Genomic DNA, 57,671 nt, shown 5'->3' on the forward strand with positions numbered 1-57,671 from the left:
TTTTCTTCAAATTCAATTGATTTAGGAGATTTTTTCGATAATTTTAATGATGGAGAAATAACTTTTGAAAATGTATCCATGTCATTAAATTTTAAAAATGATTATGGCTTACCAATCGGATTAGACCTATCACCTATTAAAGGAACTAATGCTAATTCTTCAGTAAATTTAACTTACACAGGAGATCTATCTATGCCAAACACAATAATTATAGATGGTGTAGAAAATTTTGGAGATAATGAAAAAGTAACCAATAGAGTTTTAGATAAAAATAATTCTAATATTGGGGCTTTATTAGAAGCTAAACCAACTTCTATTGAATTTGGTGTTTCTGGTAAAGCAAACCCTATCGCATCAGTAACTCCGAATAAAAATTTCTATGCAGCAACAAATACAGGATTTAATGCAGAAATATCAATTGGATTTGATAAAATAAGCCTAAACAAAACTATAGAGTTTGATGCAGGTGATGATATAAAGGATTTTAATTTTTTAAAATTAGCTGCTGCTGTTGAAAATAAAATCCCACTAGGTGGTGATTTAATTTTAAACTTTAAAGATAGCGCAAATCAAATTGTACACACAGAAACTCTTACTGCTTTTAAAGCTGCAAATGTAAATCAATCAGGTGAATCAGACGGAGTAGCCGTTTCTTCTAGCTTTGCAATTGAATTAACGGAAGATGAAATTAATAATATCTCAAATGCTAAAAACATCGATGTAAATATTACACTTCAACTTCCTGGTCAAGAAAAAGCTGTTATGGTTAAAGGTAGCGATGAATTAAATATTACCATCAATTTAGAAGTTGGTGCTAACATTACTTCTAATAACAATTAAAACAAAAGCAATGAAAAAAATTATATATACAACAAGCCTATTGTTTTTTGTTTTAACAGGAAGTGTAAAGGCACAAGAATATTTATCTTTTTACAACTTAAAAGATTACGTAATACAAACACAAAATGTTTCACCAGTATTTCTTCCAAAATATAAAATAACATTTGGAACACCTATTAACTTAGGTTTAGATATCAATTCTGGCATTAAATTGAATGATTTATTAGTAGAAAGTGGAAATAAGACAAAATGGGATTTTGATAGTCTAAATTCTGTTGCAGAAGATAAAAATATTTTATCGACAGACATAGCTTTGAACCTTTTTACTCTAGGTATAAAAACAAAAAAAGGTTCTATTTCATTTTTTGCAAATGCAAAAGCAAATTTAACTTGGCAAATTAGTAAGGATTTCACAAATATACTTGCTACTGGGTTTAACAACAACTTTTCTTTATCAAACGAAAGAATGGGGCTTATGGCTTACAGTGAAATCGGTATTGGATATACAAGAAAGTTTCTTAAAGACAAACTTGCTATTGGTATAAGATTAAAATCTTTAAGTGGAATTGCTAATGGCGAAATAGCTAACAACGCACAATTTTCACTTGATATAGATCCAACATCGTCTCACTGGACCTTTAAATCTGCTAATTCTACAGTAAATACTGCAGGACTAGCTGATACGGATAACATATCATTTTTAGGTAAAAATAAAGGCTTTGGAATGGATTTAGGTTTTAGCTATCAACTAAACGAAAAACTTACCTTAGAATTAGCAATAAATGACATGGGATCAATCGAATGGACAGAAAATGTAAAAAATTATAATATTAATGACACAACAGGTGCTGTTTTTACTGGTGTAGATTTACAAGCTGGTGGAGACATCTTAGATGAAGTAGAAAGTACTATTGGAAATGTATTAGGAACTACCGAAACTAGTAAAAACTATAAAACTAAAATTGGAACCAAAACATTTCTTTCTGCAAAGTATAAATTATCTGAAAAGAACATTTTACAAGTAACTTATTTCAGCAATAACAATCCTTATATTGATGTAAAGCCTAGTTATGCTTTAGGATACAATAGAGCTTTAAATAAATCAACTTATGGTGTTACATTAGGCTCTAGAGGTTTTGGTGCTAACTTTGCGCTACAGTTAGGGTTTTTACAACTTTATGCAGCAGTTGATGATATTTCTAATATTTCTGGTAAAATTGAAGAAACTACAGCTAGTAATGCACGTTTAGGGCTAAATTTCCTTTTTGGTTATAGAGGTAAAGGAAAAGTAATAAAAGATGAAAGTGAGGTTCTTGCTGAAAAAGAAGCAGAAAAATTAGAAAAAGAAAATAAAAAGATAGAAAAAGCAGCTAAAAAGGAAGCTAGAAAACTTAAAAAGGAAAATAAGAAAAAAGAAAAAGCCTTAAAAAAAGCCGCTAAACAAAAACTAAAAGAAAGTAAAAAAGCAGTATCTAAACAATAAGATTTTAATATTGTATTAATTAAGAGGAAGAAAAGATTAATTTCTTTTCTTCCTCTTTTTCTTCTTTTTTCTCAATTTAGCAAACATCAATTTATATTCTTCAACATTTATTGCACCCTTTCTTTGCGATGAGATTTTTGGGAAATCAAACTCTAACTTTGATTGTTGCGATTCTAATATTTCTTCTAAAAAAGCTCGCTGCAAAACATCTTCAATTAAATAATCCTCATTAACTTTTTCTGGATGATACTCATCTTTAAGTGATAATTTAAAAATATTTGCTGTAGAATTATACCAAAAAGCTCTCCAACCACTTCTCAGCTGTTTTATATTAGTAAATGCTGTTTTACCTGTTTGACGATGAATTAACTTAATTAAAATCCGACCTTCCGTTCTGGTCATTTTTTTTATTTGATCTGTAAACTCACCTTCAACATACTTTTGAATTCGTTTAGTATATTTTCTTTTTTTAGACTTAGATTTAATTCTACCTAATCGCACACTCAAAGAATCTAATCTTTGTGAAGCTAGTTTTGCGAATGGATATGCTTTAAAAACCTTTCTTTTAAACCATAAGTAATAGCGAATATCTTCTTTATAAACAAACTTATGTTTAGGTAGAATAGAAAACTCTTCTAGATTAATAGTTAACGTATCTCCTTTTTCAACCAAATAATAACCATCAAGAAAGTTAGGCAGCGTATCTTTTACTTGTCCGTAAGTTATAAACGAAATAAGTAATATATATATGTATAGAATTCTTTTCAAATGTGTTTTTTAAAGTTTGTAAAGGTAAATTAAATTGAAGAACTCAAAAAGAATACCAAAAACTTTACTGAAACTAAAAATCCTGCTATTTTTACAGAAAACAAAACGAGATTATGGCAAAATCAATTTTAAATAAAAAATCGCTTACATTTTTAGAAAAATACCTAAATAATGCTGCTCCGACAGGATATGAATGGGAAGGACAGAAAATTTGGATGGAATATCTTAAACCTTATGTTGATGATTTTATTACAGACACATACGGAACCGCTGTTGGAGTAATCAATCCAAAGGCAAAATATAAAGTAGTTATTGAAGGACATGCTGATGAAATTTCTTGGTATGTAAACTATATTTCTGACAACGGATTGATTTACGTGATTAGAAACGGGGGTTCAGATCATCAGATTGCACCAAGTAAAGTGGTTAATATTCATACTAAAAACGGAATTGTAAAAGGTGTATTTGGTTGGCCAGCAATCCATACAAGAAATAGAGCAAAAGAGGAACCACCAAAACCAGATAATATTTTTATCGATACTGGATGTTCAACAAAAGAAGAAGTCGAAAAATTAGGCGTTCATGTAGGTTGTGTCATTACCTATCCAGATGAATTTCATATTTTAAATGGAGATAAGTTTGTTTGTAGAGCATTAGATAATAGAATGGGCGGATTTATGATTGCTGAAGTTGCTCGTTTATTAAAAGAGAATAAGAAAAAATTACCTTTCGGATTATACATTACAAACTCCGTACAAGAAGAAATTGGTTTACGAGGTGCAGAAATGATAACAAATACAATTCAACCAGATGTTGCAATTGTTACTGATGTTACTCATGACACTACTACACCTATGATTGATAAAAAGAAAGCTGGTCATTTAGAAATTGGTAAAGGACCAGTTGTTGCCTATGCTCCTGCTGTGCAACAAAAACTCCGTGATTTAATTACAGAAACTGCTGAGGCAAAAAAGATTCCATTTCAACGTTCTGCACTTTCTAGAGCTACAGGAACTGACACAGATGCTTTTGCATATAGCAATGGTGGTGTAGCTTCTGCATTAATCTCTTTACCGCTACGTTATATGCATACAACGGTAGAAATGGTTCATAGAGATGATGTAGAGAATGTTATTAAAATGATTTACGAAACACTTCTAAATATTAAAGAAGGAGAAACGTTTTCATATTTTAAATAAAATTATTGAATCCCGCTTCTGCGGGATTTTTCTTTTCTATGGATGAATTCTTAGACATTTTAACTCCCGAAGGAAAATCAACAGGAAAAACAGCTTTAAAATCTGAAGCACATAAAAAAGGTTTATTTCATGCAACCATCCATGTTTGGTTTTATACTGATGATAAAAAAGTATTATTACAAAAAAGAGCTTCAGTAAAAAAGGTTTTTCCAAATCTTTGGGATGTTTCCGTAGCTGGTCATATTGGTGCTGGAGAATCTATAATAAATACAGCAATAAGAGAAACTAAAGAAGAAATTGGACTAGATATTATAGAGAATCAACTTATAAAAATAGGTTACAGAAAAGATGAGATTATTCATCCTAACGGAATTTTAGATAACGAGTTTAAAAATATATTTATTTGTAAACTAACTGAACCTATTTCCAATTTAACAATGCAGGCTGGTGAAGTTGATGATTTACAATTATTTGATATTTCAATATTAAAAAACACCATAAAACATGGTAATTTCATGGTGTCAAATATTAATAATTATTATGATTTTATTTACGATAAAATTTATTCCATTGGTTTTTCGAAAAAAGAATCAGATAATTGCCCTTGACTTACCAATGGCAAGGTAAAATCGACTGGTTTACCTGAAGTTTCTGTCGGTTGCCCATTCTCATCTTTTTTATACCAAGTAATTGCTTTTGGCAGTAAAAAACCATTTACATTTTCCCAAGAGTTATATCGTATTAAATTTGCTTTTGTAGTTGCCTTCTTAGAAAAATAGGTTACTGTATACCCTAACCATTCCATTTGAAAAGTTTCTGTATTATAATAGACAAAGTAATTGTCATCCGGTGAAGTTCCAACATTAGCTTTATAAGAAATCTTATACCCTGGATATTCTTTTCCTTCAAATGTTATTGGAGTAACTTCTTCATAAATGATTCCGTCATCTGCTAAAACAAAAGGCATCGCATAAAAATAAAAGTATAAATTATAATAAAATCCTTTATTCCCTTTAAATGAAGTAGAATCTTTCTGCATTAACCATACTTCTTTTCCATTATATCCCAAAGAATACTCAGGCGAATGAATCGTTGTCTTTCTAGAATTTAAATCTACTGTATGAGCTTCTTCTCCTTTATTAAAAGAAATAACCTTTTGATTTCTCCAATTATCTAAACCACCATGTTTTGTAAATACTTTAGACAGTACTTCTGGAAAATTTTCTTTTTTAACCTCTTTCTTAGTATCATTCTTACAAGAAAAAAGAACAGTAACTAAAAGCAATACGAATAACCTCTTCATTTGACTTAATTTAGGTTTATGTCATAAAACATATTACAACCTTACAAAAATAAAAGAAAGAACACCTTAAACAAATTTTCTTGGTACCAGTTTTAATAATTATGGGTTCCATTAATGCATGTTAGTTTCTCCTACTCCACTAGGAATTCTAATATTTTCTACAATATCTTGAATTTCTCTACTAGGATTTGGTGTAAATTTTGACACGACTATTGACAGTAAAAAGTTAACCATCATTGCTACTGTACCAAAACCTTCTGGTGAAATTCCAAACCACCAATCTTCTTTTGTTCCACCACCAAACCAATCAAATTTGAATTTAGTCATATAAAACAGCATTAGTAAAATACCTACTACCATTCCTGAGATCGCACCTTCTTTATTCATACGCTTGCTAAAAATTCCTAATACAATCGCAGGAAAAAATGAGGCTGCTGCTAAACCAAATGCTAATGCTACTGTTGCCGCTACAAAATCTGGTGGATTAATTCCAAAATATCCTGCAACACAAACCGCAACTACTGCAGACAACCGTGCAGCTATTAGTTCACCTTTTTCGGAGATTTTAGGGTTTATCATTTTCTTAATTAAATCATGAGAAACTGACGAAGAGATTACCAATAACAAACCAGCTGCTGTAGATAATGCTGCTGCTAAACCACCAGCAGCAACTAAAGCAATTACCCAATTTGGTAATCTTGCTATTTCTGGATTTGCTAATACCATAATATCTCTATCTACAGTTAATTCGTTTTTAGATGTATCTGCGAGGTATTGTACTTTTCCGTCCTTATTTTTATCATCAAACTTAATTAAACCTGTTGTTTCCCAATTATTAAACCATTCTGGTAATGTTGCATATTCTTTGTTACTTACTGTTTCTATTAAATTAGTTCTAGAAAAAACCGCTATTGCAGGTGCTGTAGTATATAATATTGCAATAAATAAGAGCGCCCAACCTGCTGATTTACGTGCATCAGCAACTTTTTTTACCGTAAAAAATCTTACAATTACATGTGGTAACCCTGCTGTACCAACCATTAAGGCTGCAGTAATAAAAAAGACATCTAATGTAGATTTACTACCTGATGTATATTCATGAAACCCTAGTTCTTTTTGTAATCCGTCTAATTTATCAAGTAAATAAATTCCGTTTTCATCAACACCTCCAAAACCTAATTGCGGAATTGGATTTCCTGTCATTTGAATAGAAATAAAAATTGCTGGCACCATAAACGCAAAAATCAACACGCAATATTGTGCAACTTGTGTATAGGTGATTCCTTTCATTCCGCCAAGTACAGCATAAAACAAAACGATAATCATTCCAATAATTACACCTGTATTTATATCAACCTCTAAAAAACGAGAAAATACCAAACCTACTCCTCGCATTTGTCCAGCTACGTATGTAAATGACACTAGCAATGCACAAAATACAGCAACACTTCTTGCAGTATTAGAATAATATCGGTCTCCAATAAAATCGGGTACTGTAAATTTTCCAAACTTTCTTAAATATGGCGCTAACAATAATGCTAATAAAACATAGCCGCCTGTCCACCCCATTAAATATACAGATCCATCATATCCATCAAAAGAAATAATACCCGCCATAGAAATAAAGGAAGCTGCTGACATCCAGTCAGCTGCAGTTGCTAACCCGTTGGCTAATGGAGAGACTCCACCACCAGCAACATAAAATTCTTTTGTAGAGCCTGCTCTAGACCAAATTGCAATTCCAATATACAATGCAAAGGTGATACCAACTAAAATCCATGTCCAAGTTTGAATACTCATATTTTTAAATTTTATTCGTTAAAACCATGTTTTTTATCCAAACGATTCATTAATCTGATATACACAAATATCAATATTACAAATACATAAATAGAGCCTTGCTGAGCAAACCAAAACCCAAGCTTAAATCCTCCAATTCTAATGGTATTTAATTGTTCAACAAGTAAAATTCCGAAAACAAAAGAGACTAAAAACCAAATACTTAAAAGTATGGCTAAATATTTTAAATTTCGCTTCCAATAAGTAGCACTATTTTTAGTAGACATTTTAAATTGGTTAAAGTTGAACTGCAAGATAAAGATTTATTTGTCTATTTTTAAATTCTAAAAAACCATCTAATTGGAGATCCATTTATTATTAGAATCACTCATAAATTATTGGCACATTATTGCCTTATTTTTTATTGTAGCAATATTATATTCTTCTGTTGGTTTTGGTGGCGGCTCTAGTTACCTAGCTATTTTAGCTTTGACAACCATTGCATTTACTCAAATTAGAGCAACTGCTCTTCTGTGTAATATTGCTGTAGTTTCTGGCAATGTTTTTTTATTTCATCAACAGAAAAAAATTAATTTAAAAAAAACAATTCCTTTAGTAGCTTTTAGTATTCCGTTTGCTTTTTTAGGCGGATATCTAAAGATTAGTCAATCTTTCTTTTTTATTCTTTTAGGGTTTACGCTTTTATTTGCAGCAGTTTCTATGTGGATTTCTAAGCGCTTTGTTTCATCCAAAGAAAAAAAAACAACTACTAACTCAGTAAAAAACATATCTTATGGTGGAATCATAGGATTTATTTCTGGAATGGTTGGTATTGGTGGAGGAATTTTCTTAGCTCCAATTCTTCATTTAACAAATTGGGATACTCCAAAAAAAATAGCAGCTACGGCTAGTTTTTTTATTCTGGTAAATTCTATTGCTGGATTAATTGGACAGTATAATAATGCAGATTTTTATATTGATTGGAATCTAACAACAATTTTGCTAGTTACCGTTTTTATTGGTGGACAAATTGGTAATAAATTAAGTAATAATTACTTAAGTCCAATTCAACTAAAAAAAGCAACAGCTATTCTAATTGCTTTGGTTAGTTTAAAAATACTGTTAAAAAGTATCTTTTAGATTTTTGTTTTCAACTTTTTATCATTAAGTTTGATTTATAATAGATGTAATTCTATGTTCCCTACAAATGAATATACAAAAAAATTACATTTTATTAGATGTTTTGGTTGACTATAAAACCGCTGTTTACGGCGGTTTTTTATTTTTACACACTTAAAAGCACCAATTTTATACTCTTAAAATCAAAAGGAATTAGTTTAAAAAAAATAGATACATTTAATTTCTTTAAATATATTTGGCATTGAAATAAAATAATCAACAACAAATCATGTTAACAAATATTTTCACTCTTTTAATGTTAGTGCTTTTACAAGCCGTTTTAGGTTTCGATAATCTATTATACATTTCTTTAGAATCTAAAAAAGCACCAGAAAAAGATCAAAAAAGAGTTAGAAAAGTAGGAATTCTAATTGCTATCATTTTAAGAATTGTTTTGTTATTTGTTTTAGTTTCCATCATTGAGTTTTTTCAAGAACCTTTTGCTTTATTATCTGGTGGTATAGAAAATATCATTCATTTTGCTTTTAACGGTCATAGTATAATTGTTCTTTTAGGTGGTGGATTTATTATTTACACTGCTATTAAAGAGATTTGGCACATGATTTCTACTCACGATTTAAATGATGATATAGAAGGAAATTCTAAACGTTCTAAATCTTCAAATGCAGTGATTACCAGTATTGTTATCATGAATTTAGTTTTTTCTTTTGATTCTATTTTAGCAGCAATCGGTTTAACTAGTGATATAGAAAACTCTACAACTGCTTTTATTATCATGGCAATTGCTATTGTTGTAAGTGGATTACTAATGTTGATTTTAGCTGATAAAATTTCTACTTTCTTAGCTAAAAATAGAATGTATGAAGTTCTAGGTTTATTTATTCTTTTTATCGTTGGAATTATGTTAGTTACCGAGGGCGGGCATTTAGCGCATATAAAACTTTTTGGAAACGAAATAGTACCAATGAGTAAAACTACGTTCTATTTTGTACTAGCAGTCTTAGTAATTGTAGATGTTGTACAAGGTAAATATCAAAAGAAATTATTAGCACAGAATAAAGCTGCTTCTAAAAAAGAATAAAACAACTAAGTTTCTAGCAGGTTTTCTATCTCTAATTGATAATCGTATTGCAAATCTTCATGCAATGTTGAGATTGCTTTTTTGATTAAAATAATTTGCCTATCAAATGTATTTTGTAACCTTGGACTTCTTTTTATTGAAGGTTTAAATTCTTTTAATTTTGCACAAAAATGAAGTAACAATTCAACTTCTGTTTCCTTCTTTTTAGAATATCGAATGTACTTTTTAGTAAGTGTTAATATTTTACGTACACTTTTCCTGATATAGAAATAACTCTTTGTATTAATTTCTGTGAATAACACGTCAACATGTTCTTTTACAGATAAAATATACCGCTCTTCATCATGAGATTCGAACAATAAATAGGTAAGTAATTCTTTATTCTCTTTTTTGAATTTTGATAAATGCAAACACAACTCTTTTAACTCAGCTGCAGATTTATGAGTTAATTCGTCCTTAAGTTGTTTTAAAGAAACTGCTTTCATTTATTTTATGAATATTTTTCTTCATAACTGTCATTCCTTCGAAAGTAGGAATCTCTTAAGTTATAACACTATAAAAAGATTACCACTTTCGCAGGAATGACAAAGTCACTATTGTTCACTTGCAATTAAAACCATTTCATCTACCTCAGCATTATAATCAACTCCATCGACTTTAAATCCAAAAAGATTAAAGAAATCGTCACTATATCCTTTTAAATCCCCTATTTCAGATAAATTTTCTGTAGACGCGGTTTCCCATAACTTGGCAACTTCAGCTTGTACATCATCTCTCATTTCCCAATCATCAATTCTAATTCTTCCTTTATCATCTAAAGATAAATCTCCACCAAATAAACGCTCACTATACAAACGTTGAATTTGCTCTATACAACCTTCGTGAATTCCTTTGGCTTTCATTATTTTGTATAATAAAGAAATATATAAAGGAATTACAGGTATTGCAGAACTGGCTTGAGTTACTAAAGCTTTATTTACTGAAACATATGCCTTTCCTCCTATCGATTTTAAATCATCAGTAATTGTAAAAGCAGTTGCTTCTAAATGATCTTTTGCTGCGCCAATTGTACCTTTTCTATAAACTGCTTCTGTTAAAGAAGGGCCAATATATGAATACGCCACAGTTGTTGCTCCTTCTGATAATAAGTTTTCTGATTGTAAAGCATCCATCCACATTTTCCAATCTTCGCCCCCCATTACAGCAACAGTGTTAGATATATCGTCGTCTTCAGCAGGATTAATAGAAATTTCAGATACATTTCCTGTATGAAAATCTACCGTTTTATTTGAAAAAACGCCTCCAATTGGTTTTAAAACTGATTTATAACGAACACCACTTTCTGGATGCGTTCTTACTGGTGATGCTAAACTATAAATTACTAAATCGATTTGCCCTAAATCTTCTTTTATCAGATCTAACGTTTTGCGTTTTATCTCATTCGAAAATGCATCTCCATTAATACTTTTTGCATACAGTCCAGATTTATGAGCATGTTTTTCGAAAGCTGCAGTATTATAATACCCTGCTGAACCTGTTCTTCCTGGCGAAGAAGGTTTGTCAAAAAAGACACCAATTGTTGCTGCTTCTGAACCAAATGCACTAGAAATTCTTGATGCTAAACCAAATCCTGTAGAAGAACCAATTACTAGCACTTTTTTTGCGCCATTAATAGCTCCTTTAGATTTTACATATTCTATTTGATTAATCACATTTTGCTCACAACCTGTTGGGTGTGCTGTTAAACAAATAAATCCTCTTGTTCTTGGTTCTATAATCATTGTTGTTTGTTTTTCTTTAAAAGTTTTATTAAAACTTTTACTTGTATACTTTATTTAAGATAGTTGTTATTTAATTTTTGACAAAAACCGATAAAATACTTTCTTTGATCGATTTACTTGTTTCTGGTGAGTCTTTTAAGTTTATGCCTGTAATCATAGTAGTTTTTGATGTATTTCCAAAAATTAAGATTGTTTTAGAAAATGTTAATTCGCTTACTTTTTGTTCTAAGTTATATAGATACCCCTTTAAATCATTTACAATAACTTCTTTTTTTAAAACAGTCTTTAATCCACTTTCAACTAAGTTTCTTGCGTTTAAACCACTATAAGTATTACTAAGCGATTCGGGTATAGCTGTTAAAAAAATCTTTGAATTATTTTTATTCTCATGTTGAAAACCGCTAAAATCTTTACTTTGTGAAAAATTATTTGGTGGTATTAAAGCAATTTTTGACCCACTTATTTTAACATGCTTTTCAGTTATATTTTTATAACTATTAATTAATTGACTACTAACTGGTATAATCGTAAAAATGAATAGTAATAAAAATATTTTTTTCAGCATTTTTTTAGGTTAAAAATGAATTTACATTTTTTTCAATACGTTCTAATACATTTTCTGTTGAAGCTTTAACAAATGTTTCACCAGTAATTTGTTCATATAATTCTATATATCTATTAGAGATTTCTATAATTTTATCATCAGACATTTCAGGGATTTGTTGTCCGTCTTTTCCTTGAAAACCATTCTCTATTAACCATTGACGCACAAACTCTTTAGATAATTGCTTTTGTGCTTCACCTTTTTCTTGTCTTTCTTCATATCCATCTGCATAAAAATAACGAGAAGAATCTGGCGTATGTATTTCATCAATCAATACAATTTTACCGTCTTTGGTTTTACCAAATTCATATTTTGTATCTACTAAAATTAATCCTCTTTTTGCTGCAATTTCAGTTCCTCTAGTAAATAATTTTCTTGTATAATCTTCTAAAATTACATAATCTTCTTCAGAAACAATACCTTTTTTAAGAATATCTTCTCTAGAAATATCTTCATCATGCTCTCCGTTATCAGCTTTAGTTGAAGGTGTAATGATTGGATTTGGAAATTGGTCATTCTCTTTTAAGCTTTCTGCCATTGCAACGCCGCATAAAACTCTTTTACCAACTTTATATTCACGTGCTGCATGTCCAGACATGTAACCACGAATAACCATTTCTACTTTAAAAGGTTCACATAAATGACCAACAGCTACATTTTCATCAGGATTCGCAATTAACCAATTAGGAACAATATCAGAAGTTTCATTCATCATTTTAGTAGCAATCTGATTTAAAATCTGTCCTTTAAACGGAATTTGACGTGGTAAAATCACATCAAAAGCAGACAATCTATCAGAAGCAATCATCACCAATAATTCATCATTGATGTTGTAAACCTCTCTTACTTTCCCTTTGTAAACAGATTTTTGCTTTGGAAACTGAAAATTAGTTTCGTTAATTATATTCATTTTTTATTGTGTTGTTGTTGATGCAAAAATAATTAATTACTTTCCTTTTTTATTCTTTTTATATAAAGAATAAAAAAAAGAAAAAGAAGAACCAATAATAGCAATAAGTAAACCCTTTCCTTTTAAAATATCTGGTAATAAATTTGAGTCATTAGAATCTAGAAAATATATTAAAACTCCAAGTATTGATATTAATAATCCTATAATTGCAAATTTTTTTTTTGTCATTTTTATTTCTTTTGTATAACTTTTATTTGCTTTAAATTGTCAGAAATTGGTGTAGCAGTAATCACTTTTTCTCCAGGAATAAAATAAAAGAAATATGCTGAATTCTGACCTATTTTTCTAACATCTAACTTTGTATTATCTTTAAAAATCAAGGAATAATTTGGTTTAATTTCTTCCTGTGCAAGCTTTTGCATCATCCCTATTCCCATACCTGTTCTCATAGAAACAAATAGTAAAAAAAAGATAAACATTAACCCTGGAATTTGATTTTTTCTCTTTTTTAAAGCTTCATACTTCTTATCCCATTTTTCAATATTATATATTTTTTGATACCATTTCTTGACTCTTAAATATGCATAAAATTTAAACATCCATTTAGAAAAATACATATGCATCAACCAAAACATTAAAGCTAAAAATATAGAAATTTTCCAATTATTAGTTAACAAACTTATTGGAGAAATTAATGCATCTAAAATAGTAGTATAGTTTAAATAAGAAACTCCAAAAATGCCATAAAAGATAGCATCACTTACAATACCTAAAATGATTAAGTATAAATAACCGATATAAAAATAATCTTGTAATCCTAGTTTGTCTTCTTCAATTTTTATCATTCCGTTTCTATGCTTTTATATGCACTAATTATTTTCTTAACTAATCGATGTCTAACAACATCTTTATCATCTAAATATACTTGAGCAATTCCATCAATGTTTTTTAATGCTAATAACGATTCTTTTAAACCAGAAACTTGTTTCCTAGGTAAATCGATCTGTCCAGGATCTCCATTAATAATAAACTTTGCGCTTTTCCCCATTCTTGTCAAAAACATTTTCATCTGACTATGGGTAGTATTTTGTGCTTCGTCTAAAATTACAAAAGCATTATCTAACGTTCTACCACGCATAAAAGCCAACGGTGCAATTTGTATAACTCCTTTTTCTAAATGAGATTCTAATCTTTCATGCGGAATCATATCTCGTAATGCATCATATAACGGCTGCATATAAGGATCTAATTTATCTTTTAAATCACCAGGAAGAAAACCCAGATTTTCACCAGACTCAACTGCTGGTCTTGTTAAAATAATTCTTCTCACATCCTTTTCTTTTAATGCTTTTACTGCTAAGGCAACAGCTGTATACGTTTTTCCTGTTCCTGCAGGACCTACAGCAAATAACATATCATTCTTACTCATCAAAGAAACCATTTTACGCTGATTTTCGGTCTGAGGTTTTATTAATTTTCCACTAACACCATGTACTAATACATCTTTAGCATTTTTTGTAGCAATCGTTTTTTCTTCTTTTCCGTTGGATGTTAAGATACGTTCAATACTATTTTCATCTAACTTATTATATCGATTAAAATACTTTATCAATCGTTCTAAACGAGTTTCAAATTCATCTAAAAGATCAGATTCTCCATAAATTTTAAGTTTAGATCCTCGAGCAACAATTTTTATTTTTGGAAAGTATCTTTTTAATTGCTCAATGGTACTGTTTTGGGCGCCAAAGAAATCTTTAGGATTGATTTCTGTTAACTCAATAATGCGTTCGTTCAAATGTTTATATGTATTAGATTCTTATTCAAATAATTCAAACTAAAAATAGCGAATAAATTTTCTAAAATGTGTAGATTTGCTTAAAATAGTTAAGAACTTTTACACATTTAATTAACAGCCTTCCTTAATGTCTTTTATTACATTAACTACTGATTTTGGAACTAAAGACCACTTTGTGGGTGCTGTAAAAGGTGCAATTTATTCTGAATTGCCCGAAGCAAAAGTTGTTGATATCACCCATCATATTTCCCCTTTTAACATTACTGAAACTGCTTATATTTTAAAGAATTCATATAAAAGTTTTCCTGAAGGAACGATACATATCGTTGGTGTAGATTCAGAAATTAGTGAAGACAATAAACATATTGCTATAGAACTTGACGGACATTATTTTGTTTGTCCTGATAATGGATTAATCTCCATGATTGCATCAGAAATTAATCCAACAAAAATTGTGGAAATTAATATTCATGATAGAATTGAATCTAGTTTTCCTGTTTTAGATGTTTTTGTGCAAGTTGCTTGTTTTATTGCTCGTGGCGGAAGCTTGGATGTGATTGGTAAAGAAATTCCTTCGTATAAAAAAATGGTTGAGATTCAGCCAAAAGTAAATCAAACTCAAAATCAGATTATTGGAGGTGTTATTTATATTGATAATTACGGAAATGTGATAAGTAACATTAGTAAGAAAATGTTTCAAGAAATTGGTAAAGGTCGTAATTATAAAGTAACAGCTCGAAGTTATTCTTTTTCAAAAATTCATGGAAAATACAACGAAATTGTTGCTGTAGATGCTAAAGATTTACGTCAATATGATGGAAATAAATTGGCTATTTTTAATTCTGCTGGATTTTTAGAAATTGCTATTTATAGAAGTAATTTAAAAACAGTTGGTGGCGCTTCTTCTTTATTAGGATTGGATTATAGAGATACTATTGCAGTTGAGTTTTTAAACACAAAAACTCCAGAATTCACAACAATAAGTTAGAATATGTTTGTACGAATTGTAAAAATGAGTTTTCATTCAAAACATATAGAAAAGTTTCGTGCAATCTTTAATGAGAAAAAAGAGTTTATTAGAAAAAGTAACGGATGTACCTTATTAGAATTACATCAAGATAAAACCAATCCTGAAATATTTTTTACGTATTCTTATTGGGAAGATGAACAAGATTTGGAAAACTATAGGAATTCTGAATTATTTAAAAGTGTTTGGGCAAAAACAAAGGTTTTATTTAATGATAAACCGCAAGCTTGGAGTGTTGATAAACTAACTTCATTAGACTAATTATGTATTTTGATTTTACAACTTTTCCTAACCTAGAAAGCCAACGATTAAAATATAGAGAATTAGGTTTTGATGATATTGAAGCTGTTTATAGTTTACGATCGAACAAAATAATTAATGCATTAATTACTAGAAAAATTCCTGATAATCTGGAAGATGCAAAAGATTTTATTTCAGTTTGTCTTCAAGAATTTAAAAAAGGGAATCGTATTTTTTGGGCCATGGAACTTAATAAAAAAGTAATTGGAACTATCGTTTATCATAGAATTTCGTTAGAAAATAAATATGCAGAAATAGGTTATGAATTAGATCCTAGCTTTCATCAAAAAGGATTGATGTCTGAAGCTATGAAAACAGTTTTAGATTTTGGTTTTAACAAAATGAAATTAAAAACGATAGAAGCTTTTACTCATAAAAATAATACTGCTTCTAAAGCGTTGTTAAAGAAACACAATTTTGTTTTTCAACCCGAAAGAAAAGATATAGGTTTCGATCATAATAGAATTTGGAAATTAGAAAAATCATAAGATGTATCCAATATTAAAAAAAGAATTTAACTCGTTTTTCGCTTCCCCAATCGGGTATTTAGTGATTAGTGTTTTCTTGCTTTTAAACGGATTATTCCTTTGGATTTTTAAAGATGAGTTCAATATTTTAAATGCTGGTTTTGCCGATTTAAATCCTTTTTTCTTTTTAGCGCCTTGGGTATTTTTATTTTTAATTCCTGCTATAACAATGAAAAGTTTTGCAGAAGAATTTAATGCTGGAACCATCGAAATCTTAAAAACAAAACCAATTACTGATTGGCAAATAGTATTTGGAAAATTCTCTGCTTTTCTCCTACTGATTATTGTGGCACTTTTACCAACATTAACCTATGTATTCACTATTTATCAATTAGGAACTCCTGTCGGTAATTTAGACATTGGCAGTACGATTGGCGCATATATCGGTTTGTTATTTTTAGCAGCAACATATACAGCTATCGGATTGTTTACTTCTACACTTTCTAAAAACCAAATTGTTGCATTTATTCTAGGAATTTTTATCACGTTTATTTTATACTACGGATTTGAAGCAATTTCAAGTTCTTTTGGAAATAAAGGTTTTGCCTTTCAACAATTCGGAATTAAAGAACATTTTAAAAGTATTTCTAGAGGTGTTATAGACACTAGAGATATCCTATATTTTGTATCGATCACTTTCTTCTTTTTATTCATTACTAAACAACAATTAAGCAATGAGTAAAAAGCTAAAACATATTATTTTTCTGTGTTTTGGATTGATTGTTTTAAACTTCTTAAATCAATCTTTTTACACGCGTTTTGATTTAACAAAAGATAAACGTTATACGTTGTCGGAAGTTACAAAGTCAATTATAAATAAGGTTGATAAAAACATCTATATAAATATTTATTTAGAAGGTGATTTTCCTTCAGAATTTAAACGTTTACAGGTAGAAACACTTCAATATTTAGAAGAGTTAAAAGCTGAAAATAACAATATTAATTTTAGATTTATTAATCCTGATAATCAACGAGAAAAATTAATTAAAAAAGGAATGATGCCAAGTCAATTAACTGTCGAAGAAGACGGTAAATTATCGGAAGCAATTATTTTTCCTTGGGCAGAAATCAACTATAAAACAAGAACAGAAATTGTTTCATTATTGCCAACAGCAATTGTAACATCGCAAGAAGAACAATTACAAAAAGCTATTGAAAATTTAGAATATAGTTTTAGTAATGCTATTCATAAAATCAATCAAAAAAACAGAAAAAGAGTTGCTGTAATTACTGGAAACGGACAATTGCAAGACATTCATTTATACAGTTTTTTAAGTGAAGTTGCTAAGAAATACAGATTGGCAAAATTCACTTTAGATTCTGTTGCTAAAAACCCGAAGAAAGTTTTGCAAGATTTAACTTCTTTTGATTTAGCAATTATTGCAAAACCTACTCAAAAATTTACATCCGAAGAAAAATTCACCTTAGATCAATACATTACAAATGGAGGAAAATCTCTTTGGATGATTGATCAAGTTCAAGCAGATTTAGACAGCTTGTATGGTGGTGGAAAAATGTTAGCATATCCAAGAGATTTAAATCTAACCGACTTATTATTTACATATGGTGTTAGAATAAATTCTAAATTGATAAAAGATTTATATGCTGCAAAAATACCATTAGCAACAGGAAATGTAGGAAATCAAACGCAGTTTCAAAATTTGGATTGGTTTTACAATCCGTTGGTTGGCGGAAATCCAAATCATGCGATAACCAAAAACATTTCTCCAGTTCGATTACAATTTGCAAATCAGATTGATACTTTAAAAAACAACATCAAAAAAACGCCTTTATTAGTAAGTTCTGTTTTAACGCAGCAAGTTGGTGTTCCTCGTTTTATAGAATTACAAAGTGTTGCAAAAGAACCAAAAGAAGAAGATTATAAAAGCGGAAATCAATTATTTGCAGTTTTATTAGAAGGTGAATTTAACTCAGCGTTTAAAAACAGAATCAAACCTTATAATACGTCACTTTTTAAAGAGAAATCGAATCAAAATAAAATGGTTGTTATTTCTGATGGTGATATTGCTAAAAATCAGATTTTAAAAGGAAAACCACACGATTTATCTATTGATAAATGGACAAAACAACAATTCGGAAATAAAGACTTTTTACTAAACACTGTTGATTATTTATTAGACGATTCTGGATTAATCAACTTAAGAAATAAAACACTTCAAATAAATATTCTAGATAAACAAAAAGCATTTAAAGAACGAACTTTTTGGCAGTTTATAAATGTAATTCTACCACTAATATTATTGTTTATTTTCGGAATTGTTTTTAATTATTTGAGGAAAAAGAAGTATCGTTAGTTCTTAGTTCTTAGTTCTTAGTTCTTAGTTCTTAGTTCTTAGTTCTTAGTTCTTAGTTCTTAACAACAATGAAAATTACATTTCACTTTCGAACTTTTGAACTTTTGAACTTAAAAACTAAATAGAAAGTAAATTATCGTGAATAAAAGTATAACCTAAAACTTCTTGTACTTTTTTAGAACTAATAATTTTCCATTGATAAACAGCATTATCTTCAAATTCTGGAACTTCGAAATCGTTACTAACCTTTGCTAAGGTATAAAACTCTCTTCTCGTTGGATGATGATTAGAACACGCATTAAAAGTTTGATTCCAACAATTTTGATCAATAATCTCATGAATGATGTTAATACAATCTTCTTTATGAATCATATTTACAAAACCTTTTGGTTGCGGTATTTTTCGTCCGTTTTTAAACCAATTACAAGGATGTCTTTCATCACCAAATAAACCAGCAAATCGAATAATAGTCGTATCAAAAAACGTATTTTCTCTAAATAGGTTTTCAATTTGAGCTAATGGAGTCTCTAAGGTTTCATCTTCCTCAGTCATCACCTTATTAATTCTTCCATATACAGAAGTTGAACTAATAAATATCACTTTTTGGATAGAAGATTCTTGTATTTGAGAAATTAGATTCTCGAATCCATCTATGTCTTTTGAAGTAATGGCAATAATTAAAATATCAGCATGTAAAAAATTATCAAACTCTTCAAACTCACTAATATCAACTATATATGGCTCTATATTATTGACTTCTAAAAGTTCCAATTTTTCTTCAGTTGTAGTAGAACCTTTTACTTTATAACCATCATTTAATAAAGAGATTGCCAATGGTTTTCCTAACCAACCGCAACCAAGAATACTAACAGTTTTCATCTTCGCAACAGTTATCGTCTTTTACTAATTTACACGAAACCACAGCTAACAATGCACCTAAAATTGGCGCAGTAATATACATCCATAAATGCTGTAAGTTTCCAGAAACAATTGCCGGAGCAAAAGAACGTGCAGGATTCATAGACGCATTTGTTATTGGCCCTGCAAACATAGCTTCTAATAGAACCACAGCTCCAATTGCAATACCAGCAACAACACCTATTTCTTTACTTCCTGTAGAGACGTTTATAATAGTAACCATTAAGAAAAATGTGAGTAAAAACTCTAATACAAACGCACGCCAAACATCAACAGTTGGTATGGTTGCCCCTAACTTTTCGCTAGCTGGAAATAAAAACCACAAGATTAAACTCGCTAAAATTGCTCCTAAAACTTGTGCTAAAATATATTTTGGCACTTCTTTCCACGAAAACTTTTTTGCATATGCAAATGCAATAGAAACGGCAGGATTAAAATGTGCTCCAGAAGTTTCTCCAAAAGCATAAATCATTGCCATCACTATTAATCCCCAAGTAATAGCAATACCCACATGGGTTACATCTCCGACTGTAACTTCGTTAATGGTCATAGCGCCTGTTCCACAAAAAATCATGGAAAATGTACCGATAAATTCAGAAATATATCTTTTCATTTGTTGTAAAAGTATGTGCAAAGATACACCGCTTTATTTTAAGTTTTTGTTAACATTTATCCTACTATTTCATTGTAAATTTAGCATCACAATTTAAAATACTCACAATGATGAAAAAAATACTATTAAGCTTATTTGTAGTTGCAATTTCTTTTTCTGCAAATGCACAAATTAAAACACCAGCCCCAAGTCCTTCTTCTAAAATGGAACAAGCAGTTGGTTTAACTGATGTTACTTTAGAATACTCTAGACCAGGAATGAAAGGAAGAACTATTTTTGGTGATTTAGTTCCTTATGGTAAATTATGGAGAACAGGTGCGAACGCCAATACTAAAGTTACATTTTCTACAGATGTTACTGTTGGCGGAAAAGAATTGAAAAAAGGAACCTATGCAATTTATACAAAACCTGGAGCTTCTTCATGGGATGTAATCTTTTATTCTGATGCTTCTAACTGGGGAACGCCTAGAAAATGGGATGATGCTAAAGTAGCTGCAGAAGTTAAAGTTGATGTAATTCCTATGCCTATGGATATTGAAACATTCACCATGACTTTTGATGATTTAACCAATAGTTCTGCTGTAATCGGGATTCTTTGGGAGAAAGCCTATGTAGGTATAAAGTTTGAAACTCCGACTGACGCAATGGTTTCTAAAGGAATTAAAAAAGTTATGAATGGCCCTGCGGATTCAGATTTTTATTCAGCGGCAGTTTATTATTTACAATCTGGAAAAGATATTAAGCAAGCACAAGAATGGATTGATAAGGCAGTTGCAATGAATTCTGCAAAGCCTAAGTTTTGGTATTTACGTCAGCAATCTTTAATTCACGCAAAAGCTGGAAACAAGAAAGGCGCTATTAAAGCCGCTAAGGCTTCGTTAATGCATGCTGAAAAAGAAGGAAATGCTGGTTATGTAAAAATGAACAAAGCATCTTTAAAAGAATGGGGAGCAATGTAACTTGTTTTCTTTCAAATTAAAATATATGAAACCTCACTTTTTGTGAGGTTTTTTTATTTTTAAAAAACTAACTTCGTTAACTCCGAATATAAATCATTAAAATCGGGCCTTAAAGATAATACCAATGATTATTGAGCGGAAAACTTTCAAATACGATGATAAAATAATCATCGAAAAAATAAAAATGGCTACTCCTTTCAAATATGAAGCTATTTTTGAAAACAATGGTTGCTTTATATATTTTAAAGATAGAGCACCAAGACTAATGTCTGCAGAACAAAATGTTCAGGTAAATAGTCAAGAAGCTGTTCTATTAAAATGTGGAAATCATTTTATGGAAATTCTAAAGCAGACAGATGAAGAAGAAGTTGAAGCTATGATAATTCATCTATATCCAGAGTTATTAAAAAAACTCTATGCAAATGAATTACCAAAAACTATACAAATTAACGAATGCAAAACTCATAGTGAAGTTATTGTTTCTAAAGAAGTTATCTCAAAGTTTATAGAATCTTTGGAATTTTATTTTGTAAACCCAACTTTAATAAACAATGATTTATTAGAATTAAAAATTAAAGAATTAATCCTATTACTAATACAATCTAAAAACGTTTGTTCTATACAAGAATTAATTTCAGATTTATATTCAACACAAAGTGTTCAGTTAAAAAATGTAATAGAATTACATCGTTATTCAAACTTAAATCAAGAAGAATTAGCAAAGCTATGCAATTTAAGTGTTTCGTCGTTTAAGAGAGAATTTAAAAAAGTCTTTAATGACACCCCTAACAGTTATATGACAGATTTAAAACTTAAAAGAGCAAAAGAGTTACTTTCTATAACAGAAATGCCTATTAATGAAATTGCTTATGGCGTTGGCTTTAACGACCCTTTATACTTTACTAGAACTTTTAAAAAGAAGATAGGAAGTTCTCCTTCAGAATATCGCTCAGCAAATTAAGTTGAACTTATAATCCATATCAAAGAACTTTTACTCCATTTCAATCTTACTATTCTACGATACTTTTGTACCATAATCATTTTAAAAATGAAATAATGGGAAAAACATTGGTAATAGTAACGCATCCAAAACTTGGTACATCTAAAATAAATAAGCGATGGATTGAAGAGCTAAATAAATACCCAGAAAGTATTGTTATTCACGATATTCACAAAAAATATCCAGATTTAGAGATAAACGTTAAAAGAGAACAAGAGTTATTAGAATCTGTAGATAAGATTGTACTTCAATTTCCTTTTTATTGGTTTAACTGCCCACCTTTTCTTAAAAAATGGATAGACGAGGTTTTATCTCACGGTTGGGCTTATGGTAAAAATAGCGGCTATAAACTTGCTGGAAAAAAATTTGCTTTAGCCATAACTGCAGGTATTAAAGAAGAGGACTACAAAGCTTCTGGTAGATATGATTTTACATTAGAAGAACTAACAAGACCCTTTGAAGTTACTTTTAAATATGTGAAAGCAAATTACAAACCATTGTATGCTTTTTATGGAGAAGAGCACAGTCCTACCCAAATAGAGATAGAAAACAACGCAAAAAACTACATCAATTTTATAGAAAATTTAAACATATCATAAAATGAAAAGAACATCCTTACTAATAATCGCAACTTTTCTTTTTGCTTCTTTTATTCAAGCACAAGAAGACACATTATATCATAATTCTAAAATTAAAAACAAAATGAATATTCAAGACGAAAAACAAAGTTTCAAAGAAATTAAAGAAGTTACAAAAGCATTAGAGCCGTATATTAAAAGTGCAAAGACTGGTGATGGAAAACTAAGTAGATCTGCATTTTTTGAACACGCTCATATCGTGGGATCTATTGGAGGAACTCATTATAACATGACAGCAGACGAATTTGGTGGAGCAGTTAGTGAAGGTGGTCCTTCAGAAAACATTCAACATCATATTGCATGGATAGATATTTCTGGTCCAGCAGCAGCAGCAAAAGTTGAATTTATAGATTGGAGTGGATTACGCTTTACAGATTTCTTTGTACTATACAAGAAAGATGGTGAATGGAAAATTAGTGGAAAAGTTTACGATTCACATTCAAATAATTGAATTATAAACTAACGATTCAAAATAAAGAACTGAGCTAAAAAACAACTCTTTTCTTCATTAATTTTGTACAATAGTATTCTAGGCTTAATTTTATAATTAAGCTTTTTTTTGTTCATTATTTTTTGATTTCATTTACTATTTAACCACAAATACCGTAGCAAAAATTGGATCATTTTAACTTTAATATTTTTCAAAAAACAAAATAATAGCATCTACGCAATTAAACTACCTTTGCAAAAAAAACATCAATGCAGTTTTCAGAATTAATACATAACAAATCTATTTTAAAAGCTATAAAGGAAGAACGTTTTCAGAGACCAACTTCGGTTCAAGAAAAAGCAATTCCTGTTATTTTAGAAAAGAAAAATGTTATTGTGTCTGCACAAACGGGTACAGGAAAAACTGCTGCTTTTGCTTTGCCAATTATTCAGCTTTTAATCGACAAACAAGATGCTGAAAAAAATGAGAAAAGGATTAAAGCATTGGTTATTACTCCAACGCGTGAGTTAGCAATACAAATAGAAGAAAACTTTAAAAATTTCACCAAATACACCAATTTAAGAACAACGGCAGTTTATGGTGGTGTTTCTTTAGAGCCTCAAAAAGATGTTTTAAAAAAAGGAATCGATTTTTTAATTGCAACACCTGGTAGATTAATCGACTTACAAAAGCAAGGTGCTATTGAGCTTTCTCATCTAGAAATATTTGTACTCGATGAAGCTGATTTAATGTTAGATATGGGCTTTATTAATGATGTAAAGAAAATAGAAAAACTCTGCCCTTCTAAAAAACAGACACTTTTGTTTTCTGCTACCATGCCAGAAAAAATAGTTGAACTTGCCAACAGTACGCTTAAAAATCCTGTGAAAATTGAAATTCATCCAGAAGAAACTACTGGGAAAAATATTGGTCAATTAGTATACAAACTACCAAAAAAGAATAAAACTGATTTATGTCTTCATTTATTACGAAATACCATAAATGGACGAATTATTATTTTTAGACGCACAAAATTTGGTGTCGATAAATTAGAGCAAACCCTTACTAAGAATAATTATAATGTGTTTAGTATTCATGGTGATAAAACGCAAATTGTTAGAAATAAAGCCATAGAGAATTTCAAAAATCAGAAAAACAGTATTTTAATTGCCACCGATGTTGCCGCTCGTGGAATTGATATTACCAATGTAGATGCAATTATTAATTTTGATATTCCTAACATCCCTGAAACCTATGTGCATCGAATTGGAAGAACGGGTAGAGCTGGTAAATCTGGAATTGCCATTTCTTTTTGTAGCCCAGATGAAGATGGTTATTTACTTAAAATTGAAGCGATTATCGAAAAGTCGATAAAGCAAATCACCGATCATCCTTATCCTTTAATAAAACCAAAAAAAGTAAAAGTTCAACCAAATACTGTGAGTAAACATAAAAAAGGAAGAAAATCAGCGGCTTCTAAGAAGAAAAAGAAGCGTTGGTATTAAAAAAACTAATATTCCAATCCGATAATTTTCCTTACTGTATCTAAAGTTTTAATTAAGTTTTTCGAAAAATCGAAAGTCATAATATCACTTTCTTTTTTACCATCTCTTAAAAGCTGATTGAAATGTTCAATTTCATAACTATAACCAATTGTATTATAGCCAAAATCTAACGTTTCTTCTTTTCCATCAGTAATTATTGTTACTGTTGATGGTTCATGAAAACGTGAATTTACTTTTACAATAGCATTAGTTAAAGTAAAAATAGCTTCGGTTTTTGTTTCTTCTAGCAATGTACTTTTTAAGACAGCTTTAGCATCTTTATAATTAAAAACAATATCGCAACTTGAGTCTGCTTTATTTTCAAAAAAAGTAGCATTGGCATTTATCGAATCAGGGTTTCCTAAAGTTGATAAGGCTGCGAAAATTGGATAAATTCCAATATCTAATAAACTACCTCCACCAACTTCTTTATTAAAAAGTCTATTATTTAAATCAAAAGCTAACTTAAAACCAAAATCTGCTTCTAGTTTTTTAATACTTCCAAATTTTTCACTTTTTAATAGTTCTAAAACATAGTTGTAATGAGGTAAAAAATGTGTCCACAATGCTTCCATTAAAAGCACATCGTTTTCTTTGGCGATTGTAATCATTTCTTCAACCTCTTGCAAATTCATTGCAAAAGGTTTTTCACATAAAACAGCTTTTTTGTTTTGTAAACAAAGAAGTGTATTTCCTTTATGAAGACTATGCGGTGTAGCAATATAAATTGCATCTACTTGTGGATCTCTTACTAGTTTCTCATAAGAATCATACCCAACTTCAGGGTTAAATTTTTGAGAAAAATTATCTGCTTTTTCTTGAGTTCTAGAAGCTACTGCATATAATTCAGCATTAGTTACTTTTGCTAAGTCCGTAGCAAATTGATGTGCAATTTTCCCAAGGCCAATTATTCCCCATTTAATTGTTTTATTCGATTTCATCAACACTCTTAGGCATAAAAAGTTGAAGTATCATTGCAATCCCCATCACCAAAACACAGCCTAATAAATTCAACCATAAATAAGGCAACCAATCTATTTTAAAGACCCAAATTATTATTGCTTGTGTAATAACAGCTGCGATAAAAACAGCGTTTCCTTTCACAAATTTAATAAAGAACGCTAATAAGAAAATACCCAATACATTTCCGTAAAAAATGGAGCCAATAATATTCACCATTTCAATTAAGTTTTCAAACAAATTAGCAATACATGCCACTGAAATGGCGAGAATTCCCCAGCCTAATGTAAACCACTTAGACATTTTTACATAATGCATTTCGCTCTTTTCTTCTCTTACATTTCTTTTGTACAAATCGATTGCTGTGGTACTAGCCAATGCATTTAATTCTGAAGCCGTAGAAGACATTGCTGCAGATAATATTACTGCCAACAGCAAGCCAATTAATCCTCGAGGTAAATTGTTTAAAATAAAATGAATAAACACATAATCTTTATCGTTCGACTCTATTTTTTCAATAGAACTTTCATCAATCTTTTTTATAATTTCTTTTGCGGATGCTTTTAATGCTAAATCTCGTTCGTTTAAACTTCTAACTTGATTAATTTCTTCATTCTGAAATCCATCTAAAAAAAGAAGTTTCTTAGCATCTTCAATTTTAATATGTTCTTTTTCAAGTTGTTGATATTCCGCAACATATTCAGAATTTGCAATCGCTTCAGTCGCTTTTGGATTAAAATTTAATGGCGATGCATTGAATTGATAAAACACAAAAACCATGACTCCTACTAACAAAATAAAGAACTGCATTGGTACTTTTAAAAGGCCATTAAAAATTAAACCTAACTGACTTTCTCTTACCGATTTTCCTGACAAATAACGTTGTACCTGACTTTGGTCTGTACCAAAATAAGACAACATTAAAAATGTTCCTCCTAATAAACCTGTCCAAATTGTATATCGATTATTTAAATCAAACGAAAAATCTAAGACTTCCATTTTTCCACTTGCTCCTGCAATTTTTAAAGCTTTAGAAAACGTAATATCAGCTGGAAGCTGACTCATAATCATATAAAAGGCAATCAACATTCCAACAAAAATGATAATCATTTGTTGTTTCTGTGTAACATTCACCGCTTTTGTTCCTCCAGAAACGGTATAGATAATTACTAAAAAACCAATGATAATATTCAAGGTTAATAAATCCCAACCTAAAACAGCAGATAAAATAATAGCAGGTGCAAAAATGGTAATTCCTGCAGCTAATCCACGTTGAATTAAAAATAGAATTGCTGCTAAAGTTCGTGTCTTTAAATCGAATCTTCCTTCTAAAAACTCATACGCAGTATATACTTTTAGCTTGTGATAAATGGGTATAAAAACTACACAAATAATTACCATAGCAATCGGTAATCCGAAGTAAAATTGCACAAACCCCATTCCGCTATGGAATGCTTGTCCTGGAGTTGATAAAAATGTAATTGCACTGGCTTGTGTTGCCATAACTGACAAACCTATTGTCCACCATTTAGAATCATTTCCACCTTTTATGTAGTCTTGTACATTTGCGCTTTTTCTCGTTACATACGTTCCGTAAGCAACAATAAATGTTAACGTTATCGATAATACAATCCAATCTAATGTTTGCATGTTTTATGGATTAAAAAGTATAATAATTAGTAATGATATAGAACACGGTGATATAAATAACATTAGCCACTAAAACCAATGTGTATTCTTTTTTCCAAGGGTATTTTTGATTAATCATAATTACTCTTTATTATTAAATTTTAATTGGATGAACGTTAACACTATATAGTAACCACTTCCTTTTTTTATAAATCCAAACTTCAGCTAATGCTGCTTTAGAAGTAGAAAGATCTCCTTTAGGACCTTTATATGTTTCTGTAACAATTCTACGTGTAAAAGCAATTCTCTTTTTAATTAGGATTTCAATAACTTCTTGTTTTTTATCTGAAACTCGCCAACCTTCTTTAAACCATTTATGGACTCCTTCTACCCATTTATCTTTTTTATTAATAATAGAACTACCAACAGTCCATCTATTAAAGTCATCTGAAAGATATTTTGAATATTCAGTGGCGCCTTTACCATTTACTGAAGTAGTTTTGGATAATAAATCTATGGTCTTAATTACTTGCAACTGCTTTTTACCCCACTTTTTCTGACCAAAAGCAGCGATTGATATAAAAAAGAAAATTAATGTAATAGTTATATAGTTACTTTTCATAAGTTAGTTTTTCACTTCTTTTTTAACCTCTATTTTATCTTTACCAACAGACAACATGTTTGCAAATAATTTATACGCACCAGAAACTCCAGCAGGTAATTCTCTAAAGAAACTTAAACCCGTATAGATATAATTTCCTTTACCGTATTTTGCGACTAATAGACTTCCTTTTTTTGCCGTTTCACCTTTATCATTCATCGATAAAATTGGCGTGTATTCTTTACTCCACGTATTTGGAAAATACAATCCTCGTTCTTGTACCCAACCATTAAAATCTGATCCTGTAATTTTATTGGGAAAGTTTACAATTGAATGATTATTTGCCAACACCGTAACCTCAGATTTTTCATCAGTAACTCGGTCTCTAGATAGTTTTAAATCAAACGGTGCTTGTACATCTACTCTCCTACTCGTGTTATATTGCACCACCATATTTCCGCCGTTCTTCACATAGTCTAATAAATATTTTTGTTTGAACTTTAACTCAGAAATTGTGTTATAAGCTCTAATTCCGACAACAATTGCATCAAATTGTTGTAGATTTTTCTCGTTGATTTCTGATGGTTTTATTTCTTTTACTAAATATCCAATCTGACGTAAACTTTCTGGAACAGCATCACCAGATCCTTGAATATAACCAATAAAGTTTCCTGCTTTTTGAATATTTAATCGTACTACTTTTGCTTCTGAGTTTAATAATACTGATTGCTTTGGAATATGGCTATAAGAAATCTCTACCAACTCTTTGGTATATTTTTTCCCGTTGGATGTTGCAATAACTTTTAACTGTCCTTCGGATTGATTTTTTGGCGGACTCACCATAAAATCAACGGTTTTGGTATCACTTTTTTGCGCGATATTAAAATCTATAAATTTTGGTGATACTGTCCAACCATTTGGAATTTCTAAAACTACATTTCCGTCTGCATTTTTTGCTCCTGCTCTAATTGTAACTGATACTTTTTGCGGTGAATCATCTGAGAAAATAACAACTTTATTATTAATTTTTGTGGTGATTTCTGGCAACACTTCAAAAGGATCATACAATTCTCCTTTATCACGTTTTGCATATCTTCTTACTACATCTTTTGTGATAGAAACTGCAACATTATCTATTAATAAATTAAACGTTATTTGAGCAGAACGTGGTGTTTCTGGTTTTCCGATTAACGTTTTATCATCAACAGAGTACATACCTAATGTTCCTGCTTTTCTTAACCAATATGGATCTGAAAATTGATTGGTTTTTATAGCAATCGTTTCTTTAAAGTTTACTTTTTTATTCGGTTTTAAATCAGTTTCTTTTACAATAGTTTTGTTATCAATTGAAGAAACAATAGAATTTAACTCAATATTTGAGTTACTTCTATTTAAGGCTTCAAAATTCACATCGATAGACGAATTTGGCACTGCACTTGAACTAATTGCAGAAGCTTCTAAATACAAACCTGCACAGGCTTCAATAATATTTAAAATTTGTTTTTCTTTAATTTTTCGCCAGTGAGCGTCTTCTAATTTTTGTATTTTTTGATAGGCTTCTAATAATTTAGGTAAGTGTTTAGATGGATTTACAAAATCGAAATTTTGTTCTACTTCGTATAAAATATCACCAATTTCTCCTCCGCCTTTTATTCTGTTCCATGTTGTGTTAATTCCAGAAAAAACATCGTTTTTATCTTTTGGTTCCTCTCCTTTTAAAAACTCAACATATTCGGTTTGACTTCCTCTTCTTGATAATCTTCCAAAACCTTGACATAAATGTTGGCTACTTGCCAAAGAAGCTAACTCGTTATTAGAAACTCCTTTTAAAGGATAATAAACACCCACATCTAAACTTGTAAAGTTTTTAGAAGCTTCTTTAAATGCCGCTTCTCTACCTCTATAAAACCATAAAGATGTGTTATAAAACAACCGTTTTGGCTTCCACAAACTTGTTTGTTTTAATTGCTCTTTAAACTTAGTTTTATCGTTTGCCATATCAAAAGCTTCTACACTTAACATGGCAGAACTTGTATGATGTCCATGCGTAGTTCCTGGTGTTCTATGGTTAAATCGATTGATAATTACATCAGGTTTAAAATTTCTGATTGCCCAAACAACATCACTTAAAACTTCTTTTTTGTTCCAAATTTCTAAAGTTTCATTTGGATGTTTAGAATAGCCAAAATCGTTTGCTCTTGTAAAAAATTGTTCTCCGCCATCAACTCGCCTTGCTGCTAATAATTCTTGGGTTCTAATAACACCCAATAATTCGCGAATTTCTGGGCCAATTAAGTTTTGTCCGCCATCTCCTCTTGTTAACGATAAATAACCAGTTCTTGCTTTTACATGATTTGATAAATAAGCAATCAATCGTGTGTTCTCATCATCTGGATGTGCTGCAATGTATAATGCTGTTCCTAAAAAATTTAGTTTCTGAACTTTTTCGTAAATCTGATTTGAGGATAATTTTTGTGGCTTTTGTGCAAATATTGTTAGAGAAACTAAGACAAAAGTTAATATAGAAAAAGTAATTTTCTTCATTTAATAAAGTTTGATTCATTGTTGTCAGGTCGAGCGCAGTCGAGACCTACATAAAATCTCTCGACTGCGCTCGAGAAGACCTCTTTCTTTATTTAAAAAAGAAATGTTAAAAAACAAATATACCTTTTATCTATAGTGTTAAAAGTTAAAATAATTCTAAATTATAAATTAGATTTCCTTTTTTTAATGTACTTGCCTTTGCGTGAGGGATTGCAGCATTTGTTTGAGCTCTTTTGTTTTTACAAAAAGCGAGTGCGGAAAGCCCGACTTTGTAATTTTTTTGTGAAGTGAAACGGAATGAAAAATTTGCAAAGACACGCCCAAATGATTAACAATTAGCGAAAAACTGTTGATAACTAAATTTTAAAAATCACTTATTAAGATTATATTTGTATTTACATTTTTATATAAAATAAATTACATGAAGTTTATCGTATCTAGTTCGCAATTATTAAAACAATTACAGGTTTTAGGCGGCGTTATAAATAGCAATAATACGTTACCGATTTTAGATAATTTTTTATTCGAATTATCTGAAAATCAGTTACAAGTTTCTGCCTCAGATTTAGAAACAACCATGAGCGCAGTGGTAGCGGTAGAAAGCGATTCTAAAGGATCTATTGCCGTAAACGCACGTTTATTATTAGATACGTTAAAGACATTTCCAGATCAGCCATTGACTTTTAAAACAGAAGGCGAAAGCACGATTGAGATTAGTTCTGATCAAGGAAAATACGACATGGCATATTTTGGTGGCGATGAGTTTCCGAAAGCGGTTTCTTTACCATCACCAAGTAAAACGGTCATTCCTTCTAACGTATTGGCAACGGCTATTTCTAAAACTATTTTTGCTGCTGGAAACGATGATTTACGCCCAGTAATGAGCGGAGTTTTCTTTCAGTTTAGTAATCAGAGTTTAACATTTGTTGCTACCGATGCACATAAATTGGTAAAATATTCTAGAACAGATGTTACTGCTGATAAAACGGCTGAGTTTATTATGCCAAAGAAACCTTTAAATTTATTGAAGGGAATTTTAGGTGGTTCTGATGATGAGGTGACGATTGAATATAATGATGCCAACGCAAAATTTACGTTTGATAATGTAGTATTAGTTTGTAGATTAATAGATGGAAAATATCCTAATTATGAAGCGGTAATACCAAAAGAGAATCCTAATAAATTAACGGTAGACAGAGCTTCTTTTTTAAATTCTGTTCGTAGAGTTTCTATTTTTTCTAGTAAAACTACGCATCAGATTCGTTTAAAAATGGCGGGTACTGAATTAAATATTTCTGCGGAAGATTTAGATTTTGCCAATAAAGCTGATGAACGTTTAAGTTGCGATTATCAAGGTGATGATATGCAGATTGGTTTTAACTCTCGTTTTTTATCTGAAATGTTAAGCAATTTAAATGCAAACGATGTTTTAATTGAAATGTCTTTACCAAACCGTGCAGGTATTTTAACGCCTATTGATGGTACTGATGAAGGTGAACAAGTTACTATGTTGGTAATGCCTGTGATGTTGAATTCTTAGAAGCAGGACTTTTTTTAGAGACAAGAAACAAGACATAAGAATATAGAAAAGCCACAACTAAAAGTTGTGGCTTTTTAGTTACTTTTATAAATAATTTAAAATTTCAGCTCATGACTTTCGAAGAAACAAATAAAAACAGAAGAAGTATTAGAGATTTTAAAAATACGCAGGTTTCTAATGATATTATCAATCAAATTTTAAAAGAAGCTTTAGAAGCACCTTCTAGTTCTAACACACAACCTTTTAAAGTGGTGGTTGCAACTGGAGATACATTAACAAATATTGGTAATGAACTTACTAAAAAGTACAAAGCTTCTTTATCATTAAGAAAGAAAAATATTTTCGAAAAACTTATTATTGCTCGTAAATTTAAATTAAAACCCAATAAAATTTATCAAACTATTCAAGGTAAATATTTTGGAATTTACCAAGATAGAAGAATAAAAACAGCTATTGGCTTGTATAAAATTTTAGGAATAAAAAAAGAAGATCATAAAAAGAGAAATGAAGAAATGATAAAAAATTTCAATTTCTTTGGAGCTCCAGCTGCTATTTGGATTTTTGCAAATCCTAAAATGAAATATACAGCTTTGGTAGATACAGGTATTTTTATGCAAAATATTATGCTTTCTGCAACGAGTAAAGGATTAGGAACTTGTCCGCAAGGTGCATTAAATATTTGGAGAGAACCAGTAGACAATTATTTTGATGTTCCAAAAGGCTATGAACTTGTTTGTGGTTTGTCTTTAGGATATCCAAGTGATGCGGTTGTAAATTCTTATCGTCCAGAAAAAATTGGTTTAGAAGAACTTTTAGTTTCTGAAAGAAAATAAAGAGTTTATAGTTTTTACCCTCTTCTTCTTTTTTGTTTACTTTTACCTTCAACCTAATACCTAAAACCTAATTTGAACTTCCTCGCACATTTATACTTATCTCAAAACAACACCAATATTATGATTGGCAATTTTATTGCAGATCATATTAGAGGCAATAAGTTTGAACATTTTGATCCTGAAATTCAGCAAGGAATACTATTACATAGAGAAATAGATACATTTACAGATGCGCACAAAATTGTACGTAAGAGTAAACGTAGATTACACGAACGTTACGGACATTATGATGGTGTTATTATCGATATATTTTTTGATCACTTTCTAGCTAAGAATTGGAGTCAATATTCTGCAATTCCCTTAGATGTGTATACAAATTCTGTCTATCAACTTTTTCAAGAAAAACAGGAAGATTTACCAGAAAAGTCGCAACAGTTTATCAAATATATGGTGGAATATGATATTTTATATAACTATCAATTTTTAGATCCTATAGACCGTGTTTTAAACGGAATGAATCGCAGAACCAAAGGAAAGTCTCAAATGAATTTGGCTATCGAAGATTTAAAAGAACAGTATCAAAATTTTGAAGATGATTTTTCTGCTTTTTTCGAAGATTTGCGTATCTTTTCGGAAGAGAAATTACTGTCTTTACGAGGAAGAATGACGAAGTAAACTCTATGTTTAAAAGTGAGATTGCTTCACTTTGTTCGCAATGACAATTAATAATAAACGAGAACCTGAAATGAGTTCAGGTTAACGATATAAACAATTACTAAACAATGAAGAAAATATTCCTAATCGTTTTTACCTCCTTGCTTTTTATCAACTGCAAAACGGAACCTAAAAAAGAAAAAATCTCAGGGTTAATTACCCAAAAAGCGATGGTAGTTTCTGCCAGAGAAGAAGCTTCAAAAATTGGCTCAGCTATTTTACAAAAAGGTGGAAATGCTTTTGATGCAATGACAGCAACAGAATTAGCCTTGGCAGTTGCATATCCGTATGCTGGTAATATTGGCGGCGGCGGTTTTATGGTCTATAGAAAAGCAAACGGAGAAATTGGTGCGTTAGATTATAGAGAAAAAGCTCCTTTAGCTTCCGATGCCGATATGTATTTAGATAAAGAAGGGAATGTTATAAAAGGAAAAAGCACGTTAGGTGCTATGGCTGTTGGAATTCCTGGTACTGTTGCTGGAGTTTTTGAATCGCACAGAAAATTTGGTTCTTTACCGATGAAAGATATTTTAGAGCCTGTAATTGCACTTGCAAAACGTGGAGTGATTGTTACCAAAAAGCAGGAAGCTAGAATTAAAAAATACAGACCTTATTTTCCAAAAGCAAATAAAGACACTATTATTTTAGATCAAGATTGGAAAGAAAATGACACCATAAAGTACAATGCTTTGGCTGAAACTTTACTAAGAATTCAGCAAAATGGACGTGATGAATTTTACAAAGGTGAAACTGCACAACGATTAGTGAATTTTATGCAAGCAAATGGCGGAATAATGACCTTAGAAGATTTGGCTAAATACGAAGCTAAATGGCGAACACCAATTACTTTTAATTATGATGATTTACGAGTTATATCGATGTCTCCACCTTCTAGTGGTGGAATTTGTTTAGCACAAATTATGAACGGAATTGAATCGTATGATTTAGATAAATATGGTCATAATTCAACTAAAACCATTCAGGTTATTGCAGAAGCAGAACGCAGAGCCTATGCGGACAGAAGTTTCTTTTTAGGAGATCCTGATTTTGTAAAAATTCCGTTAGAAACTTTAATTTCTAAGGAATATACTAAAGGTAGAATGGATAATTTTTCTTTTGACAAAGCGACAAAATCTTCGGATGTTTCTCACGGAACAATTCAAATGGTAGAAAGTGATGAAACCACTCATTATTCTATTGTAGATACTTTTGGAAACGCAGTTTCTGTTACCACTACTATAAATGGTGCGTATGGTTCTAAACTATATTGTTCTGATTTAGGTTTCTTTTTAAATAACGAAATGGACGATTTTTCTAGTAAACCTGGTGTACCTAATATGTTTGGTTTAATTGGTGCTGAAGCGAATAAAATTGTACCAGAAAAAAGAATGTTAAGTTCTATGACGCCAACAATTGTAGAAAAAAATGGCAAACTATGGATGGTTGTTGGAACTCCTGGAGGTTCAACAATTATTACTTCTGTGATGCAAACTATTTTAAATGTGCATGAATTCGGTTTCGGAATGCAAGAAGCTGTAAATCAGCCTCGTTTTCATCATCAATGGTTACCAGATGTTATTATGATGGAACCAAATAAATTTGATCAAAAAACAGTTGCTGAACTAGAAAAAGTTGGATATTCTATCAACCAAAAAGACGCTCCTGTTATAGGTAAAGTTGAAGGTATTTTAGTTTTACCAAATGGGAAATTAGAAGGTGGTGCAGATCCTAGAGGTGATGATAAAGCGGTTGGTTTTTAGACTGTAGACTGTAGACAAAACAACAACTAACAACTAACAACTAACAATGATACAACCATTTCACTTAGCAATTCCAGTAAAAGATTTAGAGAAATGTAGAGCTTTTTATAGAGATATTTTACAATGTGAAGAAGGTAGAAGTTCTGATACTTGGGTCGATTTTAATTTCTTTGGACATCAATTTGTGATTCATCAAAAAGATGGTTTTCATCCAGAAAGAATTTCTAATCCTGTTGATGGACATGATGTTCCTGTTCCGCATTTCGGTGTTGTACTTACTTGGGATGATTGGCACGCTTTAGCTGATAGATTAAAAGCTGCAAATACTTCTTTTATAATTGAACCAACAATTCGTTTTAAAGGAAAAGTTGGCGAACAAGCGACTCTATTTTTTAACGATCCAGAAAATAATGCTTTAGAATTTAAGGCATTTAAAGATGAGAGTCAGATTTTTGCTACATAAGTAACAGGTTAGAGGTCTCGACTGCGCTCGACCTGACATTAAAAGAATTTAAACTCCAAATGAAAAATTACACGAGTTAATGCAACTTATAGAAACTCATTTAGTTCCAATCTTAGAAAAACCAATTCGTTTACAAGAATACGGAGTTGGTGTTTTTAAAACAACACCTACTAAATCGGGAATTAAAAAAGCAATAAAAAAAGGATTACTTCTTGTTGATAAAAAAACAACCACTTCTGCCCTATTTATCAATGGTGGGGAAACTATAGAATTATATCAAACCGAAGAAAATGACTCTTTTAAAAGGTTAGAATTAAAACTTGATGTTTTATTTGAGGATGATTTTTTAGCAATAATTTATAAACCAGCTGGAATTTTAGTGAGCGGAAATTCTTTTGTAACTATTGATAATGCGTTAAGTCAAAATTTACAAAAATCTACTCAATTTGATGCTGTTAGACCAAGGCCTGTTCATCGTTTAGATTACCCAACAAGTGGTGTTTTATTGATTGGAAAAACGAATGCTAGTATTTTAGCATTGAATAAATTATTTGAAAATAAAGAAATTCAAAAAACATATCATGCAATTTGTATCGGTAAAATGAATTCTGAAGGAAAAATCAATAATCCTATTGATAATAAAGAAGCTATTACCAATTATAAAGTTATAGAAATGGTAGTTTCTGAACGTTTTAAATTTCTAAATTTAGTAAAGTTGAATCCAAAAACGGGAAGAAAACATCAACTTAGAAAGCATTTATCGGAAAATGGAAATCAAATTTTAGGTGATAAAGAATACGGTAAAGAAGAATTACAATTAAAAGGAAAAGGCTTGTATTTACATGCTTCTAGTTTAGAGTTTGAACATCCTTTTACACATGAGAAAATATCAGTAATTAAAGAATTACCAAAGAAGTTTAGGAAGATATTTCCAGCGTTTTAAATTTATTGTCATTCCTTTAAAGATAAAAATCTCTTAATCTTATTTTATTTTTTTGTCATTGCGAGGAAGTATGACGAAACAATCTCTCAAACAGATTCCTTCACTTGTTCGGAATGACAAACAAAGTATTCCCTAAAACCTGTTAGTTACCTTAAAAATAAACGACACTTTATAAAACATTTTAACTATGAAAAAAATATTCTTCATTTTCTTATTAATCAGTTCTTATGGCTTTTCACAAGACATGACTATAGATAAACTTGATTTTATCATTAAAAAAAATGCTGATAGTACAGCAGTAAATGGCAATTCTTGGAATTTTGCTGTTAATGGAAAATTAATGATTTGTATTGCAGATAAAAACGCGAATAGAATGCGGATTATATCACCGATTTCAAAACAAGAAAAATTGAGTGAAGAGCTATTATTGAATTCATTAATTGCAAATTTTCATACTGCTTTAGATGTTAAATACGCTATCTCTGACGGTGTTTTATGGTCCGTTTTTATTCATCCTTTAAAAGAATTATCAACTCATCAAGTTGAAGATGCAATTTCACAAGTATATTATGCTAGTGAAACTTTTGGGACAATTTACACCAGCACAAACCTTACGTTTCCAGGAAATACAAAGAAGAAAAAAGAAGTGAAGAAAAAACCTGTGTTAGAGAAAATCTAAAGAATTCATTGTTTGTTTTAGTTTTTTTACAAGCTCAATTATTTCATCTTCTGTATAACTTGCAAAACCAATTCTTATCGCATTATGGTTATTATTAGCTAAATCGTAACGTTCCCAATCGCCAATTTCTAATTGATGTCTTTTAGCAGTTTCTGATACTTGTTTCCACGTATATTTCTTATCTAGGATTGTCCAAACTGCCATTCCTCCTTTCGGAACCTCAAACGAAAAATAAGCACTCAATTCTTCTGTCATTAATTTACAAAACAAGTCTCTTCGTTGTCGGTAAATTTTTAATACTTTTTTAATATGTCTGTCTAAATCACCAGATTTTATAAACTCAGCAAAAGTGAGTTCTAACAAAGCATCACCTTGCCTATCAATATAGCGTCTATGTTTTGCAGCTTCATCTACAAAATCTTTTGGTGCAATTAAATATCCAATTCTAAAAACAGGTGCTACAGTTTTACAAACAGAACCTAAATAAATTACATTTCCTAAAGAATCGTGACTTGATAATGGTAATATTGGCGCATGATTATAATTGAAATCGTAATCATAATCGTCTTCTATTATCGCAAAATTGTACAGTTTTGATAAGTTTAATAAATGAATTCTTCTTTTTGCTGATAGTGTAACCGTTGTTGGATGATGATGATGCGATGTAACAAATACCGCTTTTATTCTTTTCTTCTTGCAAATCTTTTCGATTGCATCAGTGTTTAATCCATTTTCATCAACAGGAACGCGTAAAATCTTAGCTTTCGATTGCGAAAAAGTAACATCCGCAGCAATATAGTTTGTTTCGCCAACCACCACTAAATCGTCTTTTTTGAACAATAATATAGCCGTTAAAAAGATTCCCATTTGACTTCCTCTGGTTATCAAAATATTATCAATAGTTATTTGTAAACCTCTAGTTTCATTTAAATAAGAAACTAACGCTTCTCGCAAACGAATATTTCCGTAGGTAGATTTATAAGTCAATTGTTCTATCGTACTTTTTTTACTCGCAATTCTTCTGTACGTTCTAGCTATATCATCAATTGGCGTTAAACGATGATCTGAAACACCGTCATTTATTACTGTAAAATTTGTAAGCTCAGGAAACGTTTTTCGTTCTAATATTTTACTCTTTTTAAAAGAAAAATTTGCTTTACTTTTTATCGACTTTACGATATCGTTTGTAGATTTTTGATAGTGTAATAATGGTAAATCGGTATTTACAAAAGTTCCTTTTTTAGGAATACTTACAATCCAACCTTGCAATAATAACTCCTCATAACAAGCCACCACTGTTTTTCTATGAACATTTAACATTTCTGCCAAAACTCTACTGCCCGGTAATTTGGTATTACTCGGTAAAGTGTTATTTTTAATCAAAGTTATAAACTGATTTGACAACTGTAAATACAACGCTTGACTTGTATTTCTTTTTAATAGAAAACTGGTTTTATACGGAAACATAACTGGACTATTAAATATATTTATTCTGGATTAAAACAATAGTCCATAAATGTACTAATTTTGAACTATAAATTATAAATGATGATAAAAAAAGAATTAAACACTAGTGAATACAACAAATATTATTCAAGATATATAAATAGAGTTGAAGAAAACACAGAACTAATTTCTGGCTACGAAGCTGATAAAAAAATGGTGATTGACTTTTTTAATTCAATTCCTAAAGAAAAACACGAATTTAGATATCAACCTGAAAAATGGACCATAAAAGAAATTTTACAGCATATTGTTGATACAGAACGTGTTTTTATGTATCGCTTCTTATGTATTGCTAGAAATGACAAAACTGCTTTTCCTGGTTATGAACAAGATGATTATATCGCTCCTTCTGAAGCGAATAAAAAATCTATGGAAGCTTTAATCCATGAATTTACTGTTACCCGTTTATCATCATTAAATTTAATTAAAAGTATTTCTGAAGAAAATTTAAAAAATATGGGAACCGCAAGTAATTCGCCAATGTCAGCAAGAGCTTGTGCTGTTTTATTATTAGGCCATAGCATTTGGCATATTGATGTAATTAAAGAACGTTATCTATAGAAAATGTTAGAATTAAGACCCGGTTGCGAGCATTGCAATAAAGCATTACCTCATACTTCAACAGAAGCAATGATTTGTTCTTTTGAATGTACATATTGCAAAGAATGTGCTTTAGAAATCTTTGAAAATGTATGTCCAAGTTGTGCTGGTAATTTTGTGGAGCGTCCTATTCGTCCATCAAAAATGATTGAAAAATATCCTGCTTCAATCAAAGAAGTTTTTAAGCCAAAAGATTTAGAAAAAGCAAAAATTAATTCAGAAAAATATAAAAACATCAACCCAGGAGAACGTTAAAAAATGATAGAAATTAGAAGAGCAACAGTTGATGACGCTATACATATTGCTTTATTAGGTAGAATTACCTATACAGAATCGCATGGAGATTACATTGAGAATAAAGAGTATTTACTTGATTTCTACAATAAATATTATTCTGTTCATCAAATTAGAAAAGAGTTAAATGATCCAGAAAATTTATATTGGATTATCTTCTCAGATGAGCTACCTATAGGTTTTGCTAAACTTTCTTTAAATGTTAATTACGAAAAATCAGGAAGTACTAATTCGTGTAAACTTCAAAGATTATATATTTTGAATGATTTTATTGCTTTAAAAATTGGCTCACAATTGCAAGAAATTATTTTAAAGAAAGCAAAAGAATTAAAATTTGACCTTATTTGGTTAACTGCTTATTATAAAAATACGAAAGGAATTCATTTTTATAAAAAATATGGATTCGAAAATATTGGAAGTATCGATTTTTTTGTTGGTGAAAAGAATTATGAAAACTTAGTGTTCGCTAAAAAATTATAGAAATGAAAGAATATTCAAAATCAAAATTAAATCGTGTTAAAAGAGGTCAAAATAGAGCAACCTATGATGTTGAAAAAATCAACTCAATTTTAGATGCTGGCTTTATTGGATACGTAAGCTATGTGTATCAAGAACAAGCAATTACCTTACCGATGGCGTATGGAAGAAAAGATGATAAGATTTATCTACATGGTTCTCAAGCCAATAGAATGTTATTAACGTTATTAGAAACTGGTAAAATTAGCATGACGGTTATGCATTTAGATGCCTTAGTTTTAGCTCGTTCGGGACTGCATCATTCTGTAAATTACAGATCTGTTACACTTTTTGGTTCTGTTAAAAAAATTACAGATGATACCGAAAAAGATGCCGCTTTATTTTGTTTTATGGAACATATGATGAAAGGTCGTTGGGACGGAATTAGAGATATGCATAAGCAAGAATTAGACAGAACTTTAGTGGTAGAAATGACCATTGAAACCGCTTCTGCAAAAGTTAGAGATGTTGGTGTTGGAGATGAACCTGAAGATTATAATTTAGATGTTTGGGCAGGATTAATTCCTATAAAACAAGTAGCTGAATTTCCAATTCCTGATGAAGGAAAACCTAAAGGCATGGAAATTCCTAAACATATTATGGATTATTATGAGCAGCATAAACAATAAACTTACGGTTAGAGAATTTACAATTGACGATGTAAATTTTATAGTAGATTATTTTTATAATGCTACGGATGAATTTTTATTAGGTATGGGTGCTATCAAAGAAAAACTTCCAAAAAGAACATTATTTTATGATATAATTTATAGTGAAGTAGAAAAAAAATATCGCAATAAAAACCTGTATTATATTATTTGGCTATTGAATAATGAACCTGTTGGACATAGTCATATTAACAAAATTAACTTCGGAAAAGAAGCATATATGCATTTACATCTATGGAAAAACCCGAATAGACAAAAAGGTTTAGGTTCTGCTTTTGTAAAAGAAACACTTCCTTATTATTTTAAAAACTTCCAATTAGAAAATTTATTTTGCGAACCTTATGCAGAAAATCCTTCACCTAATAAAACATTATTAAAAGTTGGTTTTGATTTTGTTAAAGGATATGAAACTATACCTGGTACCATAAATTTTCATCAAAAAGTAAATCAATATATTCTTAGTAGAGAAAAGTTTATTACATTGTTTTCTTAAAATTAATCTCAACAATTAAGAATAGAAATGACTAAAAAATTCGATGTAATTATTCTTACCGAACCTAGATATGTAAATCCTACAAAAAAGGATATATATACCGAAAATGTTTTAAAAGAAGATAATTATGTAAAATTAGCTCTTGAAAAATTACACCTAAAAGTTGGAAGAATTTCTTGGGATGATCCTAATTTTGATTGGTCCTCAACTAAGTACATACTCTTTAGAACAACTTGGGATTATTTTGATCGATATCCAGAATTTTCTGACTGGTTAAATAAAGTAAGTCAACAAACTATTTTACTGAATTCCGAGAAAATTATTCGATGGAATATCGATAAACATTACTTACTAGACCTACAGAAAAATGGTGTACATATTTGCGAATCTTATTTTATAGAAAAAGGCGATTCTGATACTTTAAAAAAATTAGCTATCAAACACAAATTAAACGAGTTTGTGTTAAAACCATGTGTTTCTGGTTGCGCTAGGCACACTTATAAAATCAATCCTAAAAATATTGAAAATTACGAAGAAATTTTCACAGAATTAATAGCTAATGAAGCTATGATTTTACAACCTTTTCAATATAATATTGTAGAAAAAGGTGAACTTTCTTTAATGGTGATGAATGGTAAGTTTACACACGCTGTGTTAAAGGTTGCTAAAGAAGGTGATTTTAGAGTTCAAGATGATTTTGGTGGTTCAGTTCACAAACACACACCAACTCAAAATGAAATAGATTTTGCAGAAAATGCAGTAAAAAATTGTATCGAATTGCCTATTTATGCTAGAGTTGATATTTTTACAGATAATAACGGTAAATTAGCCATTGCAGAAATTGAATTGATTGAACCAGAATTATGGTTTAGAAATCATCCTGAAGCTGCAGATGAATTAGCAAATGGTATTCAACAATTAATCCAACAAAATGAAGAAAATAGGTAAAATTATAGCAGTATTACTTTTACTTGTACTAATTGCGATTAGTATTTTTTATGTTGCCAATAACGAAGATTTTCCTGAAGGAAAACAAGGTAGTGAAGCTGATGCATTAGCAAATAAAATGCTTACTGCTTTAAATATTGAAGCTTATAATAATACTCGATATTTAGAATGGAGTTTTAGAGGAAAACACTCTTATAAATGGGACAAACAGGAAAATATCGTTGAGGTTTCATGGGATGAAAACAAGGTGATTTTACACACTAAAAACTCAGAAAAAAGTAAGGTAGTTACTAATAAATCTGATGAAACTGAAAATGAACTTATTCAAAAAGCAACAGCATATTTTAATAACGATTCTTTTTGGTTAGTTGCTCCCTATAAAGTTTTTGAAAACGGAATTGAACGAAGTATCGTGAAATATAATGATAAAGATGCTCTTTTGATTACATATACTTCAGGCGGTACAACACCTGGAGATTCTTATTTATGGATTTTAGATGATTCGGGTAAACCAATCTCCTATAAAATGTGGGTGAAAATTATTCCTACTGGAGGAATGGAAGCTACATGGAATGATTGGACTACAACAGCATCTGGAGCATTTTTACCGACAAAACACGAATTACCTATTGGTACTTTAGACTTGGGAATGGTTAAAGGATATAACTAATCTTTGAATTCACATATTTTACATAAAGACGTTCAAGAATTTATAAACAAGAATTTAAAATCAGATATCACAAAACTGATATTAAAAGGAAGTCCTTTTGGTACAATTTCGAGCCAAGAATTAGCCAATCAACTTATTGCTAAACAAAAATCTGAAAAGAAATTACCGACTTGGTTCCAACAAGAAAACATCTATTTTCCTGCAAAAATAAGTATCGAACAAACCTCATCTGAAATTACGGCAGCATATAAAGCTAAACTTGTTTCTGGAACTTCAATAATTGACATCACTGGTGGATTTGGAGTTGATAGCTTATATTTCTCCAAACATTTTAAGGAAATAACACATTGTGAAATCAATGAAGAATTATCAGAAATAGTCAAGCATAATTTTAATGAACTGAAGATTAAAAACTGTTCTTTTTTTATTGGTGATGGAACAGAATATCTAAAAAACAGTTCAGAAAAACTTGATTGCATTTATATTGATCCTTCAAGAAGAAATGACATCAAAGGGAAAGTTTTTTTATTAAAAGATTGCTTACCAAATGTTCCAGAAAACATCGATTTTCTATTTAAAAAAACGAATCAAATATTAATTAAAAACTCCCCTATTCTTGATATAACAAGTACAATTAATGAATTAAAACATGTAAAAGAAGTTCATGTTATTGCCATAAAAAACGAAGTAAAAGAATTATTATTTTTACTAGAAAAAGGCTACAATAATGAGGTTTCTATCAAAACAGTAAACTTTAAAAATGATGAAGAAGAAAAGTTTGAATTCAGTTTAAATTCAAAATCAACATCAGAATATGAAAAACCACTCACCTTTTTATACGAACCAAATTCAGCTATTTTAAAGTCAGGGGGGTTTCATGAAATTACTGAGCAAATAGAAGTGAAAAAATTACATCAACATTCACATTTATATACTTCTGAAACATTAGTTGAGTTTCCAGGTAGAATTTTCAGAGTTATCAACGTAATATCTTACAATAAAAAAGAACTGAGAAAAGTTAAAAAAGCGAATATTACCACTCGTAATTTTCCCAGAACTGTTGCTCAAATTAGAAAAGAAACAAAAATTGAAGATGGTGGAAACACCTATTTATTTTTCACAACAGATTTAAATAATCAACTTAAAGTTATTTTTTGCAATAAAGTTTAATTCTTACATCTAAAAAATTCTTTAACTTTAATTACCTTTGAGTTTATAGAAAAGTAGATGCAAACCACAACCTATCAATCTTTAAAATTCAAAGATTCTAAAAACTCCATTTTAGATGATACCGTTGTTATCGAAGCTCCTTTACAAATTAATATTAATAATCAACCTTATACGGTTGTTATGAGAACTCCAGGCAATGATTTGGAGTTGATTAGAGGATTGCTTTTTGCTGAAGACATTTATAAATCTTCTCAAAATATTGAAGTACACATTACCGAAGAAGATAATTACTCAAGTATCATAAATTGTACGATAACAAAAGATAAAATTGGTAAAGGCTATTTAAATAAACGCACATTATTGTCGGTTTCATCCTGCGGAATTTGTGGAAAAAAAGAACTTTCTGATATTAAAGTATCAGGAGAAAAACTAGCCAATCACTCTCAAATTTCACGTCAAGAAATTAGTGATATGTATGCTAAAATGTATCAATATCAAGAAACATTTAGAGCCTCTGGAGGAAGTCATGCAGCAGCTGTTTTTGACACATCAAAAGAACTTTTAACGATTAAAGAAGATATTGGCAGACATAATGCAGTTGATAAATGTGTTGGGGATTTATTAGAAAATAATCAACTAAAAAAAGGGAAAAGTCTTTTTGTTAGCGGAAGAGTTTCTTATGAAATTGTATCAAAAGCATTTATTGCAAAAATCCCTATTATTGTTGCAGTTTCAGCCTGTTCTTCACTTTCAATCGACTTTGCTAAAGAATTCGGAATTTGCTTAATAGGTTTTAGTAGAGAAACAAAAATGACGGTATATTCGAATCCACAATATGTAAATTATGAGTGAGAAGAAAATACATTCACAACCACCAGAAAAGTTAACAGGAATAGAATTAATTGATATTCCTACATCTGCTGTTGGTGCTAAAGCAATTTCTTCTGCATTAACGCATATTAAAAATGAAGTTGGTATAAAAAAAGCAATTGGCTTATTAGCTAAAATAAATCAAAAAGATGGCTTTGATTGTCCTGGATGTGCATGGCCAGACCCAGATGCAAAGCGTGCTTTTTTAGCAGAATATTGCGAAAATGGTGCAAAAGCTGTTGCAGAAGAAGCGACTAAAAATAAAGTATCTCCTCTATTTTTTGCTTCACATACGGTTCAAAAATTATCTGAATGGTCGGATTATGAAATCGGAAAAAGTGGTCGAATTACACACCCGATGTATTTACCAGAAGGAGCAACAAACTATCAAGAAATTTCTTGGGATGATGCTTTTAGTCTTATCGGAAAAGAACTAAATGATTTAGATTCACCAGACGAAGCAATTTTTTATACATCTGGTAGAACAAGTAACGAAGCTGCATTTTTATATCAATTATTTGTGCGTCAATTCGGAACAAATAATTTACCTGATTGCTCTAATATGTGCCACGAATCTAGTGGAGTTGGATTGTCAGAAACATTAGGAATTGGAAAAGGTTCTGTGACGTTAGATGATTTTAATCATGCCGATTTGGTTATTGTTATGGGACAAAACCCTGGAACCAATCACCCAAGAATGTTAACTGCATTAAGTGATACAAAGAAAAATGGAGGAAAAATCATTACGGTTAATCCGTTACCAGAAGTTGGTTTACTGAATTATAAAGATCCACAAAATCCTTTAAAGTGGATTGGTAAAGGTCAAGATTTAACCGATCTATTTTTACAAGTTAAAATTAACGGTGATGTTGCGCTGTTAAAAATCATCTTAAAATTGATGAAAGCTCGTGATGAAAAAACTGGAACCGTTTTTAATCATCAATTTATAAAAGAAAAAACGGCAGGATTAGAAGAATTATTGACAGATTTAGACACTTTTTCTATTGATGAATTATTACCGCAAACTGGTTTATCCTTAGAAAAAATAAAAGAAGCTACAGAACTCATTATCAACAATAATAAAATAATTATTTGTTGGGCTATGGGATTAACTCAGCATAAAAATGGGGTTGATAATATTCGAGAAATTGTAAATCTTTTACTATTAAAAGGAAGCATTGGTAAAAAAGGAGCTGGAACTTGTCCAGTAAGAGGTCATTCTAATGTACAAGGAGATAGAACAATGGGAATTTGGGAGAAACCCAAAGATGCTTTTTTAGATAATTTAGAAAAAGAATTCTCCTTTAAAGCACCAAGAAAACATGGATATGACGTAGTTACAGCAATTGAAGCAATGCATAAAAATGATGCTAAAGTTTTTATTGGAATGGGCGGTAATTTTATTTCCGCTACACCAGATACTGAGTTTACTGCTGAAGCATTAATAAATTGCGATCTAACTGTTCACGTTTCCACAAAATTAAATAGAAGTCATTTAGTTCATGGTAAACAAGCATTGATTTTACCTTGTTTAGGGCGATCAGAAAAAGATATTCAAAAATCTGGAGAGCAATTTATTTCGATTGAAAATTCTATGGGAGTTGTTCATCAATCTCATGGACATTTAAACCCATGTTCTGAAGGTTTTTTAAGTGAACCTGCAATTGTTGGAGGTATTGCAACTGCAACTTTAAAAGAGAATAAAACAAACTGGACAACCTTAGTTTCAAATTATGATTTAATTCGTGATAAAATAGAAGCTACAATAGCTGGATTTGATAATTATAACAATCGTGTAAGAATTAAAGGTGGTTTTTATTTACCTAACAATGCGAGAGAAAACAACTACTCTCCTACTCAAACTGGCAAAGCAAATTTCACAATTAATAAACCATCAGATATCAGATTAGAGGAAAATCAATTTATGATGATGACCATTAGAACTCATGATCAATATAATACCACAATTTACGGTTTAGATGATAGATATCGTGGTGTTTTAAACGAACGACGAGTTATTTTTATGAATCCTGATGACATGAAAAATCAGCAATTAACAAAATTAGATAAAGTTGATTTGGTTAGCCATTTTAATGATGAAGAAAGAGTTGCCAAAGGTTTTTTAGTAATTCCTTATGCAATTCCTAAAAGCTGTACAGCAACTTATTTTCCTGAAACTAATGTATTAGTTCCTATAAAGAGTAAGGCTAGAAAAAGCAATACACCAGCTTCGAAAACGGTGATTATTACTATTCATAAACAATAAAAAACTTACATTGAAAAAAATAATTATACTTATTACCCTTTTTATTTCTTCTATAGGAATTTCTCAAGAAATAATACCGACTAAAAAAACTCAGAAAGGATTTGCTGCTTTAGATTTTTTATCAATTGATATGCCTTCTAACACAATTTTTCCAAACGAAGCAAATATGAGTTTTACAGGAATACATTATAACTTAAAATTATCTGATTTTTATACAGGTATAGGTATTTATGGAAGTGTAACAGGTAAACGCGGTGGTTTTTTCACATTAGGTGTTAATGCAGGTTATAAAAAACTATTGTCTAAAAAAATCTTTTTAGATACTGGTTTTCATTTTGGTGGCGGAGGTGGCGCTGGTGCTCCAGACGGTGGCGGTGCTTTTATTTTACCACATTTTAATATTGGATATCAATTTGAGAAATTTTCTATTACAAGTGGCTGGAGTTATGTTAACTTTTTTGATGGTGGAGATATTAAAAGCCATCAATTAAATGTTGCGCTACAAATCCCTTTTGATTTCGACTATACCAACAATAAATTCACTGAAAGAGAATACTCTTTAGGTGCCTTAAAAAAGACTGATTGGAATAAAAAACCTAATAGATTATCATTAATGATGCATTTAAATAATTTATCAATTAATGGAAAACAGAAACTAACTGATGGAACATCATTAAATGGAAAAACGATAAGATTAGCTGGTTTTGAATTAATTTCCTATTTAAATGATAATTGGTTTACTTTTTTAAGAGCTGATGGCGCTTATCATGGAATAAAAGCTGGTTATATGGATATATTCTTTGGAGGTGGCTATCATCTTTCATTCAATAAAAACCGAACAAATATTCAAGCTAAATTTGGAATTGGGGCAGGCGGCGGTGGCGGCGTTGACACAAAAGGTGGTTTTTTAATTTATCCTGATATCTCTATTGAGCAAAAATTATTTAATAACATTTATGTATCTCTTAATAAAGGGTACTTAATGACTCCAGATAGTCATTTTTACACTTCAACTTTTGGTGCTGGTATAAAGTATTATATGAACACTAATGGAGTGAAAACTAATGGAGTGAAAACTAATGGAGTGAAAACTAATGGAGTGAAAACTAATGATAATAGTTATTCTAATGCAAAATTTAAAGGCTTTGAAACAATTTTAAAACATGACATCTATTTTCATGCTGACAGACAAACAAATCCTATAGAAAATTTACATCAAATTTCTTTTCAAATGAATTTCCCTATTAGTAAAAACATTTACTTAGCTGGACAGACTTCATTTGCTAATTTTGGGAATGCTGGTGCTTATGCTGAAGGAATTGTTGGTTTTGGTGTAAAATCTAATTCATTTTTGAATAAGAAAGTAAATTTATTTGCCCAAGTTTTAACTGGTGCTGCAGGTGGTGGTAATATTAGTACTGGACAAGGTTTAATTGTTAAACCAAGTATAGGAACTTATTATAAATTAAATGATCAATTAAGTTTACGAGGTTCTTTAGGATATGTAAAAGCTAGAGGTGGAAAATTAAGCAGTCCTTTAATCAATTTCGGAATCAGTTATCATTTTACTTATTTAAAACTTTAATAAAAGGTTAAAAGGCTTTCTGTTTCCAGAAAGCCTTTTATAATCAATTTTTAAATCCCCCAATTTATTATTGATTCACTTTATTATTATAACTTCATTCAAATTTAAATTATCTAATTCTTTTTTTTCTTCAATTTTCGTTAAAGAACCTAAATTGTTCGATGAACGGATAATTATGATAGTTTTTTAACAAACAAATTATGTAAAAAACTTGTCTCAATTTTATTATTTTTTATCAATTTAATTGCAGTAAATAAAATAACTGTTGTAATTGCTGCTATCGATAAATAGATAAACATGTCAGCATTAGTGATACCTAATAGTAAGGCTTCATTTGTTTCAACTGGTGGCATTATCTGTAAAAATCTCATAATAACTAAATTCTATATCAAAGATACTTTAGTTGTGAAATCTAATAAGTCAAAATTCGATAAGTGGTATAATATTATAGATAAGTGGTTTTAAAAAATAGATATAGATTATAATAGGTTAAGTCTATTAAGTAACTCTCCTTTATTTGTTCTACTTACTGGAATTACATCTCTGTTAATTAATACTGAATTATCTTCTATATCAATTATTTGAGTAATGTTTATTACGTACGATCTATGCACTCTAAAGAATATTTTTTCTGGTAATTTTGAAAGTACTTTTTTTAATGTAGAATGAACGATATAACTATTTTCTTTCGTTTTAATCTTTACATAATCCCCTTTTGCTTCAATAATAGAAATATCATCTATATTAATTTTAACGAGTCTTTTATCTACATTAACAAAAAGTGTTTCTTTTTTTTCTGTAACTTTTTCTTCTTCTGTAATTATTTGTACCTGCTTGTTCTTTGCTTTTTTTATTGATTTTTCTAACCGATCAAATTGTATTGGTTTTAAAAGATAATCTACAATACATTCGTATTGAAAAGCATCAATCGCAAAATCTTTATCAGAAGTTGTAAAAATTATATTTGGAGGATTCTTAAGTGTATTAATAAAATCAAAACCAGAAAAATTTGGCATATGTATATCCAAAAATATAAGATCAACTTTATTTGTATTTAAATATTTTAATGCATCAATCGCATTAGAAAATTCATCAATAATTCTTACATCTGGTAATTTATCACAGAGTTTTCTTAAAACTGCTCTAGATAAATTGTCATCATCTATTAATAATGCATTCATATTTTAATTGTGGGGAATATTTTTTAAATAAATAGTAATTTTTTTAATGGTATCCATAAACGAATTTTCCAGCTTTAAATTAGAGTTAATCAACTGTTTTTCAAACTCATTAGCTAATTCATATTCCTTTTGGAGACCTAATATATTAATTTTATGCTTTAATTTATGCACATTTTCTGCACTTTTTTTAAATTCTTTGTTTTTTATGTTATTTTGAAACTCTTCAATTTCGAGTGGCAACTCTTTTTTTAGGATAGAAATTATCTGATTTTGAAACTCTAAATCTCCATCTGCTAATTCTATTATATAATTTATATTTGGCTTATCCATATACTATTTTGGTAATGTAAAAAAGAATGTAGAACCTAATTTTACTTGAGATTCCACCCATATTTTCCCTTTATAAAAATCTACAATTTTTTTCACAATAGATAACCCAACACCTGAATTTTCAACATTTGGCTCTTCTAATGATTGAAAAATTTGAAAAATCTTTTCATGATATTTTTCATCAATCCCCTTTCCATTGTCTTTAATACTAAACTGCCAAAAATCGCCTATAGAAATACAATCTATCTCAACAATACCATTTTCTTCATTGGTATATTTTACTGCATTACTTATTAAATTTTGAAAGAGTTGATGTAACCTATAATTATCTCCTTTAAGGATTGGTAATTTATTTTTTATAATGATTTCAATATTTTCTGGAAAATAAATGGTTTCTAAAATATCATTCAACAATATTTCTAAATTAATATTTCTTTCTTTCTTTTCAATTTTATCAATGCTAGCATAATTTAAGATTCCATTAATTAGCATATCCATTTTATCAATTCTTTCATGAACTTGTTTAAAATTGTTTCTTAAATCGTCATTTAAAAAATCTTCACAATCTTCTTCTAACCAACTCACTAAGGCATTCATACTTCTTAAAGGTGATTTTAAATCATGAGATACAACATGTGCAAAATCATTTAAATCATTATTCGTTTTTGTCAAATCTTCTAGTAAGATTTCTGTTTTCTTTTCCGCTTCTATTTTTTGTTTTAAATTATAAGCACTTTTTAATTGACTTGCTACTAAACCTGCAATAGATTGCAGCATATTTAAATGATCTTTAGTAAAGAAATCTCTTTCTGGATGTTCAGAATCTATAATTCCTATTACTTCTCCATCTGTAATAATTGGGACACAAATCTCTGATAATCTACTTATGCCATCGACAAAATACCTTTTATCTTTACTTGTATCTTTTATTATTTCTGATTTTCCTGATTTTGCAACAAAGCCTGCAATACCATAACCAACTTCTATGTCAACTGGGCTAATTAAAACATTATCTTTATCTACATCTTTTCCAAAAGCTGCGATTTGTGACATTCTTTTATTTTCTTTATCAATAAGATACACCACACAGTCTTCAAAATTTAATAACCCTGTAATTGTATTTACAACATCCCAGGCAATTTCATGGATATTATTTTTACCTAAAACGGATACCATTAAACTGTTTAATGCTTTTAAAATACCTTGCCTTTTATGCTCATCACTAATATCTTCAATTACTGCAACTTGATATTCTTGTGCATCATCTTCATTTTTAACAATAGAAACACTAGTTTTTGCCCAAATTAAACCACCATCTTTTTTTGTGTATCTTTTTTTAATAACAAAATCATTAATTTTGTTATTCTCTAGCATAGTCATTTTTTCTTTAGAAGAAACTTTATCTTCTTTATATGATATATCTAATATTGTTTTTTGAAGTAATTCTTCTTCAGAGAAGCCTAACATTTTTTGAAAAGCTGAATTCGTTTTAATGATGGTGTTTTTTTTACTTAAAACAATTCCGAGAGAACTATTTTCTACAATTGCAGAAAGTTGTTGTTTTTGATTGTCAAATTCTTCTTGTAAATTTTTTGCCTCAGTAATATCTCTTACAATACCATGTGCAAAAACAATACTACCATCTTTATCTTTAATTAGACTAGAATTAATCTGAACCCATTTAACTTCTTTTTCTTTAGTATATACTCTAGCCTGAAAATCTTGAAAAGCTCCTTCTTCATGTAACTGATAAAAAGATTTATAAGCATATTCTATATCTTCTTCATAAATTATTTCGGTTACATTAAATGTTTCATTTTTTATATCATAACCAAAAAAGTCAATAGCTGGCTGATTCATTTTAAGAACATTACCGTTCAAATCCATTAAAATATAGGAATCAACAATGGTGTCAAAAACATTACGAAAATCTTCTACATCTTGTTGAAGAACAATTGCAAGGTTGGTATTAGCAGTAATAATTTCTTCAGTTAAAACAGAAATAGTTTCTTCGTGTAAAAAAATTTGTTTCTCTAAATTTTTATTAGATAATTTAAGTTGAAGTAATTCTTTTTGTAATAGCTCCGAATTTTTAATCATAAATGATTTCTTGTTATCATTTACTAATTTAGTTAAAAAATACTAATTAAAAAGTATAATTAATCAAATACAAATTCGTTGCAAGTAAGATAATTTAAAAAACAAGCAATTTTCTCTTTATAAACTTCAAAGTGTAATGGTTTTATTAAATAACCACAAACTCCTAAGCTATAGCAATCTTTAATGTCTTTATAATTATTTGATGTAGATAATACGAAGATTGGAACATACTTTAATGCATCGTCTTTCTTAAGTGTTTTAAGAAATTCTAACCCATTCATTTTTGGCATGTTTAAATCTAAAAGAATAATATTAGGTAATTCGTCTTTATTTTGAAGTAATTCCAAAGCCTTCTCACCATTGCTAGCTTCAACTATCTTATGAGAAGCTCCGTTTTTTTGACAGACTCTTCTAAATTTTATTCTTTCTATTTCATCATCCTCAATTAAGAGTATGTTGTAAGACACCATTGTTTGTTCTTTAATATCATACAAAAGTGGGGAAAAAATAGTATTCAAATTTATACTTTAGTTAAAAACGTTTGAACAGACGTTAAAAGGTTGTTTTTTATCGATAAACGGAAATTTCATTTTATTCTAAATAGTAACAATAAACAACAAAAAAGGCTTACCAAAATGGTAAACCTTTAAGTGAGCCCTGAAGGATTCGAACCTTCGACCGCCTCCTTAGAAGGTACTTTTTAAAAAATTACAATCAACTAAATAACAGTTAATTATAATAAATATTTTAAAATAAATACACAATAAATACACAATTTTAAATAATATAAACACCTTATATTTACCAGTCATGATTATAACTGATTTAAAAAAAACATGCGAAAAAGAGTCTCGAAAATGCTTCGAACGATTCAAATTTGTATAGTTAAATCATCCATTTGTAGGTCTAAAAAATAAAGATTCAATTTTAAATGATATAATTAAATTTGAAATCCTTCAAAAATTAGGTAGAAATATTAATAAAAAATTCATGGAAGCCAATTTAACAAAGCAACAAACGGATTTTTTAGATAAGGAAATTAATAAATATGTTGATTTAACTATTCGAACTGCTTTAGCCTGGTCAAAATCTAATTAAATCATAATTAACAGATAGGTTAATTGTAGGTTTAAAGGTTGGAATATCGACTCCAAATCCTACGCCAATGCCCCAGCGTTTTTGCTTCTCTATTTTTTGCCAGCTATCTAAACCAGTAGTTTTTATTAATGGGTTAGAATTCGTTACTTCTGCTCTAAATTCTGTCTTAAACATTCCAATTCTCTTTTTACCAAAGACAATAGTTTGAGTATTGAACATTTCTAATTTACCAACCGTTACACCTGTATTAGTTGCAACACCATTAACATGGTAGTAATTTGTTTTGTATTCAAAAAATCTTTCGAAATCATATTTTACAGGAACATCAAAGGGGATTTTTAAAGTATCTATTTGTATTTTTTGTTCTAGTTTTGCTGCTGCTAAAATTGATTTCCAATTTCTTGTTGCCTCTCGAATTTCAACATCTTTCTTGTCTATAATTTTTCTAAGGTTAGCGTTGTCAAATATTACAGATTGCTTGTCTGCTACTGTTTGACCTAGTTTGTTTTTGGTGAAAGTAATGGTGTCTTTTGCAGCTTCTAAATTGTTATTTGCTATTTTTAAATCAAACTTACTGCTCTCACATTTTTGAAAATACAAAAGTGAAATAACCGCAATTATTAATATGTACCAAATATCTTTTTTCATTCTAAAATCCTCCTAAAACATTTTTCATTTTATATGAATATTAAGGTTATGCAAATCAAAATAGAAACAAAGGCAGCTATTTTAGTTTGCTTTTCTGTAAATTTAATTATCGGTGTTTGTGTATGAAAAAAATAAGTAGCTGGATATTTTTTAGGGTAAAATATTGATAAGTAGAATTTCTTATCTATTATATCCATTAGATTTCCCATTGTAGAGCCTACCAGAAAAAGCCAAAAATTACCGCTTACAAATCCTATTAAAAGAATCACAATATTTGGTAATACATCAAACTTAAATAGTTCTGATTTTTTTAAACCAGCTTCACCTAAATAATCTACAAAATAATGAGACATAAAAGCAGCTATTCCCCCAACTAAATAAGAGGCGTTTAAATTGTTTGTTAACTTATACGTTAACATTGTGCAGGTAATACCTACTGCCGTGTGTGGTGCGCTATACATAGTTATAAATATTGTTTAGGGTCAATTAACTTTCCGTTTTTCCAAATTTGAATATGTAAATGATTTATCATTAATAGTTGACCTTTCTTTTTGTTTCTATTATGGTAATTTGCAATCCCTAAACAATAGCCAACTCTATCACCAGAACAAACTTTTTGACCTACTTTTACATAATCGTGTTCTATATACATTAAGCGAACTCGAAAAGTATCATTTGTTACTTCTACATATCTAAATTGTAAAGCTTTTGCATACGCATAACCTATTTTTGTAACAACTCCATCAATCATAGAAACAACATCTTCACCAATCTTAGAAACTATGTCATATCCTTTATGATACCTTCGTTTACCGTTTTTATAAAAACCTCTTTTCGCTCCGAAATGACCGAATCCTGTTGGGTCATTTCCTCTATCTATTATTTGAGCTAGTGGCGGATGCATTTTCATTTCTTAAATAATCTTTTTTTTAATCTTATAAAAAAAGCATCTACGGTTTTACCATAATGTTTATATAATAATCTTGATGAAAAATAAACAGAAATACCTACAGCAAAATCTATCATTATATCTCCAGTAACAAGCGTAACCCCCATAGTTATCATAGCTAAAAAACCCTCTATCTTTAAATTCATTTTGAAAATTTATTTATTATAGCATCAACCATTTTGTTTGAAAAAATCCCACCCGTAAAGATTAAAACACCTAAAGAAACTATTAACACCTCTTTAGCTGCAAACTCTTTTTCTGGAGCATCAAATACATACTCTTTAAAAGCTGGCACAAACGGCATTAAAACAATAATAAAACCAGCTAGAAATAATATATTTCTTAACAGTCTTCTAAGTACATATTCTATCTTTTTCATAATATTTTTTCTACTTTTTAACTATAAGAGGTTTTAAAACGTCTCTACAAGTTTTTAAAATTGCAGCATCATCTAAACTAAACTTAGCCACTTCTAACGATTGTAAAACAATTGTTAACGCTTGTTTCTCCTGCTCATTTATTACAGATTTAACCTCTTTTTTTACTTCTGATTTCGTCATTTTATTTAAAAATTATAATTAATAATATTTGTATCGCTGGAATAATTGTAAATACAAAATCCAACATTTCTTTATTCCCTTTTTTTGTTCCGTCTGCTTTTAGTTTACCATCGTTTTGCTCTTTTTTGTAGGCTAAAAAAGATGTAAAAATCAACGCTATTATTGATGATACTATTGGTGATAAAAAGAATTGAACCACAATAAAAGTTATCATCGAATAAATAACACCCCAGTAATAATGCGCTAGTTTATCGGTTGCTGGTGTTAAGTTAAAACACCAACTTAAACCAATTAATGCAGCAGTATATATAATAGCTTGATAAGCTAGAAAATCGTATAAGAATAATCCGTTTACTATAAAGTAGATAAGAATTAACCACCCTCTTGTTGGGGTTAGTTTTTTAATGATATTATTTAGTTTTTTTTGCATCATCTAACTAACTTTAAATTCTTAGACATTGCGAATCCTACTAATGTGTGTGGTGTTGCGTACATATTTTTAAGTATTTTATATTAATAATTTATTTTTACTATTATGGATAGCCGCACCAATTGATACTGCCTACTACACCCGAGGTACTTATCTCCATAGTGAATAGTCCTCCTTCTTGAACTGATATATTATATAAATTACCCCCACCGTTAAATACAATGGTCGCTGCGCTATTTGTGTATATGACGTCTCCTGCAACTGGTCTATTTTGCGTACCTATAAAATATCTAGTAATATCCCCTCCTGAGTGGTAATCACATGGCGAGGCTACCGTATTTACAGATACGATGGTAGATTTTATAGTAGGTGCATGACTATACCCATAAAATTGGTGAATATTATGTGGTGCTGTTTTATCAGCTAAATTAGATGCTTGAACCAAATCGTTTAGAGATTGTGCTCCTGTGAGGCCTAATTCAGTCTTTATCATATCAAATGTAATAACTCCGCTACTAGGTAATGCCATTTTGTTGTAATTTATTTTCTAGTGCTTCTATCTTATTCAATAATGCTTTATTTGTTTCAATCAATAACGAACTTATTCTACCATAATCTACTGACTTAGTTTTCATAGCATCATCTGCGGTTACTACGAATTCTGGTGTCACTTTTTCTATTTCGTCAGCTATAGAGCCTATATCAGATTTACCACTACTTATCCAATCAAACCTAACTCCTCTAAGCTCTTTAAGTATATCTAAAGGATTTTGTATTAATCTTATATTCTTCTTTAGTCTCCTATCTGAATTAGATGTTATGTTACCTGTTGCAGTTATTGTTCCTGTTGTAATTATATTCCCAGTTCTAACTTCTGCAAATGTGGCTCCTATGCCATAAAAAGAATGTCTACTATCTTCTGAGTGATAATCCATTCCTAAACCATCATTGTATCTTATTTTTGAATTAGTAGATTGGTTGTAATCAAATACCATATAATTATTAGCATCTAATCTAAATTGATTAGCCTCTAAAGCACCTGCTATTGCTTGATTAGCTGTACCTGTTTTAGTTATATAATTAGATAGTGTAGAAGTAAGAGCTGTATTAAGTACATAACTAGATAATGTGGTAACAGGAACATAGCTAGATAATGTAGAAGGAGTTAC

The 57,671-nt window shown here is 29.8% G+C and carries 66 protein-coding genes (2 of these 66 only partly in view); 34 read left to right on the forward strand and 32 right to left on the reverse strand.

From position 1 onward, the window contains the following. On the forward strand, window positions 1-840 hold the 3' portion of the coding sequence (locus OD91_RS03890) for a hypothetical protein (protein ID WP_144895083.1). It extends 822 nt beyond the left edge of the window; 840 of the gene's 1,662 nt are visible here — the last part of the coding sequence; its start codon lies beyond the left edge, outside the window; the stop codon is at window positions 838-840. 10 nt (window positions 841-850) lie between these two features. Beyond that, complete coding sequence (locus OD91_RS03895) at window positions 851-2,323, forward strand: DUF5723 family protein (protein ID WP_144895084.1); 1,473 nt, start codon at window positions 851-853, stop codon at window positions 2,321-2,323. A gap of 36 nt (window positions 2,324-2,359) precedes the next feature. Here the strand turns inward: OD91_RS03895 and OD91_RS03900 are convergent, their stop codons facing one another. Then, on the reverse strand, window positions 2,360-3,091 hold the full coding sequence (locus OD91_RS03900) for a DUF4294 domain-containing protein (RefSeq protein ID WP_144895085.1): 732 nt from the start codon (window positions 3,089-3,091) through the stop codon (window positions 2,360-2,362). 113 nt (window positions 3,092-3,204) lie between these two features. On the opposite strand from OD91_RS03900, the gene OD91_RS03905 reads away from it, so the two are divergent. Beyond that, entirely contained in the window at window positions 3,205-4,290 is a 1,086-nt protein-coding gene (locus OD91_RS03905) for a M42 family metallopeptidase (protein WP_144895086.1), read from the forward strand. 5 nt (window positions 4,291-4,295) lie between these two features. After that, window positions 4,296-4,898 (forward strand): NUDIX domain-containing protein, encoded by a 603-nt coding sequence (locus OD91_RS03910; protein ID WP_370511738.1) that lies wholly within the window; start codon window positions 4,296-4,298, stop codon window positions 4,896-4,898. Here OD91_RS03910 and OD91_RS03915 read toward each other — a convergent pair. The 3 genes from OD91_RS03915 to OD91_RS03925 all read right to left on the reverse strand — a co-directional run bounded on the left by OD91_RS03915 (window position 4,853) and on the right by OD91_RS03925 (window position 7,659). Next, the gene (locus OD91_RS03915; protein WP_144895087.1) at window positions 4,853-5,593 is read right to left on the reverse strand and encodes a DUF6503 family protein; all 741 of its coding nucleotides are present in this window, start codon (window positions 5,591-5,593) and stop codon (window positions 4,853-4,855) included. The two genes, OD91_RS03910 and OD91_RS03915, sit on opposite strands and share 46 nt — an antisense overlap. A 111-nt stretch (window positions 5,594-5,704) precedes the next feature. Continuing rightward, the gene (locus tag OD91_RS03920; RefSeq protein WP_144895088.1) at window positions 5,705-7,393 is read right to left on the reverse strand and encodes a sodium:solute symporter family protein; all 1,689 of its coding nucleotides are present in this window, start codon (window positions 7,391-7,393) and stop codon (window positions 5,705-5,707) included. 11 nt (window positions 7,394-7,404) lie between these two features. Continuing rightward, on the reverse strand, window positions 7,405-7,659 hold the full coding sequence (locus tag OD91_RS03925; protein WP_144895089.1) for a DUF4212 domain-containing protein: 255 nt from the start codon (window positions 7,657-7,659) through the stop codon (window positions 7,405-7,407). A 73-nt stretch (window positions 7,660-7,732) separates the two neighbouring features. Between OD91_RS03925 and OD91_RS03930 the strand changes: the two genes are divergently transcribed. Further along, window positions 7,733-8,512, forward strand: a complete 780-nt coding sequence (locus OD91_RS03930; RefSeq protein WP_144895090.1) for a sulfite exporter TauE/SafE family protein — start codon at window positions 7,733-7,735, stop codon at window positions 8,510-8,512. A 268-nt stretch (window positions 8,513-8,780) separates the two neighbouring features. Continuing rightward, a complete protein-coding gene (locus tag OD91_RS03935) occupies window positions 8,781-9,593 on the forward strand; it encodes a TerC family protein (protein WP_144895091.1) in 813 nt (270 codons plus the stop codon). A gap of 5 nt (window positions 9,594-9,598) precedes the next feature. Here OD91_RS03935 and OD91_RS03940 read toward each other — a convergent pair whose 3' ends face one another. The 7 genes from OD91_RS03940 to OD91_RS03970 all read right to left on the reverse strand — a co-directional run bounded on the left by OD91_RS03940 (window position 9,599) and on the right by OD91_RS03970 (window position 14,683). Next, window positions 9,599-10,078 carry a hypothetical protein gene (locus OD91_RS03940; protein WP_144895092.1) on the reverse strand — a complete coding sequence of 160 codons (480 nt, stop codon included), beginning with the start codon at window positions 10,076-10,078 and terminating at the stop codon, window positions 9,599-9,601. Window positions 10,079-10,186: 108 nt separating this feature from the next. Then, the gene (fabV, locus tag OD91_RS03945) at window positions 10,187-11,374 is read right to left on the reverse strand and encodes an enoyl-ACP reductase FabV (protein WP_144895093.1); all 1,188 of its coding nucleotides are present in this window, start codon (window positions 11,372-11,374) and stop codon (window positions 10,187-10,189) included. A 70-nt stretch (window positions 11,375-11,444) separates the two neighbouring features. Continuing rightward, window positions 11,445-11,939 (reverse strand): hypothetical protein, encoded by a 495-nt coding sequence (locus OD91_RS03950; protein WP_144895094.1) that lies wholly within the window; start codon window positions 11,937-11,939, stop codon window positions 11,445-11,447. Window positions 11,940-11,943: 4 nt separating this feature from the next. Further along, complete coding sequence (locus OD91_RS03955) at window positions 11,944-12,888, reverse strand: phosphoribosylaminoimidazolesuccinocarboxamide synthase (RefSeq protein WP_144895095.1); 945 nt, start codon at window positions 12,886-12,888, stop codon at window positions 11,944-11,946. 36 nt (window positions 12,889-12,924) lie between these two features. Continuing rightward, a complete protein-coding gene (locus OD91_RS03960; protein ID WP_144895096.1) occupies window positions 12,925-13,116 on the reverse strand; it encodes a hypothetical protein in 192 nt (63 codons plus the stop codon). 2 nt (window positions 13,117-13,118) lie between these two features. Further along, window positions 13,119-13,733: a hypothetical protein gene (locus OD91_RS03965; RefSeq protein WP_144895097.1), complete on the reverse strand. Its 615-nt coding sequence runs from the start codon at window positions 13,731-13,733 to the stop codon at window positions 13,119-13,121. Further along, window positions 13,730-14,683, reverse strand: a complete 954-nt coding sequence (locus OD91_RS03970) for a PhoH family protein (protein ID WP_144895098.1) — start codon at window positions 14,681-14,683, stop codon at window positions 13,730-13,732. The genes OD91_RS03965 and OD91_RS03970 overlap by 4 nt, the downstream gene beginning before the upstream one ends. Before the next feature lie 127 nt (window positions 14,684-14,810). On the opposite strand from OD91_RS03970, the gene OD91_RS03975 reads away from it, so the two are divergent. Genes OD91_RS03975 through gldG form a run of 5 tightly spaced genes read left to right on the forward strand, consistent with a single transcriptional unit; the run spans window position 14,811 to window position 18,852 of the window. Further along, a complete protein-coding gene (locus OD91_RS03975) occupies window positions 14,811-15,671 on the forward strand; it encodes an S-adenosyl-l-methionine hydroxide adenosyltransferase family protein (RefSeq protein WP_144895099.1) in 861 nt (286 codons plus the stop codon). 3 nt (window positions 15,672-15,674) lie between these two features. After that, complete coding sequence (locus tag OD91_RS03980) at window positions 15,675-15,971, forward strand: putative quinol monooxygenase (protein WP_144895100.1); 297 nt, start codon at window positions 15,675-15,677, stop codon at window positions 15,969-15,971. Between the two features lie 2 nt (window positions 15,972-15,973). Next, complete coding sequence (locus OD91_RS03985) at window positions 15,974-16,498, forward strand: GNAT family N-acetyltransferase (protein WP_255513167.1); 525 nt, start codon at window positions 15,974-15,976, stop codon at window positions 16,496-16,498. A 1-nt stretch (window position 16,499) separates the two neighbouring features. Continuing rightward, window positions 16,500-17,219 carry a gliding motility-associated ABC transporter permease subunit GldF gene (gene gldF / locus OD91_RS03990; protein ID WP_144895102.1) on the forward strand — a complete coding sequence of 240 codons (720 nt, stop codon included), beginning with the start codon at window positions 16,500-16,502 and terminating at the stop codon, window positions 17,217-17,219. Further along, window positions 17,212-18,852, forward strand: a complete 1,641-nt coding sequence (gene gldG / locus OD91_RS03995; protein ID WP_144895103.1) for a gliding motility-associated ABC transporter substrate-binding protein GldG — start codon at window positions 17,212-17,214, stop codon at window positions 18,850-18,852. Before gldF ends, gldG begins: the two co-directional genes overlap by 8 nt. Before the next feature lie 117 nt (window positions 18,853-18,969). On the opposite strand, the gene OD91_RS04000 is transcribed toward gldG, so the two are convergent. Both OD91_RS04000 and OD91_RS04005 read right to left on the reverse strand, forming a co-directional pair. After that, entirely contained in the window at window positions 18,970-19,731 is a 762-nt protein-coding gene (locus OD91_RS04000) for an NAD(P)H-binding protein (protein ID WP_144895104.1), read from the reverse strand. Further along, on the reverse strand, window positions 19,718-20,383 hold the full coding sequence (locus tag OD91_RS04005; protein ID WP_144895105.1) for an MIP/aquaporin family protein: 666 nt from the start codon (window positions 20,381-20,383) through the stop codon (window positions 19,718-19,720). Before OD91_RS04005 ends, OD91_RS04000 begins: the two co-directional genes overlap by 14 nt. A 110-nt stretch (window positions 20,384-20,493) precedes the next feature. Between OD91_RS04005 and OD91_RS04010 the strand changes: the two genes are divergently transcribed. The 5 genes from OD91_RS04010 (at window position 20,494) to OD91_RS04030 (ending at window position 24,915) form a co-directional block, all read left to right on the forward strand. Continuing rightward, window positions 20,494-21,342: a DUF2911 domain-containing protein gene (locus OD91_RS04010; protein ID WP_144895106.1), complete on the forward strand. Its 849-nt coding sequence runs from the start codon at window positions 20,494-20,496 to the stop codon at window positions 21,340-21,342. Window positions 21,343-21,526: 184 nt separating this feature from the next. After that, the gene (locus OD91_RS04015; RefSeq protein WP_255513168.1) at window positions 21,527-22,303 is read left to right on the forward strand and encodes an AraC family transcriptional regulator; all 777 of its coding nucleotides are present in this window, start codon (window positions 21,527-21,529) and stop codon (window positions 22,301-22,303) included. A gap of 95 nt (window positions 22,304-22,398) precedes the next feature. Further along, window positions 22,399-22,941, forward strand: coding sequence for an NAD(P)H-dependent oxidoreductase (locus OD91_RS04020; protein ID WP_144895108.1), 543 nt, complete (start codon window positions 22,399-22,401; stop codon window positions 22,939-22,941). 1 nt (window position 22,942) lies between these two features. Further along, window positions 22,943-23,431: a nuclear transport factor 2 family protein gene (locus OD91_RS04025; RefSeq protein ID WP_144895109.1), complete on the forward strand. Its 489-nt coding sequence runs from the start codon at window positions 22,943-22,945 to the stop codon at window positions 23,429-23,431. Window positions 23,432-23,679: 248 nt separating this feature from the next. After that, complete coding sequence (locus OD91_RS04030; RefSeq protein WP_144895110.1) at window positions 23,680-24,915, forward strand: DEAD/DEAH box helicase; 1,236 nt, start codon at window positions 23,680-23,682, stop codon at window positions 24,913-24,915. 5 nt (window positions 24,916-24,920) lie between these two features. Here the strand turns inward: OD91_RS04030 and OD91_RS04035 are convergent, their stop codons facing one another. The 4 genes from OD91_RS04035 to OD91_RS04050 all read right to left on the reverse strand — a co-directional run bounded on the left by OD91_RS04035 (window position 24,921) and on the right by OD91_RS04050 (window position 30,688). Then, entirely contained in the window at window positions 24,921-25,895 is a 975-nt protein-coding gene (locus tag OD91_RS04035; protein WP_144895111.1) for a Gfo/Idh/MocA family protein, read from the reverse strand. After that, window positions 25,882-27,564 carry a sodium:solute symporter gene (locus OD91_RS04040; protein WP_144895112.1) on the reverse strand — a complete coding sequence of 561 codons (1,683 nt, stop codon included), beginning with the start codon at window positions 27,562-27,564 and terminating at the stop codon, window positions 25,882-25,884. The genes OD91_RS04035 and OD91_RS04040 overlap by 14 nt, the downstream gene beginning before the upstream one ends. A gap of 133 nt (window positions 27,565-27,697) precedes the next feature. After that, entirely contained in the window at window positions 27,698-28,165 is a 468-nt protein-coding gene (locus OD91_RS04045; protein WP_144895113.1) for a hypothetical protein, read from the reverse strand. 3 nt (window positions 28,166-28,168) lie between these two features. Continuing rightward, a complete protein-coding gene (locus OD91_RS04050; RefSeq protein ID WP_144895114.1) occupies window positions 28,169-30,688 on the reverse strand; it encodes a PIG-L family deacetylase in 2,520 nt (839 codons plus the stop codon). 421 nt (window positions 30,689-31,109) lie between these two features. Between OD91_RS04050 and dnaN the strand changes: the two genes are divergently transcribed. The 7 genes from dnaN to OD91_RS04085 all read left to right on the forward strand — a co-directional run bounded on the left by dnaN (window position 31,110) and on the right by OD91_RS04085 (window position 37,620). Beyond that, window positions 31,110-32,228 carry a DNA polymerase III subunit beta gene (gene dnaN, locus OD91_RS04055; protein ID WP_144895115.1) on the forward strand — a complete coding sequence of 373 codons (1,119 nt, stop codon included), beginning with the start codon at window positions 31,110-31,112 and terminating at the stop codon, window positions 32,226-32,228. A 110-nt stretch (window positions 32,229-32,338) separates the two neighbouring features. Continuing rightward, entirely contained in the window at window positions 32,339-33,061 is a 723-nt protein-coding gene (locus OD91_RS04060) for a nitroreductase (RefSeq protein WP_144895116.1), read from the forward strand. A 120-nt stretch (window positions 33,062-33,181) separates the two neighbouring features. Further along, the gene (locus OD91_RS04065) at window positions 33,182-33,736 is read left to right on the forward strand and encodes an ACP phosphodiesterase (RefSeq protein WP_144895117.1); all 555 of its coding nucleotides are present in this window, start codon (window positions 33,182-33,184) and stop codon (window positions 33,734-33,736) included. A 107-nt stretch (window positions 33,737-33,843) separates the two neighbouring features. Then, window positions 33,844-35,535 carry a gamma-glutamyltransferase gene (ggt, locus tag OD91_RS04070; RefSeq protein ID WP_144895118.1) on the forward strand — a complete coding sequence of 564 codons (1,692 nt, stop codon included), beginning with the start codon at window positions 33,844-33,846 and terminating at the stop codon, window positions 35,533-35,535. A 46-nt stretch (window positions 35,536-35,581) separates the two neighbouring features. Beyond that, the gene (locus OD91_RS04075; protein ID WP_144895119.1) at window positions 35,582-35,998 is read left to right on the forward strand and encodes a VOC family protein; all 417 of its coding nucleotides are present in this window, start codon (window positions 35,582-35,584) and stop codon (window positions 35,996-35,998) included. A 79-nt stretch (window positions 35,999-36,077) separates the two neighbouring features. Beyond that, window positions 36,078-36,941 (forward strand): RluA family pseudouridine synthase, encoded by an 864-nt coding sequence (locus OD91_RS04080; RefSeq protein ID WP_144895120.1) that lies wholly within the window; start codon window positions 36,078-36,080, stop codon window positions 36,939-36,941. Between the two features lie 187 nt (window positions 36,942-37,128). Then, the gene (locus tag OD91_RS04085) at window positions 37,129-37,620 is read left to right on the forward strand and encodes a hypothetical protein (RefSeq protein WP_255513169.1); all 492 of its coding nucleotides are present in this window, start codon (window positions 37,129-37,131) and stop codon (window positions 37,618-37,620) included. On the opposite strand, the gene OD91_RS04090 is transcribed toward OD91_RS04085, so the two are convergent. Continuing rightward, window positions 37,606-39,087, reverse strand: coding sequence for a PLP-dependent aminotransferase family protein (locus OD91_RS04090; protein WP_144895121.1), 1,482 nt, complete (start codon window positions 39,085-39,087; stop codon window positions 37,606-37,608). The two genes, OD91_RS04085 and OD91_RS04090, sit on opposite strands and share 15 nt — an antisense overlap. Window positions 39,088-39,168: 81 nt before the next feature. Here OD91_RS04090 and OD91_RS04095 point away from each other — a divergent pair, with 81 nt between their 5' ends. Genes OD91_RS04095 through OD91_RS04145 form a run of 11 tightly spaced genes read left to right on the forward strand, consistent with a single transcriptional unit; the run spans window position 39,169 to window position 49,206 of the window. Continuing rightward, the gene (locus OD91_RS04095) at window positions 39,169-39,687 is read left to right on the forward strand and encodes a DinB family protein (RefSeq protein ID WP_186434391.1); all 519 of its coding nucleotides are present in this window, start codon (window positions 39,169-39,171) and stop codon (window positions 39,685-39,687) included. A gap of 3 nt (window positions 39,688-39,690) precedes the next feature. Beyond that, window positions 39,691-39,981 carry a DUF1272 domain-containing protein gene (locus OD91_RS04100; RefSeq protein WP_144895123.1) on the forward strand — a complete coding sequence of 97 codons (291 nt, stop codon included), beginning with the start codon at window positions 39,691-39,693 and terminating at the stop codon, window positions 39,979-39,981. Between the two features lie 3 nt (window positions 39,982-39,984). After that, window positions 39,985-40,500, forward strand: a complete 516-nt coding sequence (locus tag OD91_RS04105; RefSeq protein ID WP_144895124.1) for a GNAT family N-acetyltransferase — start codon at window positions 39,985-39,987, stop codon at window positions 40,498-40,500. 2 nt (window positions 40,501-40,502) lie between these two features. Continuing rightward, window positions 40,503-41,165: a pyridoxamine 5'-phosphate oxidase family protein gene (locus OD91_RS04110; RefSeq protein WP_144895125.1), complete on the forward strand. Its 663-nt coding sequence runs from the start codon at window positions 40,503-40,505 to the stop codon at window positions 41,163-41,165. Next, window positions 41,146-41,697, forward strand: coding sequence for a GNAT family N-acetyltransferase (locus tag OD91_RS04115; protein WP_186434392.1), 552 nt, complete (start codon window positions 41,146-41,148; stop codon window positions 41,695-41,697). Before OD91_RS04110 ends, OD91_RS04115 begins: the two co-directional genes overlap by 20 nt. A gap of 27 nt (window positions 41,698-41,724) precedes the next feature. Next, window positions 41,725-42,645: a RimK family alpha-L-glutamate ligase gene (locus tag OD91_RS04120; RefSeq protein WP_144895127.1), complete on the forward strand. Its 921-nt coding sequence runs from the start codon at window positions 41,725-41,727 to the stop codon at window positions 42,643-42,645. Then, complete coding sequence (locus OD91_RS04125) at window positions 42,629-43,315, forward strand: hypothetical protein (RefSeq protein WP_144895128.1); 687 nt, start codon at window positions 42,629-42,631, stop codon at window positions 43,313-43,315. The genes OD91_RS04120 and OD91_RS04125 overlap by 17 nt, the downstream gene beginning before the upstream one ends. Before the next feature lie 3 nt (window positions 43,316-43,318). After that, window positions 43,319-44,485 (forward strand): class I SAM-dependent methyltransferase, encoded by a 1,167-nt coding sequence (locus OD91_RS04130; RefSeq protein ID WP_144895129.1) that lies wholly within the window; start codon window positions 43,319-43,321, stop codon window positions 44,483-44,485. Window positions 44,486-44,542: 57 nt separating this feature from the next. Continuing rightward, a complete protein-coding gene (gene fdhD / locus OD91_RS04135) occupies window positions 44,543-45,337 on the forward strand; it encodes a formate dehydrogenase accessory sulfurtransferase FdhD (protein ID WP_144895130.1) in 795 nt (264 codons plus the stop codon). Continuing rightward, the gene (locus tag OD91_RS04140; RefSeq protein WP_144895131.1) at window positions 45,330-47,621 is read left to right on the forward strand and encodes an FdhF/YdeP family oxidoreductase; all 2,292 of its coding nucleotides are present in this window, start codon (window positions 45,330-45,332) and stop codon (window positions 47,619-47,621) included. Before fdhD ends, OD91_RS04140 begins: the two co-directional genes overlap by 8 nt. A gap of 10 nt (window positions 47,622-47,631) precedes the next feature. Further along, window positions 47,632-49,206 carry a hypothetical protein gene (locus OD91_RS04145; protein WP_144895132.1) on the forward strand — a complete coding sequence of 525 codons (1,575 nt, stop codon included), beginning with the start codon at window positions 47,632-47,634 and terminating at the stop codon, window positions 49,204-49,206. Window positions 49,207-49,379: 173 nt separating this feature from the next. Here OD91_RS04145 and OD91_RS04150 read toward each other — a convergent pair whose 3' ends face one another. The 14 genes from OD91_RS04150 to OD91_RS04210 form a co-directional block, all read right to left on the reverse strand. Continuing rightward, a complete protein-coding gene (locus OD91_RS04150; protein ID WP_144895133.1) occupies window positions 49,380-49,577 on the reverse strand; it encodes a hypothetical protein in 198 nt (65 codons plus the stop codon). 108 nt (window positions 49,578-49,685) lie between these two features. Then, window positions 49,686-50,387: a LytTR family DNA-binding domain-containing protein gene (locus OD91_RS04155; protein ID WP_144895134.1), complete on the reverse strand. Its 702-nt coding sequence runs from the start codon at window positions 50,385-50,387 to the stop codon at window positions 49,686-49,688. A 3-nt stretch (window positions 50,388-50,390) separates the two neighbouring features. Further along, window positions 50,391-50,717 carry an Hpt domain-containing protein gene (locus OD91_RS04160; RefSeq protein WP_144895135.1) on the reverse strand — a complete coding sequence of 109 codons (327 nt, stop codon included), beginning with the start codon at window positions 50,715-50,717 and terminating at the stop codon, window positions 50,391-50,393. A gap of 3 nt (window positions 50,718-50,720) precedes the next feature. Next, a complete protein-coding gene (locus OD91_RS04165; RefSeq protein ID WP_144895136.1) occupies window positions 50,721-52,817 on the reverse strand; it encodes a PAS domain S-box protein in 2,097 nt (698 codons plus the stop codon). A gap of 59 nt (window positions 52,818-52,876) precedes the next feature. After that, window positions 52,877-53,335, reverse strand: coding sequence for a response regulator (locus OD91_RS04170; RefSeq protein WP_370511739.1), 459 nt, complete (start codon window positions 53,333-53,335; stop codon window positions 52,877-52,879). Window positions 53,336-53,900: 565 nt separating this feature from the next. After that, entirely contained in the window at window positions 53,901-54,563 is a 663-nt protein-coding gene (locus OD91_RS04175; protein WP_144895137.1) for a hypothetical protein, read from the reverse strand. A gap of 29 nt (window positions 54,564-54,592) precedes the next feature. After that, window positions 54,593-55,024: a hypothetical protein gene (locus OD91_RS04180; protein WP_144895138.1), complete on the reverse strand. Its 432-nt coding sequence runs from the start codon at window positions 55,022-55,024 to the stop codon at window positions 54,593-54,595. 2 nt (window positions 55,025-55,026) lie between these two features. Then, window positions 55,027-55,467, reverse strand: coding sequence for a M23 family metallopeptidase (locus OD91_RS04185; protein WP_186434393.1), 441 nt, complete (start codon window positions 55,465-55,467; stop codon window positions 55,027-55,029). Window positions 55,468-55,469: 2 nt separating this feature from the next. Next, entirely contained in the window at window positions 55,470-55,658 is a 189-nt protein-coding gene (locus OD91_RS04190) for a hypothetical protein (RefSeq protein WP_144895140.1), read from the reverse strand. Then, entirely contained in the window at window positions 55,655-55,891 is a 237-nt protein-coding gene (locus OD91_RS04195; RefSeq protein ID WP_144895141.1) for a hypothetical protein, read from the reverse strand. Before OD91_RS04195 ends, OD91_RS04190 begins: the two co-directional genes overlap by 4 nt. Before the next feature lie 10 nt (window positions 55,892-55,901). Next, window positions 55,902-56,072 carry a hypothetical protein gene (locus OD91_RS13425; protein ID WP_186434394.1) on the reverse strand — a complete coding sequence of 57 codons (171 nt, stop codon included), beginning with the start codon at window positions 56,070-56,072 and terminating at the stop codon, window positions 55,902-55,904. A 1-nt stretch (window position 56,073) separates the two neighbouring features. Further along, window positions 56,074-56,505 (reverse strand): hypothetical protein, encoded by a 432-nt coding sequence (locus OD91_RS04200; protein ID WP_144895142.1) that lies wholly within the window; start codon window positions 56,503-56,505, stop codon window positions 56,074-56,076. A 100-nt stretch (window positions 56,506-56,605) separates the two neighbouring features. Continuing rightward, window positions 56,606-57,031 carry a hypothetical protein gene (locus tag OD91_RS04205; protein WP_144895143.1) on the reverse strand — a complete coding sequence of 142 codons (426 nt, stop codon included), beginning with the start codon at window positions 57,029-57,031 and terminating at the stop codon, window positions 56,606-56,608. Further along, window positions 57,018-57,671: the final stretch of a tail fiber domain-containing protein gene (locus OD91_RS04210; RefSeq protein WP_144895144.1), read on the reverse strand. Its footprint extends 1,821 nt past the window's final position; 654 of the gene's 2,475 nt are visible here — the last part of the coding sequence; its start codon lies off the right edge, out of view; its stop codon occupies window positions 57,018-57,020. The genes OD91_RS04205 and OD91_RS04210 overlap by 14 nt, the downstream gene beginning before the upstream one ends.

This window comes from Lutibacter sp. Hel_I_33_5 (genome assembly GCF_007827455.1).
In the GTDB taxonomy this organism is placed as follows: Bacteria; Bacteroidota; Bacteroidia; order Flavobacteriales; family Flavobacteriaceae; genus Polaribacter.

Coding starts and splice junctions, on each gene's coding strand:
- OD91_RS03895 (WP_144895084.1), top strand. CDS start 851: ATGAAAAAAATTATATATACAACAAGCCTATTGTTTTTTGTTTTAACA.
- OD91_RS03905 (WP_144895086.1), top strand. CDS start 3,205: ATGGCAAAATCAATTTTAAATAAAAAATCGCTTACATTTTTAGAAAAA.
- OD91_RS03915 (WP_144895087.1), bottom strand. CDS start 5,593: ATGAAGAGGTTATTCGTATTGCTTTTAGTTACTGTTCTTTTTTCTTGT.
- OD91_RS03920 (WP_144895088.1), bottom strand. CDS start 7,393: ATGAGTATTCAAACTTGGACATGGATTTTAGTTGGTATCACCTTTGCA.
- OD91_RS03925 (WP_144895089.1), bottom strand. CDS start 7,659: ATGTCTACTAAAAATAGTGCTACTTATTGGAAGCGAAATTTAAAATAT.
- OD91_RS03935 (WP_144895091.1), top strand. CDS start 8,781: ATGTTAACAAATATTTTCACTCTTTTAATGTTAGTGCTTTTACAAGCC.
- OD91_RS03940 (WP_144895092.1), bottom strand. CDS start 10,078: ATGAAAGCAGTTTCTTTAAAACAACTTAAGGACGAATTAACTCATAAA.
- fabV (WP_144895093.1), bottom strand. CDS start 11,374: ATGATTATAGAACCAAGAACAAGAGGATTTATTTGTTTAACAGCACAC.
- OD91_RS03950 (WP_144895094.1), bottom strand. CDS start 11,939: ATGCTGAAAAAAATATTTTTATTACTATTCATTTTTACGATTATACCA.
- OD91_RS03955 (WP_144895095.1), bottom strand. CDS start 12,888: ATGAATATAATTAACGAAACTAATTTTCAGTTTCCAAAGCAAAAATCT.
- OD91_RS03960 (WP_144895096.1), bottom strand. CDS start 13,116: ATGACAAAAAAAAAATTTGCAATTATAGGATTATTAATATCAATACTT.
- OD91_RS03965 (WP_144895097.1), bottom strand. CDS start 13,733: ATGATAAAAATTGAAGAAGACAAACTAGGATTACAAGATTATTTTTAT.
- OD91_RS03975 (WP_144895099.1), top strand. CDS start 14,811: ATGTCTTTTATTACATTAACTACTGATTTTGGAACTAAAGACCACTTT.
- OD91_RS03980 (WP_144895100.1), top strand. CDS start 15,675: ATGTTTGTACGAATTGTAAAAATGAGTTTTCATTCAAAACATATAGAA.
- OD91_RS03985 (WP_255513167.1), top strand. CDS start 15,974: ATGTATTTTGATTTTACAACTTTTCCTAACCTAGAAAGCCAACGATTA.
- gldF (WP_144895102.1), top strand. CDS start 16,500: ATGTATCCAATATTAAAAAAAGAATTTAACTCGTTTTTCGCTTCCCCA.
- gldG (WP_144895103.1), top strand. CDS start 17,212: ATGAGTAAAAAGCTAAAACATATTATTTTTCTGTGTTTTGGATTGATT.
- OD91_RS04000 (WP_144895104.1), bottom strand. CDS start 19,731: ATGAAAACTGTTAGTATTCTTGGTTGCGGTTGGTTAGGAAAACCATTG.
- OD91_RS04005 (WP_144895105.1), bottom strand. CDS start 20,383: ATGAAAAGATATATTTCTGAATTTATCGGTACATTTTCCATGATTTTT.
- OD91_RS04010 (WP_144895106.1), top strand. CDS start 20,494: ATGAAAAAAATACTATTAAGCTTATTTGTAGTTGCAATTTCTTTTTCT.
- OD91_RS04015 (WP_255513168.1), top strand. CDS start 21,527: ATGGCTACTCCTTTCAAATATGAAGCTATTTTTGAAAACAATGGTTGC.
- OD91_RS04020 (WP_144895108.1), top strand. CDS start 22,399: ATGGGAAAAACATTGGTAATAGTAACGCATCCAAAACTTGGTACATCT.
- OD91_RS04025 (WP_144895109.1), top strand. CDS start 22,943: ATGAAAAGAACATCCTTACTAATAATCGCAACTTTTCTTTTTGCTTCT.
- OD91_RS04030 (WP_144895110.1), top strand. CDS start 23,680: ATGCAGTTTTCAGAATTAATACATAACAAATCTATTTTAAAAGCTATA.
- OD91_RS04035 (WP_144895111.1), bottom strand. CDS start 25,895: ATGAAATCGAATAAAACAATTAAATGGGGAATAATTGGCCTTGGGAAA.
- OD91_RS04040 (WP_144895112.1), bottom strand. CDS start 27,564: ATGCAAACATTAGATTGGATTGTATTATCGATAACGTTAACATTTATT.
- OD91_RS04045 (WP_144895113.1), bottom strand. CDS start 28,165: ATGAAAAGTAACTATATAACTATTACATTAATTTTCTTTTTTATATCA.
- OD91_RS04050 (WP_144895114.1), bottom strand. CDS start 30,688: ATGAAGAAAATTACTTTTTCTATATTAACTTTTGTCTTAGTTTCTCTA.
- dnaN (WP_144895115.1), top strand. CDS start 31,110: ATGAAGTTTATCGTATCTAGTTCGCAATTATTAAAACAATTACAGGTT.
- OD91_RS04060 (WP_144895116.1), top strand. CDS start 32,339: ATGACTTTCGAAGAAACAAATAAAAACAGAAGAAGTATTAGAGATTTT.
- OD91_RS04065 (WP_144895117.1), top strand. CDS start 33,182: ATGATTGGCAATTTTATTGCAGATCATATTAGAGGCAATAAGTTTGAA.
- ggt (WP_144895118.1), top strand. CDS start 33,844: ATGAAGAAAATATTCCTAATCGTTTTTACCTCCTTGCTTTTTATCAAC.
- OD91_RS04075 (WP_144895119.1), top strand. CDS start 35,582: ATGATACAACCATTTCACTTAGCAATTCCAGTAAAAGATTTAGAGAAA.
- OD91_RS04080 (WP_144895120.1), top strand. CDS start 36,078: ATGCAACTTATAGAAACTCATTTAGTTCCAATCTTAGAAAAACCAATT.
- OD91_RS04085 (WP_255513169.1), top strand. CDS start 37,129: ATGAAAAAAATATTCTTCATTTTCTTATTAATCAGTTCTTATGGCTTT.
- OD91_RS04090 (WP_144895121.1), bottom strand. CDS start 39,087: ATGTTTCCGTATAAAACCAGTTTTCTATTAAAAAGAAATACAAGTCAA.
- OD91_RS04095 (WP_186434391.1), top strand. CDS start 39,169: ATGATAAAAAAAGAATTAAACACTAGTGAATACAACAAATATTATTCA.
- OD91_RS04100 (WP_144895123.1), top strand. CDS start 39,691: ATGTTAGAATTAAGACCCGGTTGCGAGCATTGCAATAAAGCATTACCT.
- OD91_RS04105 (WP_144895124.1), top strand. CDS start 39,985: ATGATAGAAATTAGAAGAGCAACAGTTGATGACGCTATACATATTGCT.
- OD91_RS04110 (WP_144895125.1), top strand. CDS start 40,503: ATGAAAGAATATTCAAAATCAAAATTAAATCGTGTTAAAAGAGGTCAA.
- OD91_RS04115 (WP_186434392.1), top strand. CDS start 41,146: ATGAGCAGCATAAACAATAAACTTACGGTTAGAGAATTTACAATTGAC.
- OD91_RS04120 (WP_144895127.1), top strand. CDS start 41,725: ATGACTAAAAAATTCGATGTAATTATTCTTACCGAACCTAGATATGTA.
- OD91_RS04125 (WP_144895128.1), top strand. CDS start 42,629: ATGAAGAAAATAGGTAAAATTATAGCAGTATTACTTTTACTTGTACTA.
- fdhD (WP_144895130.1), top strand. CDS start 44,543: ATGCAAACCACAACCTATCAATCTTTAAAATTCAAAGATTCTAAAAAC.
- OD91_RS04140 (WP_144895131.1), top strand. CDS start 45,330: ATGAGTGAGAAGAAAATACATTCACAACCACCAGAAAAGTTAACAGGA.
- OD91_RS04150 (WP_144895133.1), bottom strand. CDS start 49,577: ATGAGATTTTTACAGATAATGCCACCAGTTGAAACAAATGAAGCCTTA.
- OD91_RS04155 (WP_144895134.1), bottom strand. CDS start 50,387: ATGAATGCATTATTAATAGATGATGACAATTTATCTAGAGCAGTTTTA.
- OD91_RS04160 (WP_144895135.1), bottom strand. CDS start 50,717: ATGGATAAGCCAAATATAAATTATATAATAGAATTAGCAGATGGAGAT.
- OD91_RS04165 (WP_144895136.1), bottom strand. CDS start 52,817: ATGATTAAAAATTCGGAGCTATTACAAAAAGAATTACTTCAACTTAAA.
- OD91_RS04175 (WP_144895137.1), bottom strand. CDS start 54,563: ATGAAAAAAGATATTTGGTACATATTAATAATTGCGGTTATTTCACTT.
- OD91_RS04180 (WP_144895138.1), bottom strand. CDS start 55,024: ATGTATAGCGCACCACACACGGCAGTAGGTATTACCTGCACAATGTTA.
- OD91_RS04185 (WP_186434393.1), bottom strand. CDS start 55,467: ATGCATCCGCCACTAGCTCAAATAATAGATAGAGGAAATGACCCAACA.
- OD91_RS04190 (WP_144895140.1), bottom strand. CDS start 55,658: ATGAATTTAAAGATAGAGGGTTTTTTAGCTATGATAACTATGGGGGTT.
- OD91_RS04195 (WP_144895141.1), bottom strand. CDS start 55,891: ATGAAAAAGATAGAATATGTACTTAGAAGACTGTTAAGAAATATATTA.
- OD91_RS13425 (WP_186434394.1), bottom strand. CDS start 56,072: ATGACGAAATCAGAAGTAAAAAAAGAGGTTAAATCTGTAATAAATGAG.
- OD91_RS04200 (WP_144895142.1), bottom strand. CDS start 56,505: ATGATGCAAAAAAAACTAAATAATATCATTAAAAAACTAACCCCAACA.
- OD91_RS04205 (WP_144895143.1), bottom strand. CDS start 57,031: ATGGCATTACCTAGTAGCGGAGTTATTACATTTGATATGATAAAGACT.